44 protein-coding genes (2 of these 44 cut by a window edge) are annotated in these 57,671 nt (G+C 70.2%); 23 read left to right on the forward strand and 21 right to left on the reverse strand.

The genetic code is table 11. The features are described 5' to 3' along the window. Together ACZ6SA_RS22345 and ACZ6SA_RS22350 are read right to left on the reverse strand one after the other, a co-directional pair. Positions 1-42, reverse strand: partial view of a DUF4287 domain-containing protein gene (locus ACZ6SA_RS22345; protein ID WP_347643540.1) — the start only. It extends 246 nt beyond the left edge of the window; only the first 42 of its 288 coding nucleotides appear in the window; the start codon lies at positions 40-42; the stop codon falls past the left edge of the window. 174 nt (positions 43-216) lie between these two features. Beyond that, positions 217-4,320, reverse strand: coding sequence for a glycosyl hydrolase 115 family protein (locus tag ACZ6SA_RS22350; protein WP_465830058.1), 4,104 nt, complete (start codon positions 4,318-4,320; stop codon positions 217-219). Positions 4,321-4,468: 148 nt separating this feature from the next. On the opposite strand from ACZ6SA_RS22350, the gene ACZ6SA_RS22355 reads away from it, so the two are divergent. Both ACZ6SA_RS22355 and ACZ6SA_RS22360 read left to right on the forward strand, forming a co-directional pair. Then, positions 4,469-5,461, forward strand: a complete 993-nt coding sequence (locus ACZ6SA_RS22355; protein WP_347643538.1) for a LacI family DNA-binding transcriptional regulator — start codon at positions 4,469-4,471, stop codon at positions 5,459-5,461. Between the two features lie 192 nt (positions 5,462-5,653). Next, positions 5,654-6,763: a carboxylate-amine ligase gene (locus tag ACZ6SA_RS22360; protein WP_347643537.1), complete on the forward strand. Its 1,110-nt coding sequence runs from the start codon at positions 5,654-5,656 to the stop codon at positions 6,761-6,763. 79 nt (positions 6,764-6,842) lie between these two features. Here ACZ6SA_RS22360 and ACZ6SA_RS22365 read toward each other — a convergent pair whose 3' ends face one another. From ACZ6SA_RS22365 to ACZ6SA_RS22395, 7 genes are all read right to left on the reverse strand, one after another. Continuing rightward, the gene (locus ACZ6SA_RS22365; RefSeq protein ID WP_347643536.1) at positions 6,843-7,727 is read right to left on the reverse strand and encodes a carbohydrate ABC transporter permease; all 885 of its coding nucleotides are present in this window, start codon (positions 7,725-7,727) and stop codon (positions 6,843-6,845) included. After that, positions 7,724-8,665, reverse strand: coding sequence for a carbohydrate ABC transporter permease (locus ACZ6SA_RS22370; protein ID WP_347643535.1), 942 nt, complete (start codon positions 8,663-8,665; stop codon positions 7,724-7,726). The genes ACZ6SA_RS22365 and ACZ6SA_RS22370 overlap by 4 nt, the downstream gene beginning before the upstream one ends. A 74-nt stretch (positions 8,666-8,739) precedes the next feature. After that, on the reverse strand, positions 8,740-10,101 hold the full coding sequence (locus tag ACZ6SA_RS22375) for an extracellular solute-binding protein (RefSeq protein ID WP_465830062.1): 1,362 nt from the start codon (positions 10,099-10,101) through the stop codon (positions 8,740-8,742). A gap of 169 nt (positions 10,102-10,270) precedes the next feature. Then, positions 10,271-12,445: an alpha/beta hydrolase gene (locus ACZ6SA_RS22380; RefSeq protein ID WP_465830064.1), complete on the reverse strand. Its 2,175-nt coding sequence runs from the start codon at positions 12,443-12,445 to the stop codon at positions 10,271-10,273. Positions 12,446-12,627: 182 nt separating this feature from the next. Beyond that, a complete protein-coding gene (locus ACZ6SA_RS22385; RefSeq protein ID WP_347643831.1) occupies positions 12,628-13,614 on the reverse strand; it encodes a LacI family DNA-binding transcriptional regulator in 987 nt (328 codons plus the stop codon). A 217-nt stretch (positions 13,615-13,831) separates the two neighbouring features. After that, positions 13,832-14,269: a substrate-binding domain-containing protein gene (locus ACZ6SA_RS22390; protein ID WP_465830364.1), complete on the reverse strand. Its 438-nt coding sequence runs from the start codon at positions 14,267-14,269 to the stop codon at positions 13,832-13,834. Then, a complete protein-coding gene (locus ACZ6SA_RS22395) occupies positions 14,218-14,988 on the reverse strand; it encodes a FadR/GntR family transcriptional regulator (protein WP_347643532.1) in 771 nt (256 codons plus the stop codon). Before ACZ6SA_RS22395 ends, ACZ6SA_RS22390 begins: the two co-directional genes overlap by 52 nt. Positions 14,989-15,112: 124 nt before the next feature. On the opposite strand from ACZ6SA_RS22395, the gene ACZ6SA_RS22400 reads away from it, so the two are divergent. The 4 genes from ACZ6SA_RS22400 to ACZ6SA_RS22415 are packed head-to-tail and all read left to right on the forward strand — an operon-like array spanning position 15,113 to position 19,277. Beyond that, positions 15,113-16,381 (forward strand): ABC transporter substrate-binding protein, encoded by a 1,269-nt coding sequence (locus ACZ6SA_RS22400; protein ID WP_465830066.1) that lies wholly within the window; start codon positions 15,113-15,115, stop codon positions 16,379-16,381. A gap of 4 nt (positions 16,382-16,385) precedes the next feature. Continuing rightward, positions 16,386-17,270 (forward strand): carbohydrate ABC transporter permease, encoded by an 885-nt coding sequence (locus ACZ6SA_RS22405; protein ID WP_465830068.1) that lies wholly within the window; start codon positions 16,386-16,388, stop codon positions 17,268-17,270. Beyond that, the gene (locus ACZ6SA_RS22410) at positions 17,270-18,097 is read left to right on the forward strand and encodes a carbohydrate ABC transporter permease (protein ID WP_347643529.1); all 828 of its coding nucleotides are present in this window, start codon (positions 17,270-17,272) and stop codon (positions 18,095-18,097) included. The genes ACZ6SA_RS22405 and ACZ6SA_RS22410 overlap by 1 nt, the downstream gene beginning before the upstream one ends. A gap of 34 nt (positions 18,098-18,131) precedes the next feature. Continuing rightward, positions 18,132-19,277, forward strand: a complete 1,146-nt coding sequence (locus tag ACZ6SA_RS22415) for a mandelate racemase/muconate lactonizing enzyme family protein (protein WP_443153918.1) — start codon at positions 18,132-18,134, stop codon at positions 19,275-19,277. A gap of 144 nt (positions 19,278-19,421) precedes the next feature. Here ACZ6SA_RS22415 and ACZ6SA_RS22420 read toward each other — a convergent pair whose 3' ends face one another. Together ACZ6SA_RS22420 and ACZ6SA_RS22425 are read right to left on the reverse strand one after the other, a co-directional pair. Continuing rightward, positions 19,422-20,663 carry a CE1 family esterase gene (locus tag ACZ6SA_RS22420; protein ID WP_347643527.1) on the reverse strand — a complete coding sequence of 414 codons (1,242 nt, stop codon included), beginning with the start codon at positions 20,661-20,663 and terminating at the stop codon, positions 19,422-19,424. A 78-nt stretch (positions 20,664-20,741) separates the two neighbouring features. After that, a complete protein-coding gene (locus ACZ6SA_RS22425; protein WP_347643526.1) occupies positions 20,742-22,160 on the reverse strand; it encodes a glycoside hydrolase family 43 protein in 1,419 nt (472 codons plus the stop codon). A 564-nt stretch (positions 22,161-22,724) separates the two neighbouring features. Between ACZ6SA_RS22425 and ACZ6SA_RS22430 the strand changes: the two genes are divergently transcribed. The 5 genes from ACZ6SA_RS22430 (at position 22,725) to ACZ6SA_RS22450 (ending at position 32,120) form a co-directional block, all read left to right on the forward strand. Beyond that, on the forward strand, positions 22,725-24,179 hold the full coding sequence (locus ACZ6SA_RS22430) for an endo-1,4-beta-xylanase (protein ID WP_465830072.1): 1,455 nt from the start codon (positions 22,725-22,727) through the stop codon (positions 24,177-24,179). A 446-nt stretch (positions 24,180-24,625) separates the two neighbouring features. Then, positions 24,626-27,352 carry a beta-L-arabinofuranosidase domain-containing protein gene (locus tag ACZ6SA_RS22435; protein WP_465830074.1) on the forward strand — a complete coding sequence of 909 codons (2,727 nt, stop codon included), beginning with the start codon at positions 24,626-24,628 and terminating at the stop codon, positions 27,350-27,352. Then, positions 27,349-29,376, forward strand: coding sequence for a family 43 glycosylhydrolase (locus tag ACZ6SA_RS22440; protein WP_465830076.1), 2,028 nt, complete (start codon positions 27,349-27,351; stop codon positions 29,374-29,376). The genes ACZ6SA_RS22435 and ACZ6SA_RS22440 overlap by 4 nt, the downstream gene beginning before the upstream one ends. Before the next feature lie 37 nt (positions 29,377-29,413). Continuing rightward, complete coding sequence (locus tag ACZ6SA_RS22445; protein ID WP_465830078.1) at positions 29,414-30,880, forward strand: non-reducing end alpha-L-arabinofuranosidase family hydrolase; 1,467 nt, start codon at positions 29,414-29,416, stop codon at positions 30,878-30,880. 217 nt (positions 30,881-31,097) lie between these two features. Beyond that, a complete protein-coding gene (locus ACZ6SA_RS22450; protein ID WP_347643521.1) occupies positions 31,098-32,120 on the forward strand; it encodes a LacI family DNA-binding transcriptional regulator in 1,023 nt (340 codons plus the stop codon). Here ACZ6SA_RS22450 and ACZ6SA_RS22455 read toward each other — a convergent pair. Then, the gene (locus ACZ6SA_RS22455) at positions 32,117-34,513 is read right to left on the reverse strand and encodes an ATP-binding protein (protein WP_465830080.1); all 2,397 of its coding nucleotides are present in this window, start codon (positions 34,511-34,513) and stop codon (positions 32,117-32,119) included. The two genes, ACZ6SA_RS22450 and ACZ6SA_RS22455, sit on opposite strands and share 4 nt — an antisense overlap. A 367-nt stretch (positions 34,514-34,880) precedes the next feature. Here ACZ6SA_RS22455 and ACZ6SA_RS22460 point away from each other — a divergent pair, with 367 nt between their 5' ends. From ACZ6SA_RS22460 to ACZ6SA_RS22485, 6 genes are all read left to right on the forward strand, one after another. Continuing rightward, on the forward strand, positions 34,881-35,237 hold the full coding sequence (locus ACZ6SA_RS22460; RefSeq protein ID WP_465830082.1) for an ATP-binding protein: 357 nt from the start codon (positions 34,881-34,883) through the stop codon (positions 35,235-35,237). Positions 35,238-35,323: 86 nt separating this feature from the next. Next, positions 35,324-36,076, forward strand: coding sequence for a sensor histidine kinase (locus ACZ6SA_RS22465; protein ID WP_347643518.1), 753 nt, complete (start codon positions 35,324-35,326; stop codon positions 36,074-36,076). Positions 36,077-36,394: 318 nt separating this feature from the next. Then, positions 36,395-37,810: an amidase gene (locus ACZ6SA_RS22470; RefSeq protein ID WP_465830085.1), complete on the forward strand. Its 1,416-nt coding sequence runs from the start codon at positions 36,395-36,397 to the stop codon at positions 37,808-37,810. 66 nt (positions 37,811-37,876) lie between these two features. After that, entirely contained in the window at positions 37,877-39,058 is a 1,182-nt protein-coding gene (locus ACZ6SA_RS22475; RefSeq protein WP_465830087.1) for a sugar ABC transporter substrate-binding protein, read from the forward strand. Next, positions 39,037-40,599 (forward strand): sugar ABC transporter ATP-binding protein, encoded by a 1,563-nt coding sequence (locus tag ACZ6SA_RS22480; protein WP_465830089.1) that lies wholly within the window; start codon positions 39,037-39,039, stop codon positions 40,597-40,599. The genes ACZ6SA_RS22475 and ACZ6SA_RS22480 overlap by 22 nt, the downstream gene beginning before the upstream one ends. Beyond that, positions 40,592-41,641 carry an ABC transporter permease gene (locus ACZ6SA_RS22485; RefSeq protein WP_347643514.1) on the forward strand — a complete coding sequence of 350 codons (1,050 nt, stop codon included), beginning with the start codon at positions 40,592-40,594 and terminating at the stop codon, positions 41,639-41,641. Before ACZ6SA_RS22480 ends, ACZ6SA_RS22485 begins: the two co-directional genes overlap by 8 nt. Before the next feature lie 63 nt (positions 41,642-41,704). Here ACZ6SA_RS22485 and ACZ6SA_RS22490 read toward each other — a convergent pair whose 3' ends face one another. The 3 genes from ACZ6SA_RS22490 to ACZ6SA_RS22500 form a co-directional block, all read right to left on the reverse strand. Further along, positions 41,705-42,820 (reverse strand): NAD(P)/FAD-dependent oxidoreductase, encoded by a 1,116-nt coding sequence (locus tag ACZ6SA_RS22490; protein WP_347643513.1) that lies wholly within the window; start codon positions 42,818-42,820, stop codon positions 41,705-41,707. A gap of 94 nt (positions 42,821-42,914) precedes the next feature. Then, entirely contained in the window at positions 42,915-44,408 is a 1,494-nt protein-coding gene (menE, locus tag ACZ6SA_RS22495; RefSeq protein ID WP_465830092.1) for an o-succinylbenzoate--CoA ligase, read from the reverse strand. Continuing rightward, positions 44,401-44,874, reverse strand: coding sequence for a MarR family winged helix-turn-helix transcriptional regulator (locus ACZ6SA_RS22500; RefSeq protein WP_347643511.1), 474 nt, complete (start codon positions 44,872-44,874; stop codon positions 44,401-44,403). Before ACZ6SA_RS22500 ends, menE begins: the two co-directional genes overlap by 8 nt. A 119-nt stretch (positions 44,875-44,993) precedes the next feature. Here ACZ6SA_RS22500 and ACZ6SA_RS22505 point away from each other — a divergent pair, with 119 nt between their 5' ends. The 4 genes from ACZ6SA_RS22505 to ACZ6SA_RS22520 are packed head-to-tail and all read left to right on the forward strand — an operon-like array spanning position 44,994 to position 49,107. Further along, entirely contained in the window at positions 44,994-45,911 is a 918-nt protein-coding gene (locus ACZ6SA_RS22505; protein ID WP_347643510.1) for an SDR family NAD(P)-dependent oxidoreductase, read from the forward strand. Beyond that, positions 45,908-46,786 carry an amidohydrolase family protein gene (locus tag ACZ6SA_RS22510; protein WP_465830095.1) on the forward strand — a complete coding sequence of 293 codons (879 nt, stop codon included), beginning with the start codon at positions 45,908-45,910 and terminating at the stop codon, positions 46,784-46,786. The genes ACZ6SA_RS22505 and ACZ6SA_RS22510 overlap by 4 nt, the downstream gene beginning before the upstream one ends. A gap of 13 nt (positions 46,787-46,799) precedes the next feature. Next, positions 46,800-47,252 (forward strand): MaoC family dehydratase, encoded by a 453-nt coding sequence (locus ACZ6SA_RS22515; RefSeq protein WP_347643508.1) that lies wholly within the window; start codon positions 46,800-46,802, stop codon positions 47,250-47,252. A 19-nt stretch (positions 47,253-47,271) separates the two neighbouring features. After that, the gene (locus tag ACZ6SA_RS22520; RefSeq protein ID WP_347643507.1) at positions 47,272-49,107 is read left to right on the forward strand and encodes an acyl-CoA dehydrogenase; all 1,836 of its coding nucleotides are present in this window, start codon (positions 47,272-47,274) and stop codon (positions 49,105-49,107) included. A 28-nt stretch (positions 49,108-49,135) separates the two neighbouring features. Here the strand turns inward: ACZ6SA_RS22520 and ACZ6SA_RS22525 are convergent, their stop codons facing one another. Genes ACZ6SA_RS22525 through ACZ6SA_RS22540 form a run of 4 tightly spaced genes read right to left on the reverse strand, consistent with a single transcriptional unit; the run spans position 49,136 to position 52,858 of the window. Beyond that, positions 49,136-50,311, reverse strand: coding sequence for an FAD-dependent oxidoreductase (locus ACZ6SA_RS22525; RefSeq protein ID WP_465830098.1), 1,176 nt, complete (start codon positions 50,309-50,311; stop codon positions 49,136-49,138). 17 nt (positions 50,312-50,328) lie between these two features. Further along, entirely contained in the window at positions 50,329-50,922 is a 594-nt protein-coding gene (locus ACZ6SA_RS22530; protein WP_465830100.1) for a maleylpyruvate isomerase family mycothiol-dependent enzyme, read from the reverse strand. Beyond that, entirely contained in the window at positions 50,919-51,743 is an 825-nt protein-coding gene (locus ACZ6SA_RS22535) for a fumarylacetoacetate hydrolase family protein (protein ID WP_465830102.1), read from the reverse strand. The genes ACZ6SA_RS22530 and ACZ6SA_RS22535 overlap by 4 nt, the downstream gene beginning before the upstream one ends. Further along, on the reverse strand, positions 51,740-52,858 hold the full coding sequence (locus ACZ6SA_RS22540) for a cupin domain-containing protein (RefSeq protein WP_465830104.1): 1,119 nt from the start codon (positions 52,856-52,858) through the stop codon (positions 51,740-51,742). The genes ACZ6SA_RS22535 and ACZ6SA_RS22540 overlap by 4 nt, the downstream gene beginning before the upstream one ends. A gap of 81 nt (positions 52,859-52,939) precedes the next feature. Here ACZ6SA_RS22540 and ACZ6SA_RS22545 point away from each other — a divergent pair, with 81 nt between their 5' ends. Beyond that, a complete protein-coding gene (locus ACZ6SA_RS22545) occupies positions 52,940-53,647 on the forward strand; it encodes an IclR family transcriptional regulator (RefSeq protein ID WP_443153941.1) in 708 nt (235 codons plus the stop codon). A gap of 18 nt (positions 53,648-53,665) precedes the next feature. Here ACZ6SA_RS22545 and ACZ6SA_RS22550 read toward each other — a convergent pair whose 3' ends face one another. Next, positions 53,666-55,156 carry an MFS transporter gene (locus ACZ6SA_RS22550; RefSeq protein ID WP_465830107.1) on the reverse strand — a complete coding sequence of 497 codons (1,491 nt, stop codon included), beginning with the start codon at positions 55,154-55,156 and terminating at the stop codon, positions 53,666-53,668. 59 nt (positions 55,157-55,215) lie between these two features. On the opposite strand from ACZ6SA_RS22550, the gene ACZ6SA_RS22555 reads away from it, so the two are divergent. Next, entirely contained in the window at positions 55,216-57,399 is a 2,184-nt protein-coding gene (locus ACZ6SA_RS22555; RefSeq protein ID WP_465830109.1) for an AfsR/SARP family transcriptional regulator, read from the forward strand. Here the strand turns inward: ACZ6SA_RS22555 and ACZ6SA_RS22560 are convergent. Continuing rightward, positions 57,319-57,671, reverse strand: partial view of a LysR family transcriptional regulator gene (locus ACZ6SA_RS22560; RefSeq protein ID WP_465830111.1) — the 3' portion only. Its footprint extends 490 nt past the window's final position; 353 of the gene's 843 nt are visible here — the last part of the coding sequence; its start codon lies off the right edge, out of view; the stop codon is at positions 57,319-57,321. The two genes, ACZ6SA_RS22555 and ACZ6SA_RS22560, sit on opposite strands and share 81 nt — an antisense overlap.

Raw genomic sequence — 57,671 nt, forward strand, 5'->3', positions numbered from 1 at the left:
GGTCTTGCCTTCAATGTTGTCCAGATACGCCTGGAAGGACATGAGGTTCTCCATTCTGTGGGGTTATGTCGGCACATGACAGGTCCATGTGCCGCCCGCAACCCCTGCGAACAGTAAGCTTGCATTTTGCAAGTCCGATATGTCAACTGAAGTATGGGATGAGATCACGGCCTTGCACGGCGCGCTGGGGTCCGGCAAGAAGCCAGGCGAAGGTGCTCATCCCACCTTCGCCTGCGACGACGCGCTCGCTCCCCGGCTGCTGGGGTCCTGGAAGCCGGTCAGGCCGGGGGTGTCGTCCGTGGTCAGCACGATCTGGTTGAGCACCAGCCCCGCCTCACGAGGCGCCAGCGAGATCGTGTGCTCGCCCGGCTCGAGCGCCAGCGCGGCGGCGGCGACGCTCGTGCTGCCGTACCAGGTCTCGAACCCGGTCTCCGGCCCGGACTTGCTCGAGTGGTATCTCCACTGCCCGTCGACGAGCACGTGGTAGGAGTCGGCGTCGGGGTTCGGGTTGCTCGTGTTGGCGAACAGGTAGTACGTGCCACCGGTCCGGATGTCGACGGTGAAGTCGAGCCGCGGTGGTGCGCCTGCCGCGGAGCTTCCGTTGACCTTCTCTGCCGGGCCGGCCTCGAACAACGCCTCGGCCTGGGCCGCGGTGGTCGCCAGCCAGTTCGCCTTGGCGCCGGCGTCGGCCGGCGGGACGACCTGGAGGCCGTTACGGGCCAGCGCCCAGGTGTGCGTCCCGTTGTTGCTGTCGGTGGCGTGGGCGGCGGCACTCTTCTCGAGCGCGTCGGCCGCGTCGATGACCGCCAGGCCGTCCCGCTCCTCGTACGGGCCGGTCGGCGAGCCCTCGGCCCTGCCCACCGTGACCGGCGCCACCCAGGCCTGCCCGCCACCGGCGGTGATGGAGAGCTCGGCCGTCCCCACCCTGTGCCCGGTGACCCGGATGCGGCCGTCCTCCACGGCGACCGACGCGGCGGTCGTGTTGTCGGACCCCGCGGCCTCCACGTCCCGCACGCCGTCGACCGTGCTCGTCTCGCCCACCGACGTCTGGATGGCGGGCAGCCGGTGGAGCTCCGGCATCGCGGGCGGAAGAGGCGCCACGGTGGCCTTCTGGGGAGCGGCGATGTTGTTCGGGCTCTCGGGCGGGCCGACCAGGCCGTCACCGGCCGCGCCGGCGCGGGTCTCGATGATGATCCGGTCGAAGAGGATCGCCGCGTCCGAGCGGTAGACCACGAGGTCGTGCCAGCCCGGTGTGGTCACGTCTACGGTGAACCGCAGGGGTTCGATGGCATGCATGATGTTGAATCCCCAGGGGCTGGTGCTCGTACCGGCGACGGAGTTGCCGCGCAGCAGGCTGGGGGCCTGCTTGTCGAGCCCGATCGCCGTGCGTGCGGTTCGCGGCGTGCCGTCGTCGTCCGTGCCCTCGTTCAGCGTCGGAATGCGGTAGAAGGTCCCGGTGAACTTCCCGGTGGAGGTGAAGTGGACCCGGTATCTCAGGCGGGCGGTCGTCTCGAAGCCCGAGTCGACCCGGGGCGCGATCTCCGGGAAGCTGCCCATCGATGCCCCGCGCTGGCCCACGCCCTGGAGTGGCGCCCAGCGGCTGCCGTCGGCGCCGGGCACGTTCTCGGAGAAGTGCTCGGCCTCGATGGTCACGTGTCCGCCGGCCTCCAGGTGCGCCGGCTCGGCGGCACGGCGCAGATCCACGGCTGCCCGCTCCGCCTTGACCGTGAACGTCGCGACCGGGTCGCCGGCCTTGACGCCGTCGACGGCGTTGAAGACCCGGATCGTCCCCGTCGTGGCCGGGTTCTTCTTGGCGACCGTCACCGTGACGCGCTGTTCTGTCGCGGTCTTGCCCGAGCGCCGGGAAAGGATGATCCACGGAGCGTCCGCCTCGGCGACCCACTCCTGCGGGTCGGCCACGTCGTCCCGGGAGAACACGTCGAAGAAGCGTTTGTCGTCGGGCGCGGCCGAGTTGAACGTCAGCGTGCCGCGGCCGGGCTCCTTGCTCCCCTCGGCGGCGGCGCCCACCGCGTCGGCCGGTGTGGCCACCCGGGCATACCGGTCGTTGGTGAGCATGACGGCGCCCTCGTTCGGGAAGCCTTCGGGATGGCTGTGGCCGATGGCGTCGTCCCACTTGCCGTCGCTGATCGTGTTCCAGTGGTCCTCGTCGGTGAAGACGCGCTGACGGGCCTGCTTCGAGAGCAGCTCGTAACTTCCCGCGCTGGCGTAACGGCCCTGGGCGGCGGCGAGCTGGTTCTTCCAGTAGTAGCCGATCTGCTCGGCCATGTTGCGGTAGGACCGGACTCGGTGGAGCACCTGCTGGTAGAACGTGGAGCGATAGCGGGGGTCGAGCTTCGCGGAAACGCGCTCGAGAACCGCCACCAGTTCGTTGGACTCGTTGATGTAGCGCTGGAGCTCGTCCCCGTCCGAGGTGGCGCTGAAGGGGAAGACCTGACCGTTGTGGATCCTTCCCGAGTTCGCGTTGGAGGAGTTGACCTCCCCCCAGGACTCGGCGCGCTTGGTGTTCTCGAGCACGTCGAACCTTTCCAGCGCGTCGACGACCGCGGCCGCGTCGCCGCCCTTCAGCCGGAAGTCCCTCTGCACGTGCTCGGTGAGGAACTTCTTGCCGATGTTCGTGTCGTCGTAGCCCTCGACGTGCCACGCGAGCTTGGCGAACAGGTCGAGCTTGATCTCGCCGGGCTTGATGTCCCCGACGTTGAGGATCCAGTAGCGTCCCGCACCGGAGTTCCACGCCCGGTGCAGTTGCTGCACCATGAGGGACATGGGCGTCGAGTTCAGCCACAGGTAGCTCTTCGGCTCGCCCCAGTAGGAGATGTGGTAGTAGACGCCGTTCCCGCCGGACCGGGCCGCTTCTGTCCGCGTGGGCACCTGGCGCAGGTAACCATGGTTGTCCTCGGCCCACATCAGGGTCACGTCGCCGGGGATGTGGTCCTTCAGTCCGGCGTTGTAGAGATCGTTCATCTCCTTGTAGGGGATGAACACCTGGGGCACGGCGTCGGCTCTGCCGTAGATCTCCGCGATCAGCCGGCGCTGCTCGCGGATGACGTCGGCCAACATCTCGATCTTGTCCTTGAACCCGTACGGGTTACCGGGCGTGAACACCGGATCGCTGTCGTGCACGCCGCGGATGCCCAGGGCGAGGATGTTCTCGAAGCCGGCGTTGGCGACCACGCGCTGGCGCCAGTACTCCAGGATCGCGGGCTTGTTGATCGAATAGTCGAAGGCCGCCACGGCGTCCGGGCCCTTGATGTCCCACGCGTCCTTGTTGCGGTCGTACCACTGTCGCCATTCGCCCTCGTTGTTGCGCAGCATCAGCTCCGCGTGGGAGGAGGACGCGACGATGCCGAACGCCGCCGCCTCGCGCGCGTTGACCGGTGTTCCGTTGTCGTACGTCCCGGTGTCGGTGACCGCGTTGAACGCCGTCGAGGCCAGGTGCATCGCCGGCCAGAGCGTGTTCAGCCTGAGCCGCAACATCAGCTCGAAGACGTGCCGGTAGTAGTTGACCTCAGGCGTGCCCTTGCCGGTGGGGAACTTCTTCTTCGCCCACGCGACGGTGCGTTCCTCGTCGTTGACGAAGATTCCGCGGTATTTGACGTCCGGCCCGTCGTCGACCCTGGCCTTGCCCTTGACCTTGATGTCGTCGCGCTGCCTGACCGGTACGTCGGCGTACCAGTACCACGGCGAGACCCCGATCTCCTCGGAGACGGAGTAGATCCCGTAGATCGTCCCGCGGGCGTCGCTGCCCGCGATCACCAGGGCCTTGCCGACCCCGGGGACCGGGTTCTTGACGGTCTTGGCCGCGTACGCCTCCCACCTGCCCTCGATCCCGGCGGCCTCGTCGAACTTGCCGGCTTCGACGATCTCGTCGATCAGCCGGCTCTGACCGAGCTGGCCGACGATGATCGCGGTCTTCTGGCCCGCGGCCTCGGTCAGCAGGGCCGGCGTCTTCCTGCGGTCGGCCTTCGCCAGCCGCGCTTCCTTGGCCGGCTCGTCGTCGACGAACAGGCTCTGCACCTCGCCGGGGTCGATCGCCCCGGTCACCATGGCGACGTCCTGGCGTAAATCCTGGACCGCGCGACGCACCTGTCCGTAGTCCCGATCGGCGTGATCGCCGCCATAGGACGGGTCGATGAGGATCGGCGCGGTCGTGCGGCCGTCGAAGATGGTGAAGTCGGTCGATGCCGCCTGTGCCGGCGTCACCCCCACCGACGTCAGTGACACGGCCAGCATGGCGCCGGTCGTCACGACCGCGGACCACCGCCTGACCCGACTGCCGATCGTGCGCTGCTCGTGCTGCACAGCTTGACCTCTTCGCCCGGGCTGCGACATCCCTCGCTCCTCTCGCCCGACACGTCACCGTGTGGCCGGCATGATCGCAACGTAGGTACGACGCGACAATTTCTGCAAGGTGTTGCCAGAATTTCCATATTCGTGGCTAGATGCGTTCGTGCAGCCCACCATCTTCGACGTCGCGCAAGCCGCCGGCGTGGCAGCGTCGACGGTCTCCCGGGCGTTCAACAACCCCGGCCGGGTCAACGAGGCGACGCGACAGCGGATCGTCGCGGCCGCCGCGCAGCTCGGCTATCAGCACAGGCCGCAGAACCGCGCTCTTGCGGGTCTGCGCCACCGCACCATCGCCCTGGTGCTGTCCGACATCACCAATCCCCACTTCTTCGAGCTGATCCGCGGCGCCGAACAGCGCGCGCGGGCGTCCGACGCCACTCTGGTGATCGTCAACGCCGAGGAGTCCCGGCGCATCGAGGAGAACCAGATCCGCGGCCTGGCCACCGGCGTGGACGGGTTCGTGCTGGCCTCCAGCCGGCTCGGCGACGAGGTCCTGCGTGACCTCGCCAAACTGCACCGGATCGTCCTGTTCAACCGAGAGCTGCCCGGGTTGACCAGCGTGACGTTCGACACCGTCACCGGCTGCCAGCAGATCCTGGAGCACCTGGCCTCGCTCGGGCACCGGAGCCTCACCTACTGCGCCGGGCCTCCCAGCTCCTGGATGGGCGCGACGCGCTGGGCGGCACTGGGCGCCGAGGCCGGAGCGCAGGGTCTGACGGCCCACCGGATCGGTCCGTACGCCCCCAACGTCGCGGGCGGCGGGGCCGCCGCCGACGGAGCGCTGCGCACCGATGCGACGGCGGTCATAGCTCACAACGACCTCCTGGCGATCGGCATCATCCGGCGCCTCGCCCAGCGTGGTGTCCGCGTCCCGGCCGACGTCAGCGTGATCGGGTTCGACGACATCTTCGCCGCCGACTTCGTCCATCCCTCGTTGAGCACCCTGGCCGGGCCCGGCTCGCACGCCGGCCGGCTCGCGGTGGAGCTCCTGATCGAGCAGCTCGCCGCACGGTCACCACGCGAGGGCGAGGCGATCCGCCTGCCCACCGAGCTGGTGATCCGCGAGTCGTCCGGACCGGTGGAACGCCGCGGCTGAGCGGCCCCGGCCGCACGAACCGGGAAATCGCCTCGGCGCCGGGTGAGTACCGTGGCGTCTGCGGGCAAGAGCCTTCGAGACGAGGGTAGTGAACCGGTGCCGGCTCACATCTGCGACGGAGGCCGAGCCGGGTCGGACAACCACGTGAGTGATCATCTGCCGCGAAGTGGCTTGCGCTTCAGGGGGCCGCTCATGAGAACGGATCTCTCATCCGCCCGTGCGGAGCACGGCGGAAGCCCCACCCTGACTCTGGGCGTGGAGGAGGAGTTCGTCCTGCTGGACCGCTCCGACGGGCGTCCGGCCGACCGGGCGCCCGCGATCCTGGCCCTGCTCGGCGGCGAGCCGCTGGTCAAGCATGAATTCCTGCGCTACCAGCTGGAGACCGTCACCGGCGTGTGCACGGATCTGGGCCAGGTGGGGAAGGAGCTGGCGCGGAGTCGACGGCTGGCCGCCCGCGCGGCGGCGGAACTGGACTGCCATCTGGTCGCCACCGGCATACCACCGCAGCCTGGCCCCGGCCCGTGCCCGGTCACGGCCGATCCCCGCTACCTGCAGCTGATGGCCCGCTACGGTTTCCTGGCCGCCGGCCCCGGCACCTGCGGGTGCCATGTGCACGTCGGCGTGCCCTCACGGGAACTGGGCGTGCGGGTCCTGGCGCGGTTGCGGCCGTACCTCGCCACGCTGCTGGCGCTCAGCGTCAACTCTCCCATCGCCGACGGCTGCGACACCGGTTGGGCAAGCAGTCGCTACCCCTGGTGGACCCGCAGGCCCTCGGCGGTGCCTCCCCGGGTGTGGCGATCCGCGGCCGCCTATGACGCCACCGTACGCCGCCTGATCCTCCGGGGGGATGCGCTGGACGAGCGGGGTGTCTACTTCCACGCTCGCCTGTCACCGCGCTACCCCACGGTGGAGGTGCGCATCATGGACGTCTGCCTCACGGTCGATGACACCGTTCTGGTCGCCGGACTGGCACGGGCCCTGGTCGCGTTGGCGATCGACGACGAGCGACGCGGCGTGCCGGTCAAGGTCATCAGCGGCCGGCGGATCACCGCCGACCTGCGCGCCGCCGCCCGGCACGGCCTGGCCGCGCACGCCGTCGATCCGTACACCGGATTCCTGGCGCCGCACCACCATCTGGCGGATGCCGTCCTGAACCGCCTGCCCGAGCCCGAGCCGATCGCCGGCCTGCTCCGCTGCCTCGTCCTTCACGGTACGGGTGCCGACAGGCAGCGCGCGATGCTGGCCCGCGCCGGCACGCCGCAACGCTTCGCCCAGTTCCTCGCCGAGGCGACCCTCCGGTGAATCCGCGCCGTCCACGGACCCGGGCCGGGCGCCTTGCCGCCGCACATCGCGCCTGACGCGACGGCGCATGTGCCGCGGCTCATCTCAGGCCACCGACGGACAGCCCTCCGCGCCAGTGTCGTTGAAGAGTGAAGAAGGCGATGACGAGGGGGATGACCGACACGAGCGCGCCCATGATGATGAGGCTCCAGAGGGAGGTGCTGCCCGCGTTGTTCGCCGAGGCGATCCCCTGCCAGAGGCCGAGTCCGACGGTGACGGGGAAAAGGCGGTTGTCGGAGAGCATGGCCAGGGGCAGGAAGTAGTTGTTCCAGGATGCCACGGCGGACAGGAGCAGCACGGTGACCACCGCAGGCCGCATCAGCGGGAACGCGACCTGGAGGAACGTTCGTATCTCACCCGCGCCATCGGCCCGCGCCGCGTCCAGGATCTCGTCGGGAACCGCGTCGCGCGCGTACACGTGCATCAGATAGACCCCGAAGGGGTTGAGAAGCGAGGGGAGGATCACCGCCCAGATCGTGTTCGTCAGTCCGAGCTGGGAGAACATCATGAAGGTCGGAATCACCAGGGCCGTCGCGGGCACCATCAGCGCGCCGAGCACGAGTGCGAAGCTGAAGCGTCTGGCGGCGAATCGGTATTTGGCGAATCCGTAGCCGGCCATGACGGCCAGGATCGTGGCGCCGATCCCGCCCGCGACGGCGTACAACGTGGAGTTCAGGATCCACCTGCCGTAGATCCCGTTGTCGTAGGTGAACAGCTGCTGGAGATTGCCGACGTAGTCGATCTCGGTGGCGAACCACAGGGTGTTGCCGCCGCCGAACAGGCCGGGGGCGTCTTTGGAGCTGTTGACGATGACCCACCAGAACGGCACGAGAAAGTACACGACCAGAAAGCCGAGGAGCACCTGCAGGGGGAGATGGCGTTGTGGCCGGCGGCGGGCGCCGGCGCGGGAGGGGGCATTCGTCACAGGAAGCTCCTTCGCTTGCGGGTGAAGAACAGAAAGGCGTAGACGCCGACGAACACGATCCCGCCGAGAGCGAAGGAGATCGCCGATCCGTAGTTGAAGTTCGCGAGTGAGAACGCCTGCTGGTAGGCGTACATGTTGGGGGTGAAGTCCGGCCCGATGGTGCCGGCCGCGAGCGACCGCAGAATCTGTGGTTCGTTGAAGAACTGCAGGGTGCCGATGAGCGAGAAGACCAGGATCAGGATCAGCGCTGGGGCGATCAGCGGGATTTTGATCCGCAGGGCGATCTGCCACTTGCCGGCGCCGTCCATGCGGGCGGCCTCATAGAGTGCCGGGTCGATGCCCTGGAGCGCCGCATACAGGATGATCATGTAGTAGCCGGCCCACTGCCAGGTCACGACGTTGACCAGACCGTAGAAGATCAGATTGCTGCTGAGGAAGTCAGGCGGGGTGGCGCCGAACAACCCGAAGATGTCGGAGAACGGCCCGAAGCTCCTGCTGTACAGGAACCCCCACATGACGGCCCCGATGACCGTGGGAATCGCGTAGGGGAGAAAGATCATGAGGCGGGAGAAGCGGGTGAACAGGGAGGTCACCGCATCGAGGATCAGGGCCATCGCGAGGGCGATGATGATCTGCAGCGGAATGGAGACCAGCGAGAAGCGGATGACGAACCACGACCCCGACAGGAAGCTCGGGTCGCTGAACGCCTTCACGTAGTTGTCGAGGAAGACGAAGCTGGTGCCGCCGATCAGCTTCTTCTGAAAGAGACTGAGGTACAACGCGTACCCGAGCGGCGCGATGAGCAGGGCGAGGAAGACGATTCCGAATGGCCCGACGAAGAGCCACCCCATCAGATGCTCGCGGAGGCGAACCGTGCCGCGGGTTCTGCGTGTCCTCTCCTGGGTGGGTGGTGTGCTCTTCTCGATCAGAATGGTCACGTTGGGCTCCGGAATGTCGGTGCTGGCAGATCACGGGTGGGCCGGCCGAAGACGGGCGCGGCCCACCCTGCTCGTCACTTGACGGTGAAACCTTGTTCCTGGGCGTAGCCCACCACGTCCTCCTGCAGCCGGTCGGCCGCCTGCGCGCCGGTGTCGGAGCCCTTGATGAGCGCGCTGACCTGCTTGGTCATGGCGTCGAAGTAGTACTGGCCGAACGGGCTGTAGGTGACACCCTTGTAGGCGTTCGCCGCGGGGACGTAGACCTCCTTGTTCGCCTGCTGGCCGTCGAAGAAGTCCACCTTCAGGTTCACGAACTCGGGGTCGTTGAGCGCTTTGAGGTTCAGCGGGAAGATGATCTGGTTGGTCCAGCCGTGGGTGAGCGACTCCTTGTCGGCGTAGAGGCCGTACGCCACCTTCGCCGCGAGTTCGGGGTTCTTCGCCTGGCTCGTCACGGAGAAGGCCGACCCGCCCCAGTTCACCTGCACGGGGTTGTCGGCATCCCACTGCGGCAGCGGGGCCACCGCGAACTTGCCGGTGTCCTCGCCCTTGCCGACGCCGGCGCCGGTGAGGTAGCCGGGCGCCCAGGCCGCCGAGATGTACGTCGCGTACTTCCCGTTGATCACTCCGGAGATGTACTCGGGCGTGAACTGGTCCTGCGTCCCGACCAGCCCCTTGCGCGCGAGGCCCGCCCAGTAGTCGAGCACGTCCTTGGAGCCCTGGTCGTTCAGCGCGATGCCGATCGTGCTCTGCTGCGCCGGGTCGTAGGTGAACGGCACGGCGCCCTTCTGGATCTGCAGCGCCATCGTGAGGGCGGACACGTTCGCGGCGAAGTCACCGAACTGCGGGCCACCCGCGTCCTTCATCTTCTGCGCCGCCTGCTCGTACTCGGCCCACGTCTTCGGCGGCTTGATGTCGTACTTGTCGAAGATGTCCTTGCGGTAGATCATCGCCATCGGGCCGCCGTCGACCGGAACGCCGTAGACCGCGTCACCGACCGAGACGTCCTTCCACGCGCCCTCGCTGTAGTCGGCCTTGACGCCGTCGAAGCCGTACTTCTTGATGTCCACGAGCGCGTTCTGGATCTGGAAGGTCGGGATCCGGTCCATCTCGATCATGATCACGTCGGGTGCGCCCGTGCCCGCCGAGATGGACGTCTGGAACTTGTCGTACTCGTCACTGCCCTGGCCGACGTTGGTCCAGCAGACCTGCACCTCGCCGTTCTGCTTGTTGAAGTTGTCGACGACGAGTTGCATGTTGGGATACCAGCCCCACATCGTCACGACCGGAAGGTCCTTCTTGGGGATCGTGTTCGTGCAGTTGCTCGCGTCGTTTCCGCTCGCGTCGTTCCCGCCTCCTTGCTCGCTGGAGGAGCAGGAGGCGAGCGCGGTCGCGGCGGCGAGCATGGCTGCCGCGACAAGGAGCGTTTTCTTCTTCATTGGCATGTTTCCCTCTGGATCGCAGCGCACGGAGGTTCCTGCGCTGCCGCTGTGATCGAGCGACCGACCGGGACGGGGCACAGGTGACGCGACCTGTGCCCCGCCCGTTCGTGTCGCCCTTGTGTGAGCGCTAACATCATCGATGTCCGACAGCGCCCGGGAAGGCCCCCTAGCGCTTGAACAGGCGTGGCGCCAGGTCGATGAGGTTCTTCTGCCACACGTCCCAACCGTGCGGCCCCGGGGTGACCCCGTCGAACTCGTAGCGGATGCCGAGGTCGTCCAGGGTGGCCAGGGACGTCGTGAACGACGGGTACACGAAGTCGGTCTGGTCGCCGACGTACAGGCGCAACAACGTGGTCCCGTTGTTGATCGCCTCCGCGTCGACGCCCGCGCCGCTGCCGAAGCCGGCCGAGAACGCCGCCACATAAGCGAACGTGCCCGGGTGCGCCTTGAGCACCCCGAACGTCTGCCCGCCTCCCATCGAGAGGCCGGCGAGGGCCTGCTGCGACGGGTCGCTGGAGACGTTGTAGCGGTCACGGACAGCCGGAACGATGTTCTCCAGCAGTTCCTTGTTGAAGTCGGGCACGTTGCCGTTGCCCATCACGACCACCATCGGCACCAGATCCCCGTCGAGGAACTGGTGGTCGAGGATCTGCTTCGCACGTCCCATCTCGACCCAGTCCGTGTAATTCTGTCCGCCACCGTGCTGGAGGTGGAAGACGGGGTACGGCTCCGCGCGGTCCGGGTCGTAGCCGGGCGGGGTCCACACCAGCGCGGTCCGGTCCTCATTCGCCACACCGCTCCGGTACGTCATGCTCTCGACCTTGCCGCCCTTGCCGGCGGGAACGTCCGAGAGCAGGCGCGCCCTGTCGCCGGGGACGAAGAAGGTGCTCCACGTCGGCTCCGAGGTCACCTTCGTCGGGTTCGACGCGTCCTTGACCGCGACCCGATCCACCATCAGCCGGTAGTAGTAGAACCACGGGTCGAGCGGACCCACGGTCGCTCGCCAGCGGTCGCCCGCACGGGACAGCGGGATGCGCAGCCAGCTCCCGTTGGGAGCCCAGTTCGCCCACACCGTGACCTGCTGGGCGTCCTGGAAGTCCGTGGTGGTCTCGAAGGTGACGAACCCGTCCTCGGCCACGAACGGCGTCGGAGTGGTGCCGGGCGCCGGCGGGGTGAACTCGCCCTTCAGCCGGCCGTGACCGTCGCTCGGGCCGTGATCCGACACCTTGCGGAACAGCCGCGGCACGAAGTCGATCAGGTTCTCCTGCCAGGCGTTCCAGTTGGCCCCGGCGTCGGGGTTGACCCCGTCGAACTCGTACGTGACGTGGGCGCGGTCCAGCGCCTTCGTCAGGCGGTTGGTCGCGTTGTACGCGGGATCCGTCACGTTCCCCGTGTACAGACGCAGCAGCTTGACGTGGCGGTTGATCGTGTTCGCGTTCGCCCGGCCGACGCCGTCCGCCAGGAGGCCTGAGAACGAACCGGCGTAGGCGAAATGGGTCGGGCGGGTCAGCGCGGCACGCAGAGCCCGCGTCCCGCCCTCGGTCACACCGGCGATCGCCTGATGCGCGGGGTCCCGGTGGATGCGGTAGCGGTCCTCGACCGCCTTCCGGAGATCCTTCACCTCCTTGTCGCCGGCGGACCCGTGCCCGTCGCTGATCACGACCACCATCGGCTCCATGTCCCGCTGAGCCGACAGATTGTCGAAGATCTGCTTGGCCCGGCCGAGGTCGAGCCAGTCGGTGGCGCTCACACCGTCACCGGACTGCAGGAACAGCACCGGATACGCCTTGGGGCCAGGAACGGGGTAGCCGGGCGGCGTCCACACCAGAGCCGACTTCTCCTGCTTCCCGGCCCGGTAGGTCAGGGTCTCGACCTTGCCGCCCTGTCCCTCGGGCACGTCCGCCAGCGGGCGCACCGCGTCGCCCGGCACGAAGAAGGTGCTCCAGAAGGGCTTGGACGCCACCTTGGTGCTGTTCGTCGGATCCTTGAGGCCGGTGCCATCGGCCGTGACCTGGTAGGAGTACAGGCCCGGCTTGAGCGGGCCGAGGACCCCCGAGTAGACATCGCCCCGGCGGGTCAGGCCGAACTCCGCCCAGGCGGCAGAGGGGCCGAAGTTCCCCTCGATGACGACCTGCCCCGCGGCGCCCTCGATGGCGGCCGCCGGGACGCTGAACGACGCGTAGCCGTCCTCGGAGACGGTGAGCCATGGCGTGTCGGCCGCCGCCACCGGCCCCGGCGCGAGCAACACCGCCGCGATCGCCATGACGCCGGCGGCGATCACCGACGTGAGCCGGCGCACGCCCTGGGGGCGCGACCTGCCGTGATAAGGTAAAAAAGGCATGCAGAAACTCCCTTGATGGCCTGGCCACGGATGGTTACCTGCGGGCCGGCCTAGATCAGCGATGGTTGTGTTGGGTTCTGTCAACACCTCCGTCCGTAGGGGTTCGACTTGCCCACCTGCCGTTCGTTGCCGCGAACGTTCAGGTGTGCTGAGACGCCGCACCTGTGGGTGGCGTCACGTTCTCACGCAGTACTCGGCGCCGCGGTCGAGCCGCGCACCACCAGGCGGGTCGGGAGCACGATCTGGCCGGGGCCCTCCCAATCGCCGCGCACCAGCGACTTCAACATGCGCGCGGCCTCGTTCCCGAGCAGGTACATCGACTGGTCCACCGTGGTCAGCCCCGGCTCGGCCAGCGCGGAGTCCGGGATGTTGTCGAAGCCGGCCACCGACAGGTCGCCGGGAACGTCGAGCCCCAGGTCTCTTGCGACCTCCAGGGTTTTCAGCGCCATGCCGTCGTTCGCCGCGAAGATCGCCGTCGGGCGGTCCTGCCTGTCCAGCAGCGCCCGCGCGAGCGGCGCCGCCGACTCGGGAGTGAAGTCCCCTCTCGCGATCAGCTCCGGATCGACGGGGATGCCTGCGTCGGTCAGCGCCCTCCGGTAGCCCTCCTCGCGCGCCACCGCGGAGGCCAGGCTGGAGCGGCCGGCGATGAAGGCGATCCGCCGATGCCCCAGGCCGAGGAGATGCCCGGCCACCGCGGTGGCACCGGCGAAGTTGTCGGCCGTCACCGACGGCGCCGTCGAGCCCACCGCCGGATCGATGACCACGACCGGAGTGCCGCTCCGCACCTCGCCCGAGGGCGTGACCACGATGGAGCCGTCCGTGAGCGTGCCCGCCAGGCGGGCCAGATGCCGCTGCTCCCAGCCCTCGGAATAGGACCCGTAAAGGTCGCTGTTGGCGTAGATGATCAGGTCGAAGCCCGACTGGCTCAGCTCGTCCATCACGCCCTTGAGCACCTCGGCCGTGTAGGACTGGAAGCTGTGGGTCACCAGCCCCAGGACGTTCGTACGGCTGCGCCGCAGGCTCGTCGCCACCAGGCTCGACTCGTAGCCGAGCTGCTCGATGGCCGAACGGACCTGCGCGATCGTTCTCGCGCTGACGCCGTAACGCCCGTTGACCACCCGCGACACGGTGGCGGTGGAGACGCCCGCCGATCGTGCGACATCGCTCATCGTCACCGGTGCGCCACCCTCGGCCATGCCGCCCTCACCAGTTGCAATCGTTATCGGTTACGTTTGCAGCGTCACGGTAAGCGATCACGATTGCAGAAACAAGACCTTTTCGGACGGCCGTTCATCAGGTATAACGTTGACCGGATCGTGCGGGCTGGACCGGGCGTGGCGCCGCCCTGGTCCGGCCAGGGCGGCCGGTGCCCCTGCCGACCTGGGGCTAAGCGAGCGGAGAGACAGGCCCCGTCGAGTCGTGAATGCTGAGGGTCGTCGCCAGCTGGAGGTGCCGGGAGGCGGGCTGGACACCGCCCGCCATGCCGAAGACGGTCTCGACGGCCATCCGGCCCATGCCGAGCAGGGGCTGCCGGACGGGCGTGAGCCGGGGCGTGGTCCACTGGGCCTGCGGCGTGTCGTCGAACCCGGTGACCGACAGCTCGCCGGGGACGGAGACGCCGAGCTCTATGGCCGCGGCGATCGCGGTCGGGTCGCCGGCTCGCTCGGCAGGTTCACGCTGACCGTGCCCGACGACGGCGTGCTGAACGTCGACGTCGAGCTCGCGCCCTGGGCGGTGATGTCGCTGCGGCAGTCGAGGACGGCGGCCGGGCGCTAGCGTTGCAGGCGCACTGGGGCGCTCGGCGCGTTGCGCCGGACGAGCCAGGCCTCGGTGATGTGCGTGAACATCGCTTCGGCGGCGCCGTCGGGGTCGTGGGCGGCGATGCGCTCGTAGATCCGGCGATGGCCCTGGTTGGACGCCACGCACAGAGCGCGCTCCGGCTTGCCCATGTAGCGGGCGGTGTTGATCACCTGGCTCTCCAGCGCTCGCACCACGCCCCGGGCGATGCGGTTGCCGGACGCCTGCATGATCACGTCGTGGAAGGCTCGGTCGTGGTCGGCGTAGGTGACGTGGTCGTCCACGAGGTCGTCCATCCGGTCCACGAGCGCGCGCAGCTGCTCGACGGTCTCCTCGCCTGCCACGCGGGCGGCGAGGTGGGCCATGTCGGACTCGAGCAGCCGGCGGGTGACGACGAGGTCGTCGAGGATGCCCAGGCTCTCGTCCATGTCGATGGTCGCGGCGAGCACGAGCTCGTCGAGCATGTCCCACATCGTGGGCGGGGTGACCATGGTGCCCGCGCCCTGGCGGACCTGGACGAGCCCCTTCTCCTGGAGGATCTTCACGGCCTCGCGCACGACGGTCCGGCTCACCGAGAAGGTCTCGCACAACACGGGCTCGGGGGGAAGGGGCGTGCCGGACGGGTGCACGCCTCGGACGATGCGCTCGACGAGCTCCGCCGTCACCGCCTTGGCGAGGCTGGCCGGCCGCCGGACCCATGCGGGCGGGACGGCGTCGCTGCCGGTCGATTCCCGCGATGCCGTCATAGCCCCTCCAGTGCCTCGACCGGCGCCAGTATATGGCAACCCTGTTGACGTCATACATCATACGAGTTACGTTTCCGTGGCAGACGGCCGAGGACGCCGGCCGCGTTCTGGAGAGGCAACACCCATGAAGCAGCGAAGACTATGGTCGGCCGTCCTCGTCACAGGCCTGGCCGTGACCGGCTGCGGGAGCGCCGCACCGACGCAGCCCTCCTCCGGGGACACCGCGAGCACGATCGTGGTGTGGGACTGGAAATCCGGCGAACCCGGCGTGGCCTCCTACCTGGAGAAGGCCAAGGCCGATTTCGCCAGGAAACATCCCGACGTCACCGTCGAGTTCGTGGCCCAGCCGTTCGACCAGTACTACACGCTCCTCGGGGCGGCCACCCAGTCGGGGAAGGGCCCCGACGTCATGCTGTTCAACGGCGGCGGGCAGATCCGCGACCGGGTGGACACGCTGCTGCCGCTGGACCGGTACGTGGCCGACGACAGGCAGCGACTGGCCGGCTGGGACGCCTTCAGCAAGGACGGCAAGGTCTATGCCGCCCCGGTGACGTTGCAGGGCCACCCGATCTACTACAACAAGACGATCTACCAGAAGGCCGGGCTGGACCCCGCGGATCCGCCGAAGACGTGGAACGAGTTCGTCAGCGGCTGCGCGGCCATCAAGAAGGCGGCCGGCGCCAGGTGCCTCGCCCTCGGCAACAAGGAAGGCTTCGGGATCCAGTTCTTCATGTCGGGCCTCGGGCCGGGAATCCTGACGCCCGAGGAGTACGACGACTGGATCGCGGGGAAGCGCGACTGGACCTCTCCCCACGTGAAGGAGATCTTCAAGCTGTGGAAGAAGGTCAACGACGACGGCCTGAACAACGAAGGGCCCAACTCCACCGCGCTGTTCAACGACGCCTTCGCCCTCTTCAACACCAGTAAGGCCGCCACCATCATCGGGCTGATGTCGGATGTCGGGCACTGGAAGGACTTCGGCGAGTTCCTGGGCGCCGGTCAGGTCGGCGTCATGACGGCCCCGGTGGTCACCGGCGAGGCCACGCCCGTCCTTCCCTACGACGGCGGCATCGGCTACGCGGTCGCCAAGTCGGCCAAGGATCCCGAACTGGCAGCCGACCTGGTGCGATCGCTGACCTCGACCGACGCTCTGGCCGCCTTCTACACCGGCGCCGGCGCGATCACCTCCGACACCACGATCGACGTGTCGCAGGGCGCTCCCGCCGTGGCGGCGATCGTGCCCCAGATCAAGACCGGCAAGCCCGCCCTGCACGTCGCGCTGTCCAGCAAGACCCTGGAGCTGATGGGCAGGCTGTCCCAGCAGCTTCTGAGCGGGTCCGCGAGCGTCGACGACGCGGTGAAGCAACTGGCCGCCTCGGACAAGGCGAGTTGATCGCGTGCCGATCGGAGGTCCCCCCGGGGCGCGGGCCGAGCGTTTCGCGCCCTTCGTCCTGGTGGCTCCAGCCGTACTGATCATCGTGGCCCTGCGGTTGTGGCCGCTGGTGCTGGGCGTCAACTTCTCCTTCACCGGAGACGGCGAGCGCAACGGGATGGCCGTCGGCTTCGACAACTACGCCGAACTGCTGAACGACCCGTTGTTCCGCACCGCGCTGGGCAATGTCGGACTGCTGGTGCTCCTGCTTCCCGTCGCGGTGGCGATCCCCGGCCTGCTGGCGACGTTCATCTATCTGCGGGTGCCCGGGCATCGGCTCTTCCGCGGCGTCTACTTCTTCCCCGCCGTGCTCTCGCCGGTGATCGTCGGTGCGATCTTCAACCTGATGCTCGGCTTCGACGGCCCGTTGAACACCGCCCTGGGACAGATCGGCCTCGGCCCCGTCGACTGGCTCGGCGACCCGGACCTGGCCATGTTCACGGTCATCGGCGTGCACGTCTGGGCGACGTTCGGGATGGCCCTGGTGGTCTTCCTCGCCGGCTTCTCCACTCTGGACGCCGCGCTCCTGGACGCCGCCCGCATGGACGGCGCGTCGCTTCCCCAGACCATCTGGCACGTCATCGTCCCGGGCCTGTCGCGCACCATCCAGTTCGTCTTCGTGACCACCATGATCGGAATGCTGACCTCGATGTTCGGCCTGCTGTACGTGATGACCAGCGGCGGACCGGAAGGTTCGACGTACCTGCCGGAGTTCTACGTCTGGATCCAGCAGGGACAGATGAACCGGCCGGCACTCGCCTCGGCCGCATCGACGGTGTTGTTCCTCATCATGCTCGTGGTCGGAATCCTTCAGGTGGCGGTGCTGCGCCGGGCGGGGAGGGAGGACTGATGCGCGGCAGGCGCCTGGGCAGGTGGCTGGCCGCCGTCCCGATGGCGCTCCTCGCGCTGGCGACCGTCTATCCCCTCGTGTTCACCACCAACGTCGCCATGAAGACCCGGCGGGAGTACATCTTCGACCGGTTCTCCCCGGCGAGCTCCCCGCACCTGGAGAACATCGCCGCGGCGTGGAACAGCGTCGGCATGGCGCGCTACTTCGCCAACTCGCTCTTCGTGGTGACGGCCGCGGTCGTCCTGCTGCTGCTCTTCGGGTCGATGGCCGGCTTCGCACTGGCCCAGTTGCGTTTCCGCGGCTCCTCGGTGTTGTTCCTCGGCTGCCTGGCGGCGTTGTTCGTCCCGTTCCAGGTGATCATGGTGCCGCTGACCCGGGTCATGGCGGCCGGGGGCCTCATCGACACCTACCCCGGACTGATCCTGACCTACGTCGCGCAGTTCCTCCCCTTCACCGTCTTCCTGATGACCAGCCACTACCGGACCATCCCCGTGGAGATCATCCACGCCGCGAAGATCGACGGGAACTCCACCTACGGCGTCTACCGGCGCATCATGATCCCGCTCGGCGCTCCGGCCCTGCTGTCGGTCGGCATCCTCGACGCTCTGTTCTGCTGGAACGACGTGCTCATCTCCCTGCTGATGACGCCGTCCCCGGAGCATCGCACCCTCATGGTCGGGGTCACCGCGTTACGCGGCCAGTACTCGGACAACATCCCCCAATTCGCCTCGGGAGTTCTGATCGCCGCGGTACCGGTCCTGTTGATCTATCTCTTCCTGCAACGCCAGATCGCCGACGGTGTCACCGCCGGTTCCACGAAGGGCTGACATGCGCATCTCGGGGTATCGGACGCTGACGACAGTGCATGAATGGGGCCGCACCGTCGGCGACGCCAACGGCGTCCACACCGACGGGATCGTGCCGGTGCCGATCATCCTGGTGGACACCGACGAAGGCATCACCGGCGTCGGTCTCGGGCCGCACGCCCACCTCGACACCGTCTTCGCCGCCATCGAGGGAGAGGATCCGCGCGGCGTGACGGCGCTCTACGACCGCATGCTGCGGCAGACGTTCAAGGCCGGTCACGCGGGCGCCGTGTTCGGGACCATCGGCGCGCTCGACACCGCTCTGTGGGACATCAAGGCGCAGGCCGCCGGCGAGCCGCTCTGGCGTCTGCTGGGCGGTCGCGACAGGCGGGTCCCCGCCTACGCCTCCGGCCTGGACATCAGCCAGACCGACGACGAACTCGCCTCCCTCTACCAGGAGTACGCCCGGCACGGACTGCGGGCGGCCAAGCTCAAGGGCGGCCTCGACCTCGAACGTGACCGGCGCCGCCTCGCCCTCGTACGAGAGGTCCTGGCCGAGGCCGCGCACGGATCGCGGCCGGGTCTGATGCTCGACGTCAACGAGTCCTGGACCCGGAAGCAGGCGGTCCGGCACGTCTGCGAGCTGGAACGCACCCTGGACCTGGTGTGGATCGAAGAGCCGGTCCGGCGGTGGGACGCCGAAGGTCTCGCCACCGTCGGCCGCGGGATCCGCGCCTCGATCGCCACGGGCGAGAACCTCACCGGGCTCGATCAGTACCGGCCCCTGCTGGCGGCGGGGGCCGTCGACATCGTCCAGACCGCCGCTGTCTGGGGAGTCACCCATTTCCTGCGCGTATCCGCTCTGGCGCACGCCCACGACCTGCCGGTCAGCCCGATCGGCACCACTCCGGCCGGGCTGCTGCACGCCGCGACGTCGGTGCCGAACCACCTGGTCAGCGAGCTGCAGGACCTGCGGCCACCGCTCGGGGTGTCCCTCGATCTGACCGTCGAGGACGGCGCGTTCATCCTCGGCTCCTCCGCTGGACTGGGCGTCACGATCGACGAGGACACCATCGCCTCGCTCGCCCGCCGGCCCGGCGACGCCATGGCGGCCGGCACCCCCAACGTCCGGCCCGAGCACGCCGGACGACGCCTGCTGACCGGGACCGATCACGGCGCCGGCCCGCCCTCCGGCCCTTGACCCCGCACGACCGGGCCGCGACGTCAACGCGCGCCATTCGTCCACGTCACGGGCGCGCGAGGCGGCGGCCGAGGGCCGGTCGCGGGACCGGCCGACGGAGCCTGGCTCCGTCGGCCGGTTGACCTGCGTGCCCGCGGCGCCGGGTCAGGAGGCGTCGCAGGAAAGGGCGGGCGTGGCCGGGGAGCCGCCCGCGGTGAAGCCGAACGTGGTGGTGCCGTTGGGGGCGATCGAGCCGTTGTAGGCCTCGTTGCGTACGGTCACGCCGGTTCCTGAGCCGGAGCGGACGCCGTTCCACAGGCTGCTGATCGTCTGCCCGCCCGGCCAGGTCCAGCCGACCGTCCAGCCGTTGACGGCGCTGCCGCCGGCGCGGACGGTCACGGTGGACTGGAAGCCGCCGCCCCAGGAGTTGACGGTCTCCATCGTGGCCGTGCATCCACCGGGTGCGGGGGTCGGCGACGAGGAGCTCCCGAACTGGGAGAAGAATTTCCACACCTCCGCCTTGGTCCAGGTCGTGACGCCGTTGTCGGTGTAGGTGCCGTCCACCGGGGCGGGGGTGTGGCCGTTGTCGAACGCGGCCCAGACGACCGGATAACCGGCCCGGCACCCGGAGTAGGCGGTGACGATGTGGCCGCGGCTGCCCGAACTCGGCTCGGGCGGGTTCTGCGCGGTACAGCCGTTGTTCCGGACGAACCTGTCGCGCAGCGCCCGTCCCTGCGCGATGCCGAGCACGGTGTCTCCGAGGCCGTGCAACCCCATGTACGCGACGGGCTGGGTTCCGCCGCTGCACCCGCTGAGCTGCGCGCCGGAGAAGACCGCGACCGCCCGGAAGACCTCCGGCCGCGAGCACGCGAGAGAGAAGCTCATGCCCCCGCCGTAGCTGAAACCGGTCGCGAAGCGCTGCGAGGTGTCGACGCAGAGGTCCCCCTCGATGAGCCGGATCAGGTCGTCGACGAAGGTGACGTCCTCACCGTTGTTGTTCGCCCAGCCGTTGTTGAAGCCCTGGGGCGCGACGAAGATCGCACCGTTGCCCGACAGCTGCCTGAGGCCGTAGAAGGACCAGGGGTATCCGCTGGCTCCGCCGGAGTCGACGTCGGCGGCGGTGCCGCCCAGCCAGTGGAAGCCGAAGATCAACCGGTAGGGGGTGGCGTTGTCGTAGCCGTCGGGCAGCCGGAGGATGAACGAGCGGTTCCTGCCGCTGGTCTGGATCGAGTGCGTGCCGCTGCTCAGCGTCGGGGTCTTGCCGCATCCGTCGGTCGTCGCGAGGGCGCCTGCGGGCGCCGCGGCTGTGCCGGCGTCGCTGCTCATCGCCGCGCCGCCCGTCGCCAGTACGAGAAGCGCCGCGGCGGCGACCGCGATGGTGGTGAAAAGGGAGCCGCGTCCTGACATCACGTCACTCCGTTCTTGGTCCGGATGGCGATGCGTGTGGATGGAGGAGCCATGGCGGGAGCATCGGCAGGCTCGGTGCTACTGGGGCGAGGCGTCGTTGCCGGAGGAGCCGCCGGTGAACTGCCACCAGTTGACGTTGAACAGGTAGCCGCTGCCGCCGGTGTACCTGAAGTACAGGTCGCGGGTGCCCGTCGCGCCGTTCACCGGGCAGGTGACCGTCGTCCACGCCTGCCAGCCGCCGGTGCCCGGGACGGTGCACGTCCCCACCAGCGTGCCGTTGGCGCCGTCCAGGCGGAGCTCCATGCGGCCACCGCTGGTCGCCGATGCCACCCGCGCGCTGAAGGACGTCGCGCCGGAGCCGAAGGCTACGCCCTTGACCTTGATGTGGTCCCCGTTCTCGATCCACCCGACGTTCATGCCGCCCTCGCCGGCGGGTTCGGTCTCCACGCCGGACGCCCAGGCGATCGTCTCGGCCTCCTGGCGGGCGTAGGGGTTCACCGTGCCCACCTGGGGAGCTCCGGCCGTGGTCATGGAGATCGTGGGGATGCTTCCGTCGGCGTTGTAGGTGAACTTCTCGACGGCCACCGAGCGGGTGAAGCCGCCACCGCCCGGCAGGGCGCCGTTGTGGTAGAAGAAGTACGATCCGCCCTTGAAGTCGATGACGCCGGGGTGGTTGGTGAAGCTGCTGCCCTGGGTGGGCATGACGGTCCCGCGGTAGGTCCACGGGCCGGTGGGGCCGGGCGCCGTCGAATAGGCGACGAACTCCGAGCAACATCTCGCTGCGAAGACGTTGTAGTAGAGGCCGTTGCGCTTGTAGACCCAGGGGCCCTCTTCGTACAGGGTGGGACGGTTGCTGTCGCCGGTGCGGGTGCCGAAGCCCGCGGTGGTGAGCGGGATCTGGGTGGGGCTGCCGGAGTACGAGATCATGTCGGCGTTGAGCTTGACGTACCAGAGGTTGGGGTTGCCCCAGTACAGGTAGGCCTGCCCGTCGTCGTCGATGAAGACGCTGGGGTCGATCTCGCCGTTCCTGACGAGGGGGCGGCCTAGGGCATCCGTGAAGGGCCCGGTGGGGCTGGTGGAGACCCCGACGCCGATGGCCATCTGGCCGCTCGCCCGGTCCTTCACGGGGACGTACCAGTAGAACTTGCCGTTTCTGTATACGGCCTGGCCCGCCCACGCGTCCGCGCTCGCCCAGCTGAAGGTGGCCACGCTCATCGGCGAGCCGTGGTCGGTCCAGTTCACCATGTCCGCGGACGACCAGACCCGCCACTCCTTCATGGTGAACCACGTCGAGCCGTCCTCGTCGTGTCCCGTGTAGAGGTAGACGCGGCCGTTGTGCACCAGCGGAGCGGGGTCGGCGGTGTAGATCGTCTGGACGATCGGGTTGTCCGCCCTGGCCGTGCCCGGAATCGCCGCCACGACGCAGAGCAGCGCCACGATCACCATCGCGCAGCGCCTCGCCATGACGCCGAACCGAAGGGGGGATGCGACTTTCATGGTCACCTTCCGAAGTCGGGCGGGCATTTGTGCGAGGCGCGGCGGTCAGGTCATGGGTACGCCTCTTCGCTGTTAGCGCTAACAAACCGTTGTCCGGTCGAGCTCCCTCCAGGGCCGTGGGATGTGGTGGCGCAACGGAGCAAATACGAGACGGAAAGCTACTGTCAAGAGCTTCTTAACGTGCAGTTGGCCGGCGGACGCAACGCTCCAGCGCACTCACCTCGATCGATCGGGCCCGAGCGCCGCCCAGCAGCGAGAGCGTCGCCATGAAACTTTCAGCCGAGCCCCACCCAGGCGCGTCCGGCCGAAAGCATCGAGGCCGCGCGCCACGCGTCGAGCCAGGACGACCGGCACTGACGAGGCAGATGCTCCGAAACATTTCACTAGATTCTTGACAATTTTCGGTGCGCTTCCCACACTGAGTGCCCAAGGTGATCTCCCTGACCAGGTCGGTGGCGCTGAGCAGGGGGACGCCGTCCCGACGCCTGTGGTGTGCGTCCCCACCGGGGCGCGGCGCGGGTCCCGGGGGATCCTTCCCCATGGTTCGCTTATGGAGGCTCAAGCATGCGTGTCAACGCCATGTCCCCACCCCCCGCCCGACGGTCGCCCGGCGCGCGCCGCCGGGCACTGATCACCGGCGCACTCGGCGCGATCGGCCTGGTCACAGCCCTGACGACGGCGATTCCCGCCAGCGCGGCGGAGAGCACGCTCGGCGCGGCGGCAGCGCAGAGCGGCCGCTACTTCGGCACCGCCATCGCCTCGGGCAAGCTCGGCGACTCCCAGTACACCTCGATCGCCGGCCGCGAGTTCGACATGGTGACGGCCGAGAACGAGATGAAGATCGACGCCACCGAGCCCAACCGGGGCCAGTTCAACTTCAGCCAGGGCGACCGCGTCTACAACTGGGCCGTGCAGAACGGCAAGCGGGTGCGCGGGCACACCCTGGCCTGGCACAACCAGCAGCCGAACTGGATGCGGCAGATGGAGGGCGGCTCGCTGCGCCAGGCGATGATCGACCACATCAACGGCGTCATGAACCACTACAAGGGCAAGATCTACGCCTGGGACGTGGTCAACGAGGCCTACGCCGACGGCAACTCCGGCGGGCGGCGTGACTCCAACCTCCAGCGCACCGGCAACGACTGGATCGAGGTGGCCTTCCGCACCGCGCGCGCCGCCGACCCGAACGCCAAGCTGTGCTACAACGACTACAACATCGACAACTGGAACTGGGCCAAGACGCAGGGCGTCTACAACATGGTCCGCGACTTCAAGTCACGCGGCGTGCCGATCGACTGCGTCGGCCTGCAGTCGCACTTCAACAGCAACAGCCCGTACAACAGCAACTACCGCACGACCATCCAGAGCTTCGCGGCGCTGGGGGTCGACGTGCAGATCACCGAGCTGGACATCCAGGGCGGCTCGGCCACCACGTACGCCAACGTCGTCAACGACTGCCTGGCGGTGCCGCGTTGTACCGGCATCTCGGTCTGGGGGGTTCGCGACAGCGACTCCTGGCTGGGCGCCAGCGCCTCCGCGCTGCTCTTCGACGGCAACGGCAACAAGAAGGCCGCCTACACCGCGGTGCTCAACGCGCTCAACGGCGGCGACACGACACCGCCTCCCGGCGGGGGCGACGAGGGGCAGATCCGGGGCACGGCCTCCGGGCGCTGCGTGGACGTGCCCAACGGCAGCACCACCGACGGCACCTCGGTACAACTGTGGGACTGCCACGGCCAGAGCAACCAGCAGTGGACGCAGACCTCGTCCGGAGAGCTGACGTCCGGCGGCAAGTGCCTGGACGCGGGCGGCTCGGGCAGCGGCGCCAGGATCCAGATCTACTCCTGCTGGGGCGGCGACAACCAGAAGTGGCGCGTCAACTCCGACGGCACGATCGTGGGCGTGCAGTCCGGGTTGTGCCTGAACGCCAACGGCTCCGGCAACGGCGCGCAGTTGCAGTTGTCCAGTTGCTCAGGCAGCAGCAACCAGAAGTGGACCTACAACGCGGGCAGCGCGTGAGCCGCACCAGCCCGTCGCCCAGGCGCCTGCTGACCCAGGCCGGCTCCATCTGCTGACCGCACCACTGGTGCGACCCTTCTTCAGCCCCGGTGGGGAGGCCGGGGAAGGCTGAGCCGCACCCGGCCGAAGCGGCGGGTGCGGCTCGACAACGTTCAGCATCCCGAGGCGGCAAGTTAACCGGCGTTCGCCGCAACTTACCGTGGCGACAGCCGGTGGAGCCGGTGAAACTTTCACCGGCAGGTGCAGCACGAAACCGCAGGCGGGAAGGGGCTTCATGGCATCGCCCAGGCCGGCGAGGCACACCCCTCGTTGACGCCGTGCCGGACCGTCGGCTGTACTCCGCGACAACGTGCTCAACGATCCGTCCACCGCCTTCCGCGAAGGAATGTTAACGCTAACAAACGTGGCCGGCGGCGGCCGGCCACCCCCCACCTCCAAGGAGCCCCATGTCCTTGAGCCGCCGTCAGCTCTTACAGGCCGCAGGCGCGACCACCGCGCTCTCGGTCGCCGGCCAGGTAGCCGGCGCCTCCCCCGCCCTGGCCGCACTCCCGTGGGCCAGATCCGACATCGGCGTCTCGGCCTACGCGTTCGACCTCGGCCAGGTCCGGCTGACCTCGGGCCGCCTGCTGGACAACCAGAACCGCACCCTGAACTACCTGCGCTTCGTCGATGTCGACCGGCTGCTGTACGTCTTCCGGGCCAACCACCGCCTGTCCACCAACGGCGCGACGGCCAACGGGGGCTGGGACGCGCCCAGCTTCCCGTTCCGGTCCCACATGCAGGGCCATTTCCTGACGGCGTGGGCGCAGGCCTACGCCGTGCTCGGCGACACCACCTGCCGGGACAAGGCCGAGCACATGGTCGCCGAACTGGCCAGATGCCAGGCCAACAACGGCGCCGCCGGGTTCACCAGCGGCTACCTGTCCGGCTTCCCCGAGTCCGACATCACCGCCGTGGAGAACCGCACCCTGACCAACGGCAACGTGCCCTACTACTGCATCCACAAGACCCTGGCCGGGCTGCTGGACGTGTGGCGCCTGATCGGCGACACCCAGGCCAGGACCGTGCTGCTGAGCCTGGCCGGCTGGGTGGACACCCGCACGTCGCGGCTGAGCTCGAGCCAGATGCAGGCCATGCTCGGCACCGAGTTCGGCGGCATGAACGCCGTGCTGACGGACGTGTACCAGATGACCGGCGACTCCCGCTGGCTGGCCACGGCCCAGCGGTTCGACCACGCGGCCGTGTTCAACCCGCTGGCCGCGAACCAGGACCGGCTCAACGGGTTGCACGCCAACACCCAGGTGCCCAAGTGGATCGGGGCGGCCCGGGAGTACAAGGCGACGGGCTCCACCCGTTACCGCGACATCGCCGCCAACGCCTGGTCCATCACTGTCAGCGCGCACACGTACGCGAACGGCGCCAACAGCCAGGCCGAGCACTTCCGCGCCCCCGACGCGATCGCCGCCCACCTGACCAGGGACACCGGCGAGGCGTGCAACACCTACAACATGCTCAAGCTGACCCGGGAGTTGTGGCTGCTGTCGCCGACCCGGGCCGACTACTTCGACTATTACGAGAACGCCCTGCTCAACCACCTGATCGGGCAGCAGGATCCGGCCGACGCACGCGGCCACGTCACCTATTTCACTCCGCTCAACCCGGGCGGACGCCGCGGCGTCGGCCCGGCCTGGGGCGGCGGCACGTGGAGCACGGACTACAACTCCTTCTGGTGCTGCCAGGGCACCGGGATCGAGACCAACACCAAGCTGATGGACTCGATCTACTTCCACAACGGCAGCACGCTGTTCGTGAACCTGTTCGCGCCCTCCACGCTCGACTGGAGCCAACGCGGCATCACGGTCACGCAGACCACCTCCTATCCGGTCAGCGACACCACGTCGCTGCGGGTCACCGGTGACGCGGGCGGATCGTGGACGATGCGCATCCGCATCCCGGCCTGGACCCAGGGCCCCACCATCAGCGTCAACGGCGTGCAGCAGGACATCTCCGTCACCCCCGGCGCGTACGCCGATCTCACCCGATCGTGGACGCCGGGCGACACCGTGACCGTGCGGCTGCCCATGCGCGTGGTCATGAAGGCCGCCAACGACGATCCGAACGTGCAGGCCGTCACCTACGGCCCGGTCGTGTTGTCAGGCGACTACGGCAACAGCAGCCTGTCGGCGGCTCCCGCCCTGACCCCCTCGTCGATCAGCCGGACCAGCACCTCGTCCCTGGCCTTCACGGCCACCGCCGATGGGGCGCCGGTGCGGCTGGGGCCGTTCTACGACGCCCATGACCACAACTACGTCGTCTACTGGAACACCGGTGGTCAGGGCGACACCGGCGAGGCCACCTTCCGGCTGCTCAACGCGGCCAGCGGGCTGGCCCTCGGCATCCAGGACATGTCCACCGCCGACGGCGGCCTGGCCCTCCAGTGGACGGACAACGGCACCGCCGACCACGACTGGGTTCCGGTCGTCGACGGCAACGCCCTGCGATTGCGCAACGCGCACAGCGACAAGGTGCTCGGCGTCGAGAACATGTCCACCGCCGACAACGCCCGGGTGCTCCAGTGGGGTGACACCGGCACCGCCGACCACCGCTGGACGATCTCGGACGTCGGCGACGGCTCCGTCAAGATCCGCAACGTCCACAGCTCCAAGCTGCTCGGCATCCAGAACGGATCGACCGCCAACGGCGCCCAGGCGGTCCAGGACTCCGACGACGGGAGCGCGGACAACCAGTGGCGGTTCGTGCCCAACGGCGCGCGGCGCGTGCAGAACGTGGGCACCGGGATGGTGCTCGGCGTCACCGGCATGTCCATGGCCGACGGCGCGCTCGTCATCCAGTGGGGCGACACCGGCACCGCCGACCACCTGTGGACGGCGATCGTCGACACCGGCGGCTACCTGCGGCTGCGCAATTCCAACAGCCAGAAGGTGCTGGGTGTGGAGAACATGGGCACCGCCTCGGGGTCGCGTGTCCTGCAGTGGGCCGACAGCGGCACCGCCGACCATCGCTGGCGGCTGCGCCACGGGTCGGCGGCCGCCTTCCGGATCCAGTGCGCCAACGGCGGCCGGGTGCTCGGCCTCGCCGGCACCTCCCAGGGCGCGCAGGTCGTGCTCGCCGACGACAACGGCTCGAACACCAACCTCTGGAGGTTCCTGTGAGACGCGTCCTCGCGGTCCTCTCGTCGCTGCTTCTCGTGGGCGTGCTCCTCACACCCCAGGCGTCAGCGGCGACGGTCGACACCAACGCGTGGTACGTCCTGGTCAACCGCAACAGCGGCAAGGCCCTCGACGTCTACAACCTCGCCACCAACGACGGCGCCCGCATCACCCAGTGGTCCCGCAACAACGGCAACCAGCAGCAGTGGCAGTTCGTCGACTCCGGCGGCGGCTACTACCGCATCAAGTCCCGCCACTCCGGCAAGGTCCTCGACGTCTACAACTTCTCCACCGCCAACGGCGGCGCCATCGTCCAGTGGAGCGACCACAACGGCAACAACCAGCAGTGGCGCCTGGCCGACAGCTCCGACGGCCACGTGCGGTTCATCTCCCGCCACAGCAACAAGGCACTCGAAGTGCAGAACGCCTCCACCGCCGACGGCGCCAACATCGTCCAGTACGACGACTGGGGCGGCGCCAACCAGCAATGGCAGCTCGTCCGGGTCGACGACGGCGGCGACCCTGATCCCGGCGGCACCTACACCAACCCGGTCGTCTGGCAGGACTTCGCCGACGGCGACATCATCCGGGTCGGCGACGCCTACTACTACTCGGCCTCGACGATGCACTACTCGCCGGGCGCGCCGATCCTGCGCTCCTACAACCTGGTCGACTGGGAGTACGCCGGCCATTCGGTGCCGAGGCTCGACTTCGGCTCGGGCGCCTACGACCTCAACGGCGGCCGGGCGTACGTGAAGGGCATCTGGGCCTCGACGCTCAACTACCGGCCCAGCAACAGCACCTACTACTGGATCGGCTGCGTCGAGTTCAACAGGACCTACGTCTACACCGCCTCCGCCGTGGACGGCACGTGGACCAAGCGCTCGCAGATCAACAACTGCTACTACGACGCGGGCCTGCTGGTCGACAGCGACGACACGATGTACGTCGCCTACGGCAACGGCACCATCAGCGTCGCCCAGCTCTCGGCCGACGGGCTCAGCCAGGTGCGCGCCCAGCAGGTGTTCCAGACTCCGAGCAGCGTCGGCACGCTGGAGGGCGCCCGCTTCTACAAGCGGGGCGGCTACTACTACATCTGGCTGACCCGCCCCGCCAACGGCCAGTACGTGCTCCGCTCCACCTCGCCGTGGGGCCCGTACGAGATGCGGCAGGTCCTGCTCGACATGCCCGGCCCCATCTCCGGAGGCGGCGTGCCGCACCAGGGCGGGCTCGTCCAGACCCAGAACGGCGCCTGGTACTACATGTCGTTCGTCGACGCCTACCCCGGGGGCCGCGTCCCCGCACTCGCGCCGATCACCTGGACCAACGACTGGCCGACCGTGCAGACCGTCAACGGCGGCTGGGGTGTCACCTACCCGAAGCCGGACATCCAGACCAGCCGGACCGTGGCCTCCATGATCGGACCCGACACCTTCACCTCGGGCAGCCTCGGGCACCGCTGGGAGTGGAACCACAACCCCGACACGAGCCGCTTCTCCACCGGCGACGGCCTGCGCCTGCAGACCGCGACCGTGACGAACGACCTCTACAACGCCCGTAACACCCTGACCCACCGCATCCAGGGCCCGTCATCGACGGCGACGATCGAGCTCGACTACTCGCGGATGGCCGACGGCGACCGCGCCGGGCTTGCCATGCTGCGCGACCAGTCGGCCTGGATCGGCGTCAAACGCGACAACGGCGTCAACCGGGTCGTGATGACGAACGGGCTGACCATGAACAGCTCGTGGCAGACCACCGGCACCGGGACCGAGGCGGCGAGCGCGAACGTCTCGGGCGGCCGGATCTGGTTGCGGGTCAACGCGGACGTCCGGCCCGGTTCGGGCAGGCAGGCCCGCTTCTCCTACAGCACCGACGGCAGCACCTTCGTCAGCCTCGGCCCGGCCTTCACGTTGAACAACGCCTGGCAGTTCTTCATGGGTTACCGCTTCGGGATCTTCAACTACGCAACCCGGTCCCTCGGCGGCGCGGTCACCGTGAGCCGCTTCGATCTCACCACCCCCTGACGCAACACATCGACACACAGGAAGGCACCAACCACCCATGGCGAAATCCAGATCCCTGTCCGTCCTCGCGGCGGTGGCCACCTTACTGGCGAGCCTGCTCGTCGGCCTGCAGGCCCAGCCGGCCGGCGCGGCCACCGTCGACACCAACGCGTGGTACGTCCTGGTCAACCGCAACAGCGGCAAGGCCCTCGACGTCTACAACCTCGCCACCAACGACGGCGCCCGCATCACCCAGTGGAGCCGCAACAACGGCAACCAGCAGCAGTGGCAGTTCGTCGACTCCGGCGGCGGCTACTACCGCATCAAGTCCCGCCACTCCGGCAAGGTCCTCGACGTCTACAACTTCTCCACCGCCAACGGCGGCGCCATCGTCCAGTGGAGCGACCACAACGGCAACAACCAGCAGTGGCGCCTGGCCGACAGCTCCGACGGCCACGTGCGGTTCATCTCCCGCCACAGCAACAAGGCACTGGAGGTCCAGGGCGCCTCCACCGCCGACGGCGCCAACATCGTCCAGTACGACGACTGGGGCGGCGCCAACCAGCAATGGCAGCTCGTCCGGGTCGACGACGGCGGCGACCCCGGCGAGCCCGGCGAGTGCGACCTTCCGTCGAGCTACCGCTGGACCTCGACGGGAGCGCTGGCGACGCCGAGGTCGGGCTGGGTCTCGCTCAAGGACTTCACCGTCGCCCCCTACAACGGCAGGCACCTGGTCTACGCGACGACACACGACACCGGCACGCGCTGGGGCTCGATGAACTTCAGCCCGTTCAGCAACTGGTCGGAGATGGCCTCGGCCAGCCAGAACGCCATGTCCTCCAGCACCGTCGCGCCCACCCTGTTCTACTTCGCCCCGAGGAACGTCTGGGTGCTCGCCTACCAGTGGGGCAGCACGCCGTTCTCCTACCGGACCTCGACCGACCCGGCCAACCCCAACGGCTGGTCGGCGGAGCAGCCGCTGTTCACCGGCAGCATCTCCGGCTCCGGCACCGGCCCCATCGACCAGACGCTCATCGGTGACGGCACGAACATGTACCTGTTCTTCGCCGGCGACAACGGCAGGATCTACCGGGCGAGCATGCCGATCGGGAACTTCCCCGGCAACTTCGGCTCGTCCTCGACGGTGATCATGAGCGACTCGACGAACAACCTGTTCGAAGGCGTTCAGGTCTACAAGCTTCAGGGCCAGAACAAGTACCTGATGCTCGTCGAGGCGATCGGCTCGCAGGGCCGCTACTTCCGCTCGTTCACGGCGACCAGCCTGAACGGTTCGTGGACGCCGCAGGCCGCGAGCGAGGGCAACCCGTTCGCCGGCAAGGCCAACAGCGGCGCCACCTGGACCAACGACATCAGCCACGGCGAGCTGATCCGGGCGAGCGCCGACCAGACCTTCACCGTCGACCCCTGCAACCTGCAACTGCTCTACCAGGGCCGCAGCCCCAACTCCGGTGGCGACTACGGCCTCCTGCCCTACCGTCCAGGGCTGCTGACCCTGCAGCGCTGACGATGTGACCCCGGCTCTGATGGTCCTGACGTTCACGGCCCCATCGGATGGGCGCTGTCACGGCACACGATCAGGACCATGAGGGCCGGGGTGGGGGGGGGGGGGGGGGGGGGGGGGGGGGGAGGGGGGGGGGGGGGGGGGGGGGGGGGGGGGGGGGGGGGCTGGGCGCCCCCCCCCCCCCCCCCGGGGCCCCGTACCCCGTGATTAGACTGCCGCCATGACCACGGAGTCGTCCCCCCTCACCATCGCCCAGCTCGCCGAGCTGGCGGGCGTGTCCACCGCGACGGTCTCCAAGGTCGTGAACGGCCGGTCGCAGGTGTCGTCCGAAACCCGCGCCGCCGTGGAGGAGCTCATCCGGCGGCACGGCTACCGGCGACAGCGCCGCCGGTCCACGCCGACGGCCCTGGTCGAGCTGGTCTTCCACGCGCTGGAGGGCGACTATCCCGTCGAGATCACCAAAGGTGTGGCGCGGGTCGCGCGGGAGCACGAGCTCACGGTGGGGATATCGGACCTGTGCTGCGACCGAAGCGCCGCGGACGCCTGGCTGGAGGGCGTGTTACGGCGCCGCCCGAGCGGTGTGATCGCGGTGTTCTCCTGCCTGACGGAAACCCAGCACGAACAGCTCGCGCTCCGCGAGATCCCGCTCGTCCTGCTGGATCCGGCCGACGCTCCCGCGCGGAACATCCCGTCGGTGGGGGCCGGCAACTGGAACGGCGGGCTCGCGGCCACCCGCCACCTCCTCGGGCTCGGGCATCGCCGCATCGGCATCATCACCGGGCCGGACTCCGCGCTGTCCAGCCGGGCCCGTCTCGACGGCTACCGCACCGCCCTCGACATGGCCGGCGTGCCCGTCGATCCGGAGCTGGTCGGGCGGGGGGACTTCCTGATCGAGGGCGGCCTGGCCGAGGGGCACCGCATGCTGCGCCTGCCCGACCGGCCGACTGCGATCTTCGCCACGAACGACGGCCAGGCCATCGGCGTCTATCACGCGGCCCACCGGCTCGGCCTGCGCGTCCCGGACGATCTCAGCGTGATCGGCTTCGACGACATGCCTTCGATGCGGTGGGCCATCCCGCCGTTGACGACCGTCCGCCAGCCCCTCGCCGAGATGGCCGCCGCGGCCACCTCCATGGTGCTGAAGCTGGTCAACGGCGAGCAGCCGCCACAGAGCCGCGTCGAGCTGGCCACCGACCTCGTCGTACGCGAGAGCACCGCGCCTCCCCCGCTCCCTCCCGCCTAGTCCTCCGGCGGCGGCGCGGCACGGTCGAAGTACCAGGCAGCGATCTGGGTGCGCGACGTGAAGCCGAGCTTGGTCAATATGTGCTCCACATGTCCCTCCGCGGTGCGGGTCGATATGACCAGCCGGGCGGCGATCTCCTTGTTGCGCACGCCCTGCGCGATGAGGCCGGCCACCTCCAGCTCGCGCGGTGTCAGCTCCGTGGCCTCAGCCGGTTGTCTCGGCGCGGCCTCGGCGCCGGCCCTGACCGGATCCGGCGGATCCGCCGGATCCGCCGGATCCGCCGGATCCTCCAAGGCGTAGGCGACGGCCTCGTCGATGTCGAGACCAGCCCCCTCCTCGGCAGCCGCCTCGAACGCCTCCTCACCCAGCCGTTCGCGCACCGCCGCCTCGCACTCCTGGTGCGCGCCGGAGTAGACCTGGAAGCCGGGCAACGACAGCCCCAGGATCTCGCGGATCGACGCGGCGGCACCGAGCAGGCGGGCGGCCCGATCGTCTCGTCCTTGCGCGGCCGTCGCCCAGGCCAGGGACTCGATGGCCCATGCCGCGCCGTAGCGGTATCCGATGGCGCGGCCGATGCGGATGCTCGTACGGAACAACTCCAGCGCGGCCTCCGTCTCCCCCGCCAGCCACCGCTCGATGCCGCTGACCCACACCCCCATGGAGATCTCTCCCTGCGCCCCGGCGTCCTCCGCTGTCTTCCGGCATCGGGCCGCGAACGCGGCGGCACGTGGGTCACGTCCGAAGGCCGCCGCCAGGGCCAGGTAGAAGGCGGGCAGGAACGGGCCCTGCAGCACGTCTTCCCTGGCGAGGACGCCGGTGTTCTCCTCATACCAGCGGACGGCCTCCTCCAGTTGGTCGACCGCACCGCGATGGTCGCCCAGCAGGAGAGCGAGCCGGCCCGACAGGCACTTCTCCATGGCCTGCGCGCTGCCGTCCTGCCAGTCGCGGGCCAGCGCGGAGCAGTCGGCGATCAGCGGGGTCGCCACGTCCACCTTCCCCTGCATCAGGGCGAACAACGCCGCCGTCGCCAGCGCCCTGAACCGCGCCGGGCGCGCACCCTGCACAAGCTGGAGCGCGCGGTCGAGCCAGTAACGCGCCTCGCTGAAGCCGCCTGAGTAGACCCAGTAGCCATAGAGCCGGGTGATGATCTCCAGCCCGGTCACGGCCAGTGCCGGATCTCCGAGCGAGGTCTCGAGCGCCACCCGGAAGTTGGGCATCTCGCGGACCACGCTGGTGTAGTGGTCGGCCTGCAGGGGGGTGAACCAGCCGGCCTGCGTCCGCTCGCTCAGCCGCCGGTAGTGGTCCAGGTGGCGGCGGCGTACCCGCGCCTCGGAACCGCCGGCGATGTGCCGCTCCGAGCCGTACTGGCGGAGCAACTCCAGCATCCTGTAGCGCAACCGGGCGCCGCTGCGCTCGGAGGTCAGGACGGACTTGTCGATGAGCGCCGCGAGCAGCGGCAGGAGCTCCTCGCGTGCCAGCCCGTCACCCGAGCACACCTCCTCGGCCGCGTCCAGGTCGAAGCCGCCGGAGAAGACGGTGAGACGCTGCCAGAGCGTCTGCTCCTGAGGCGAGCACAGCTCGAAACTCCAGGCCACCGTCGCGCCCAGCGTCTGGTGCCTGGGCACAGCGGTCCGGTAGCCCTGTGTGAAGAGATCCAGGTGATCGCCCAGCCGCTCGACGATCTGGTCGAGGGAGAGGACCCGCAGTTGCACCGCCGCCAGTTCGATGGCGAGCGGGATGCCGTCGACGAGCCGGCACAGCTCGGCCGCGCCGTCGTGGCCGGCCGCCGGCTCGAATGACGGATCGATGGCTCTGGCGCGTTCCAGGAACAGCGTCACCGCCTCACCCCGGCCCGTGTCAGCGGCCGCCGGCCCGTGACCGTCCGGCGGCAGCGACAGTGGTGGCACGACATAACGAACTTCGGACGGGATGCCCAGCGCTTCCCGGCTGGTCGCCAGGATCCGCACGTCCGGAACCGCACGGATCAGCGCATCGGCGAAAGCGGCGCACGCGTCGATCAGGTGCTCGCAGTTGTCCAGCACCAGCAGCGTCTGTTTGCCGCGCAAATGGCCGATCAGCGCATCAAGGGAGGAACGTGACGTCATGTCATGCACGCCCAGGGTTTCGGCCACCGCGCGGTCCAGCAGCTTGCCATCCTGCAGCAAGGCGAGTTGCACCAGCCACACGCCGTTGGAGAAGGCGCGACGCATCGTGGCCGCCATGTAGACGGCCAGCCGGGTCTTGCCCACCCCGCCAGGGCCCGTGAGCGTCAGCAGCCGCGTGGACGACAGCAGCCGTTTGACGTCGGCGGCCTCGCGTCGGCGCCCGACGATGTCCTTGCTGTCCGCCGGAAGGTTGTCGGTCGCCTGCCTCAACGCCGCCCGTGAAGCCACGTTTTCCCCCGCAACCTGCCCTTTCGTGCGATCCCCGCCTTCGGGCTCGCGACTCCCAATCGTCGCGGCTCTACCCGGCACGCGGTCCCCTACACACGTACGCATGCCCCAAATAGGCAATTCCCCGGTTATGCCCCGTAGCGGGCCGCCGCACGATGGAGATGTCAGGAATCCGTACAGGTCACAGGGAGTGGGCGCCATGAACAGGTTCGAGAGCGAGGCGCCTCGCCGCATCCGGAGAGAGCCGCGGCGTCATGCCACATACCAGCCAGCACATCGTCACCCGCGAACCCCGCCCTTGCGGGCCTGCGCCTGCTGCGACAGGCGCCGCCGGGCGTCGTGGCTCTTCCCGCCCATCGTCGCTTCGGTGCCGCAGGCGCGGCACAGCGTGGGTGCGCAGGCGCGGCAGTGGGGATTCGCCGACGAGAGCACCACCGCCGAACTGCTCGTCTCCGAGGTGCTCGCCAACGCGCTCGCCCACACCGACGAGCCGGTGCACGTCCGTATGAGCGACGAGGACGGTGCTCTGCGGCTGGAGGTCGAAGAGCACGGCGCGGCCACGCCGCTGCCTCCCGCCCGGCTGTCCGGCCCTGACGAGGAGAACGGGCGGGGCCTGTTCCTGCTGGAAACGCTGTCCCGCGGGTGGGGCGTGGACTGCACGAGGACGGGCAAGGTCGTCTGGTTCGAGGTCGCCGGCGAGTTCGGAGCCGAGGACGCCGCCTGAGAAAGCCGTGGCGAATGCGTATTTCCACGGTGTCGGAAGCGGCTTCGCGACCGGCATGCTGAAGATCACGACTCAGTGGAGGATTCATGACCACAGCCGATGACTGCGGCGAGATCGCCACCCTCGTCGCGCGGATGGAGCATCTGGTGGAGCGGATGCGGGCACAGAATCGACAGTTCGTCACCGATGCCTCGCACGAGCTGGGCACTCCCCTGGCCGGCCTCCGGTTGCGGCTGGAGGAAGCGCGCATGCACCCCGGCCAGACCGACCTGGACGACCTCGTACGCCATGCCCTGCGGGAGGTGGACCGGATCCAGGCCATCATCGGCGACATGCTGATGCTCGCCAGGCTGGACGCCGGCTCCCCGGAACCGCTCCTGGCCATCGACGTGGCCGATCTCGTCAGGGAGGAGGTCGGCGAGCGGCCCCACGTCCTGCCCATCCATCTGGACCTGGAAGAGGGCTTGATCGTGGGCGGCGTCAGCGGCACCCTCGCCCGCCTGCTCGGCAACCTGCTGGACAATGCCGAACGCCATGGCAGGTCGGCGGTGCGGGTCTCGGTCCTCAGCGAGGACGGCGAGGTCCTGGTCCTGGTCGACGATGACGGCCTGGGCGTTCCCCCGCAGGAGCGCGAACGGGTCTTCAACCACTTCGCCAGGACCGACAGCGCCCGCGGCCGCGGCCACGGCGGTTCCGGGCTCGGCCTGCCCATCGCCCTGGCCATCGCCGAAGCCCACAGCGGCACGCTGACCGCCCAGGAATCGGACATGGGCGGCGCCCGGTTCGTGCTGCGCCTTCCCCTGCTGTACGTCGACGCGATGACGAGCGAAGTGGCATGAGAACCTTCCGGCGGCAGCGGCCGGCCACCGGATCGAGCCCGGGCGACGGCATGGACGCGATGGACGGACCGTGCCCGGCCCGAGCGCATACGACGTTTGTTCTCCATAGCAGAATTAGGTACGCCTCTGCGGAACGTGCGGCTTAACGTGTCCCCATGTCGAGCACATCTACGCACGTAGACGGCGTGCGGAGGGACATGCCCGCCCGGTCGGGCGGCTCACCGGGATCACCGAGACAGCGCCTGCGCCACGACTTCACGACCGGGCTGCCGGCCGGCTGTCGGGGCACCGGCGTGGAGCCGTGATGGGAGGCAACCCATGGACCCGTTCGTGTCCGCGGTGCGGCTAGCCGGAGCGATCCGTGCCCGCGAGCTCAGCCCGGCCGAGGCCGCCACCGTCTACCTGGACAGGATCGACCGGCTCGATCCGGAGATCAACGCGATCGTCTGGCGCAACGACGAGGAGGTCATGACCGCCGCCCGCGCGGCCGAGCGGGCGCTGATGTCCGGCGACCGGATCGGACCGTTCCACGGGGTCCCGATACCGATCAAGGACCTGACCTCGGTGGCGGGGCAGCCCAACACGATGGGATCGCGAGGTGTCTCCGACGCCCCGAGGACGACGAACGACCTGGTCATCGACCGGCTCCTGCACGCCGGCTTCATTCTCATGGGCCGGACCAACACCCCCGAGATGGGCACGCTGCCCGTCACGGAGAACGCCCGCTACGGGCGGACCGCCAATCCGTGGGATCTCACCCGTTCCCCCGCGGGTTCGAGCGGCGGGGCGGCCGCCGCCGTCGCGGCGGGCATGGCCCCCGTGGCCCACGGCAACGACGGCGGCGGATCGCTCCGCATGCCGGCCTCCGCCTGCGGCCTGGTCGGGCTGAAGCCCAGCCGGGCGCGGATACCGCAACGCGCCCAGTCGTGGTGGGAATACTGCACCACCGAGGGGGTCATCTGCCGCTACGTCGAGGACGTCGCGACGATACTGGACGCGCTCTGCGCCCCCGATCCGCTCGCCTGGTTCCAGGCGCCCGTCCCCGGCCGCCCGTTCGCGGCGGAGCTGGGACGCGAGACGGAGCGGTTGCGGGTCGGCCTGCTCCTCGACGCCCCCACCGGGCTGCCGGTCGACCCCGAGTGCGTCAACAGCGCCCTGGCCGCCGGCGCCCTGCTCGAAGAGCTGGGGCACGAGGTCTTCCCCGTCACTCCGTTCCTCCTCAGCCCTGAAGGCGCGCAGGCCTACGTGGAGAAGGTCATCGCCGCCTCGCTCTATGTCCATCCCTTCGACGACCCGGAGGCCGCCGAGCCGTACAACCGGCACCGGTGGGAACGGGTGCGGGGCATCGACGCCGGCCAGTACGTGCAGGCCGTGGCGCGGCTGCAGGCCGAGTCGCGGCAGGTGGTCGCCCAGTGGGGACGCGACTTCGATGTGCTGCTCACTCCCACCATGGCGGGCCCGCCACCACGCCTCGGCACGGTGCTGGACGACGCCAACCGGCATCCGGACACGGCGATGCCCAGCGCCCTGGCCATGGTCTCCTTCACCGCGGTGGCCAGCGTCACAGGCCTGCCGGCCATCAGCCTGCCCGTCCACGTCGCAGCCGACGGGCTTCCCATCGGCGCGCAGTTGATCGGCGCGCCGTTCGACGAGGCCACGCTGATCAGCCTGGCCGGCGACATGCAGGCGCTGGCGGGCTGGCCCGCCGCACGCCCGCCCCGCTACAGCTCCTGAACCGCTCTCCCCTCACGCTCAACCGTCTCTCCGACGGGAGCATGGCCCCATCAAGGAATCACCGCCATGGTCAACACTCCAAGGTATTCCCGCACCCCCTTCCTCGGCCTCCTGCTCACCGCCTGCCTCGCACTGGCGGCATGCGGCACGACCACGTCGCACGGCGGCGCGGACACCTCGTCGAGCACGTCCGCCGCGGTGCTCGACGCCGCCACGAAGGCCGTCGAGAACGGCTACGCCGGGGACTACTCCGAGCCGCCGAAGTCGGGGCCCAAGCCCGCGGCGGGCAAGAACATCTGGGTGATCACAGCCTGGCAGCAGGTCCGCGCGCTGGCCTACCAGGCCGAACAACTCACCGAGGCGGCCACCGCGCTGGGCTGGAAGGCGCACACGTGCGACGGCCTGAACAACGCCAACGGCGGCATGGCCGCCTGCGTCCGCCAGGCCACGGCGGCCGGCGCCAGCGGCATCGTGCTGGTGTCGGTGGACTGCGCCCCCGTACGGCAGGCCCTCGTGGAGGCGAGGAAGGCCGGCGTGAAGATCGCCTCCTTCAGCGGGTTCGACTGCGACGACCCCACGCAGGACGGCAGCTCACCGCTCTTCGACGCCCCGGCCGGCTACAGCGCGAGCATGCCGGACCTCGCCGCCTTCTACACCCGGCTGGGCACGATGCGAGCCGATCTCGCCATCGCGCGAACCCAGGGCAAGGCCAAGGTGCTGCACATCGCCTTCCACGGCATCGCGTTCGGCGAGTACGTGGCCAAGGGGTTCGCGGACCGGATCGCCGACTGCGGCGGCTGCGAGATCGTCAGCACGGTCAAGATCGCGCCCGCGGACGTCCCGAACATCCGCCAGAAGTTCGAGACCGCGCTGGTGCAGGTGCCGCAGGCCAACGTCGTCGCGGTCGACGTCGACCACTTCTTCGTGGCGGGCATCCAGCCGGCGCTGGTGTCCAGCCCGCGCAAGGACCTGGTGGTGATCGGCAACGAGTGCCAGATCGACAACCTGGACTACATCCGCAGCGGCAAGGGCCAGCAGTTCTGCCTCGGCGCGTCGAACGCCTACCGCGCCTACACGACGATCGACGCCATGAACCGCGTCTTCAACGACGACGAGCTCGTCCCCGGAGGCGTCGGCATCCAGATCGTGGACCAGGAGCACAACCTCCCCGCCCCCGGCTCCGAGTACGTCGGCCCCGTCGACTACGCCGGCCTCTACGGCAAGACGTGGAACGGCTCGTCACGATGAAAGGCGGCCCGTCCACGACAGCCATCCGGCTGACCGGCATCAACAAGACCTTCGACGGCGTACGGGTGTTGCGGAACGTGGGCTGCACCATCGCTCCCGGGTCCGTCCACGCTCTCCTCGGTGGCAACGGGTCCGGCAAGTCGACGCTGCTGAAGATCCTCGCCGGTGTTCACCCGGCCGACCAGGGCGGCACGATCGCCATCCACGGCCGGACGCACGCCGCGGGGTCCTACGGCCCGGCGATCGCGCGCCAGGCCGGGCTCCGCTTCGTCCATCAGGACCTGGGGCTCGTCCCCGATCTGACGGTCAGCGAGAACTTCGCGCTCGAAGGCGGCTATCCGCGGCGGGCGGGGCTGGCCATCTCCTGGCGCGGGCTGCGCCGAGCGACCCGCCAGATCCTGGAACGCGCGCACGTCGACGTCGATCCGCACGCTCTGGTGCGCGATCTCCGGCCGAGCGATCGCACGCTGGTGGCCATCGCCCGGGCGCTGCGCGACAGCGACGAGGGCAGTCACGTGACGCTCGTGCTCGACGAGCCCACCGCCAGCCTGCCGCAGCACGAGGCCGAGGTCCTCCTGGAGGCGATCCGCCGGTGTCAGAGCCGGGGCCAGACGATCGTCTATGTCAGCCATCGCCTGTCGGAGGTGCTCGAGATAGCGGACCGCGTCTCGGTGCTCCGCGACGGGGTGGTGGTCGCGGAGCGCTCCACCGCCGGCCTGGACGAGGCCCGGATCGTGGCGCTCATGACCGGTCAGGAGGCGCGAAAGCCGCTGCCCCGCGGGGTGCCGGAGGCCGGGGCGAGAACGGTCCTGAGGGTCAGCGGCCTGGCGGCGGGCCCGCTGCGCGACGTCGACCTGACCGTGCGGCGCCACGAGATCGTGGGGGTCGCCGGCCTGCTCGGGTCGGGCCGTTCGACGCTGCTGCGGGCCCTCTTCGGCAGCGCACGCGTGGAGCGCGGCGGATTCGAGGTCGACGGGGCGCCCGTCCGGCTCCGGTCCCCCAGGGACGCCATCCGCCGCGGCGTCGCCCTGGTGCCCGAAGATCGCGGCAGGGACGCCGCCTTCGCCGGCCTGCCGCTGTGGGAGAACGTCTCCGCGACGGCCATCAGCGCGTACTGGTCGGGCTGGCGGATGGCGCGCGCGTCCGAGCGGCGCGACGCCACGCGCCTGATCGGGATCTTCGGCATCCGCACGGCCACCCCGAACGCCCCCTTCGCCCACCTGTCCGGGGGCAACCAGCAGAAGGCCGTGCTCGCGAGATGGCTGCGGCTCGATCCCCGCCTGCTGCTGCTCGACGAACCCACCCAGGGCGTCGACGCGATGGCGCGGGCCGACATCCACGAGCTCATCAGGGAGCACGTGGCCAGGGGCAACGCCGCGCTGGTCGTGTCGTCGGACTTCGAGGAGCTGGAGTCGTTGTGCCATCGCGTGATCGTGCTCCGTGACGGTTCGCCGATCGCCGAGCTCACCGGCCCCCGGCTCACGGAGGCCGCCATCGCCGAACTCACCCAGACCACTTCCAAGGAGCCGGCCCATGACTGACGCTTCGCCCCGCTCGGCCGTGCTGCCGGACCAGGCCCAGGCCCCGCGCGGGACGCCTGTCGCGGAAACCCGCCGTGACCGGTCCTTGGCCGGTGTCGTCGAACGCTACGGCCTGCTCCTGTTGCTCGTCGCGATGGTCGTGTTCTTCGCCCTGCTGCCGTCCTCGGGTGAGGCGTTCCGCAGCGCGGCGAACATCACCTCGGTGCTGGCCAGCCAGGCGGTGGGCCTGACCGTGGCGTTGGCCCTGCTCTTCCCCATGGCGGCGGGGTCCTTCGACTTCTCCGTGGGCGCCGTCACCGCGACGTCGTCCGTCGTGGCGGCGGCCTCGGTGTCCCATTTCGGGCTGCCGCTCGTCGTGGCGATCCTGCTGGCCGTCGCGTCCGGAGTGGTCGCCGGCGCCGTGCTCGGCCTCCTGGTGGCCAGGTACGGGATCAACCCGTTCATCGCGACCCTGGGCATGGCGACCCTGCTGGGCGGTGCCGTCTTCGCGTACACGAACGGGTTGCAGATCAGCAAGGACATCCCCGAGACGCTCACCGATCTGGGCTCCCTGTCGGTGTTCGGCATCCCCCGGATCGTGCTGGCGGCGGCGTCGATCGCCGTGGCGGTGTGGTTCGTGATGCGGCACACCCCGCTCGGCCGTCACCTGTTCGCCGTCGGTTCCAACGCGAGCGCGGCGCACCTGGTGGGCCTGAACGTCACCAGGATCAAGTTCCTGTCGTTCGCGCTGTCGGGCCTGGTCTCCGGTGTCGCCGGCGTGCTGCTGCTGGCCCGCCAGGGAGCCGCGACGTCGGACAACGGAATGAACATGTTGTTCCCCGCGCTGACGGCGGTGTTCCTCAGCACGATCGTCATCGAGGTGGGACGGCCCTCCGTGCTGGGGACCGTCATCGGGGTCCTGTTCGTCGCCGTCAGCGTCAGCGGCCTGACCCTGGTCGGGGCGCCCTCCTGGGTGAGCCAGGTCTTCAACGGCGCGGCGCTGCTCATCGCCGTCGGCCTCGCCGGGGTCAGCCGCCGTGGCGCCGATCCCGCGCGGCTCTGAACTCCGGCGCGGAAACGACGGTGCGGGCCGATGGACATCCATCGGCCCGCACCGTTCTCGACGTCAGCCGGCCACCTCGTTGCTCTGCCGGCCGGCCTGCGCGAGGATCTCGTCGGCGTCGTCGAGCGGAGGGTGGATCACGTCCAGGATCGTCCCCTTCAGCTCCTTGGCCTGCTGTCCGGTCAGCGCCACCGCGCGGTCCCATCCGGTCGTGAACACGGCGCCGGCTGCGCCGAGGTCGAGGCACGTGACGTACGGGTCGGGAGCGAACTCGACCAGCGGCAGGCCGAGCAGGTCGGCGGCGGCGTTGTGACCTGCCGCCTTCCCCATGGGGGTGGCGAACTGGCAGCTCTGCACCGTGTGGTGATCGGCGTCGGCCAGGGCGGCGGCGACGTCGCCGGCGGCGAACACCTCGCCGGAGACCCGCAGATGGCGATCGACCAGCAGCCGGCCGAGCCGGTCGCGCTCCGCGGGGATCTGCTCGGTCATGGGGTGGGCCCGCATGCCCGCCGTCCAGATGACGGCGTCGGCCTGGATCTCGCTGCCGTCCGCCAGGACGACGCCCTGGCCGGTGACCGACGCCGCGCTCACTTCGAGGCGTACGTCGACGCCCAGCTCGGCCAGCGCCGCCGTGATCGCGGGACGGGGGCCAGGACCCAGTTCTGGCGCGACGACGTCGGCGCGCTCCAGCAGGATCACCCGCCCGCGGGCGGCCAGCTCGGTGGCGATCTCCAGCCCGGTGAAGCCGGAGCCGATGACCACGGCGGTGAAGCCCGTACGGTCGCCGAGGTGAGCGTTGAGCCTGGCCACGCCGTCGGCGGTGTCGATGTCGAAGAGGTGCTCCGCGCCCGGCAGCGGGGCCCGGACGAGCCGGCTGCCGGCCGCCAGCACCAGCCGGTCGTAGCCGATCGAGCGGCCCTCGGCGGTGACCTTCGAGCCCGGCACGTCGATGTCCGTGACCTCCGCCCTCAGGTGGGTCACGCCGATCGGCTCCAGGACGCGCTTGAGCGCGACGCGCGACCAGCCGGGATCGAGCTTGTGCAGGCGCGGTCGCAGGACCATGTCCTCGTTGGGCGCGACGAGCGTGATGCGCAGATCTTTGTCACCTCGCGCGCGGGCGGCGGCGGCCGCGCTCCACACTCCGGCGAAGCCGCCGCCGACGATCAGGACTTCCGACATCGTGTTCCCTTCATCATGGCCGGGCTCGGTGCGTGCCCGGATGTTCGTGAGGCCGGCGGAGCCGCTGGACGTCGTCGCGCACGGCGATGGCCCGTTACCGCAGCTTGTCGCGGTGGATCTTGCCGGACCCGGTCCGGGGCAGTTCGTCCATGAACCGCACCGTCTTGGGGATCTTGTACCTGGCCAGCCTGCCGTCGAGGAAGGCCAGCAGTTCGTGTTCGGTGACCCGGTGGTCGGGGCGCACCCGGACGAAGGCCCGCCCCACCTCGCCCCATCGGCCGTCGGGCACCCCGATCACCGCGCACTCCTCCACCGCGGGATGGCGCAGCAGAGCCGTTTCCACTTCGGCGGGATAGACGTTCTCTCCGCCGGAGATGTACATCTCCTTCAGGCGGCCGACGACGAAGTAGTAGCCGTCCTCGTCGACCCGGCCCAGGTCGCCGGTCCGGATCCAGCCGTCCTCCGTGATGGCCGCCGCGGTGGCGTCGGGGCGGCCCCAGTAGCCCGCCATGACGGTGGGGCCCTGGATGAGAAGCTCGCCCTCCGTGGCGCCGGATCCGGCCGCGCCGGAACGTGCCACGCGGACGTCGGAGAAGAAGTGGGGAACGCCGGCCGAGCCGACTTTCGCCGTGCTCATCTCCGCCCTGACGATGAGCGCTCCGGGAGCCGCCTCGGTGAGCCCGTACCCTTGCAGGAACCGCAGCCCGCGCTGCTGGTACGCGGTGATCAGCGCGGTCGGCACGGGCGCTCCCCCGGCGAGCAGGGAGCGGATCGAGGACAGGTCGGCCGAGCCCCAGCGGGGTGATCGTGTCAGGTCCGCGAACATGGTCGGGACGCCGAACATCCAGGTGACGCCATGCCGCTCGACCAGGTCGAAGCAGTCGTCGACGTCCCAGCCGGTCATGAGCACCGCGCAGCCGCCTTTGAGCAGGGTCGGCAGGAGCGTCATGTTGAGCGCGGCGACGTGGAACAGCGGCGCGCTGATCAGGGTGACCTCGTCGCCGGTGATGTCGAGCTCGACGAGCACGTTCATGCAGTTCCAGATGACGTTGCCGTGCGTGAGGACCGCGCCCTTCGGGCGTCCCGTGGTGCCCGAGGTGTAGAGGATCATCGCAGGATCGTCGGATCCGACCGGTTCGTCGATGGGGTCGGCGGGCGAAGCCTGCAGCCGTTGCTCGAAGTCGGAGGCGGACGCGCCGCCGACGGTGACGAGCACGGGGGAGGCGGCCACCTGCAACTGCTCCACCACCCCGGTGTGACCGGCGGCGTGCACCAGCACGGACGCGCCGCAGTCGTCCAGCTGGAAACTCAGCTCCGCCGCCGTGAGCCGGGTGTTGAGCGGCACGAACACCGCCCCCAGCAGATGGGCGGCGAACATGGTCTCCACGAGCGATGCCGCGTTCGGCCCGAGGTAGGCGACCCGGTCGCCGTGCGCCACGCCCATCGAGCGCAGCGCGTGCGCGAACCGGGTGGTCCGCTCGACCAGGCTCGCGTAGGTCCGTACGTCGGCACCCGCCACGAGAGCACGCCGGTGCGGCGAGGAGCGGGCACGCCTGAGGGGCCATGAGCCCAGGCCCTGGTTAAGCATCCGAGGTCGCTTCCCTGTCCGGACGGCCCTGGCCGGAGCCGTCGAGAGCCAGGTTTCTGAGGATCGTGAGCAGCTGGCCCCGCTCGCCGGGCGTCAGCCGCGCCAGGAACTCCTGACGTGCCGCGGCCACATCGGCCCGCGCCCGGTCCCGCATGGCGCGCCCGTCGGAGGTCGCCCGCACCTCGCGTGCCCGGCGGTCGGACGGGTGGGGGCGCCGCGACACCAGGCCCCTGGCCTCCAGCGCGTCGACGAGCGACACCACCGGGCTGGGATCCATGCCGAGGAACTCGGCGATGTCGCGCTGGGACAGGCCGTCGCGGTCGCACACCAGCGCCAGGACGGAGTAGTGACGGACCCGCAGGTCGAGATGGGCGAGCCTGGCGTTGGTCATGCGCACGATCACGCCGCTGGCGTGCGCCAGCAGAAACCCGGTGTCGTCAAGCAGCCCGTCGTCTTGTCCACGCACGGCGACCCTCTCGTCGAAGGTAGTCAATGATCGAAAACTTCAATCATTGACATTATCATTCATTTCCGCGTACGGTCCAGCCCAGACCCAACGAGACCAGCGACAACGGGAGCGAGCCAATGGCCGACCTGAGAGGAAAAGTGGCCGTGGTCACCGGCGCCGGACGCGGGCTGGGACTGGCCTACGCCAGGGACCTGGCGGCCGCGGGAGCGCACGTGGTGGTCAACGACATCGACGAGGCGGCGGCCGGGGCCGTGGCGGAGTCGATCACCCGGGCCGGCGGCAGCGCCGTCGCCCAGGCCGCCGCGGTCGGCACCGGCGAAGCCGCCCAGGCGCTCGTCGACCGCGCCGTCTCCGCCTTCGGGCGGCTCGACGTCATGGTCGCCAACGCCGGGGTCCTGCGCGACACGGTGTTGTGGAAGATGAGCGACGAGGACTTCGACACCGTCGTCCACGTCCACCTCCGCGGCACCTTCACCTGCGCCCGCGCGGCGGCCGTACGCATGCGGGAGCAGGGCGACGGAGGGCGCATCATCTGTGTCGGATCGCCGACCGGCCAGCGCGGCACCTTCGGCCAGACCAACTACGCCGCGGCCAAGGCCGGCATCGTCGGCATGGTCCGCACGTGGGCCATGGAACTCGCCCGGGCCGCCATCACCGTCAACGCCGTCATCCCGGTGGCCGCCACCGAGATGACCAGGACGGTGCCCTTCCTGCGTACGCACATCGAGGCGCTGGACCGGGGCGGGAAGCTCTCGCCCTTCGCGCGCCGCGCCCTCGCCCTGGGCACGCCCGAGGACGCCGCCGGCGTGGTGACGTTCCTCGCCTCCGACGCCGCGGCCGGCATCACCGGGCAGGCCATCGGCGTCGGCGGCGACCGGGTCAGCCTCTGGTCCCATCCCAGCCAGGTCGCCAGCGCGTTCGCCGACGACGGCTGGAGCGCCGACGCGCTGGCCGAGACCTGGCCGACGACCTTCGGCCCGCACGTCCAGTCCGTAGGGGAGCCGGTCCCCCAGCCCGAGGAGCGGCGCGCATGACACAGCGGATCAGGCTCGCCTCGCTCACCGCCGTGGACACGCATGTGCACGTGGAGGTGGACGACGACGGCCATCCCTCACTCGGCGGCGACCTGATGGAGGCCTCCGCGGCCTACTTCCGATCGGACCACCGCACGCCGACGGTGGACGAGATCGCCCAGACCTACCGCGAGCGCCACATGGCCGCGGTCGTCTTCACCGTCGACCACCACCGGGCCACCGGCCACCCGCCCATCAGCAACGAGTACGTGGCCGAGGCGGCGGCGCGGCACCCCGACGTGCTCATCCCCTTCGCCAGCATCGACCCCCTCCGCGGCAGAGCGGGCGTCGCCGCCGCCGCGCGCCTGGTCGGCGAGCACGGCATCCGCGGCTTCAAGTTCCACCCCAGCCTGCAGGGCTTCGACCCGACCGACCCCGCGGTCTTCCCGCTGTACGAGGCCATCGCCGCACTCGGTGTCCCGGCCGTCTTCCACACCGGCCAGACCGGGATCGGAGCCGGACTCCCCGGAGGCGGCGGCATCCGGCTCGGCCTGTCCAACCCGATGCTCCTCGACGAGGTCGCCGCCGCCTTCCCCGATCTCCAGATCGTGCTGGCGCACCCGTCGTTCCCCTGGCAGGACGAGGCCCTGGCGGTCGCCACCCACAAGTCCAACGTGTGGATCGACCTGTCGGGCTGGTCGCCCAAGTATTTCCCGCCCAACCTCGTCCGCTACGCGAACACGCTGCTGAAGGACAAGGTGCTCTTCGGCTCGGACTTCCCCCTCATCACCCCGGACCGGTGGATCGCCGACTTCGACCGGCTCGACATCAAGCCCGAGGTCCGTCCCAAGATCCTCAAGGAGAACGCGGGCCGGCTGCTCGGCCTGCCGCAGTGATCGGAGATCCTCCATGACCAGAACCGTCACCGTCGCCGAACTCCCCGGCCTGGCCGGGCAGGATCTCGGATACAGCCCGTATCGAACCGTCGACCAGAAACGCATCGACGGCTTCGCCGAATCGACGGACGACCGGCAGTGGATCCACGTCGATCCCGTCGCGGCCGCCGCCGGCCCCTTCGGCACCACCATCGCCCACGGCTACCTGACCCTGTCGCTGGTCATCCCGCTCTGGGGCGACCTGCTCGACGTCCGGGACGCCACCACCAAGGTGAACTACGGGCTCGACAAGGTCCGCTTCCCCGCCCCCGTGCCGGTGGACGCCCGGATCCGGCTGCACGCCCGGGTCGCCGAGGCCACCGGGATCGCCGGCGGCGTGCAACTCGTGCTGGACGTGACCATCCACGCCGACGGGGTGGACAAACCCGTCTGCGTGGCCCGGCCGGTCTTCCGCTACTACCGCTGACCGCCGGAAGGGCGAGCTGATGAGCCACTACCGAAGCAATGTCCGCGACATCGAGTTCAACCTGTTCGAGATGCTGGGCATCGACCGATTCCTCGGCTCCGCCCTCTTCCCCGACCTGGATCACGAGGCCTGCCGGCACGTCCTCTCGGAGGTGGCGCGGCTGGCCGAAGGGCCGCTGGCCGCCTCGTTCTCGGATGCCGACCGCAATCCTCCCGTCTTCTCCCCCGAGTCCGGCTCCGTCACGGTGCCGGACTCGCTGAAGAAGGCGTACGCGGCCTTGCGCGCCGCGGAATGGTGGCGGCTTGAGGCGCCGCCGGAGCTGGGCGGCGTGGCCGCCCCTCGCACGCTGGTCTGGGCGGTGGCCGAGTTGATCCTCGGGTCCAACCCGGCGGCCCATCTGTACGGCACCGGGGTGCCCTTCGCCGGCGTCGTCCACCGCGAGGGCACGCAGGAACAGCGCAGGATCGCCGCGCACATGATCGAGCGAGGCTGGGGCTCCACCATGGCCCTCACCGAAGCGGACGCCGGTTCGGACGTCGGCGCCGGCCGTACGAAGGCCGTGCGGCAGGACGACGGCACCTGGCACATCGAAGGGGTCAAACGCTTCATCACCTCCGGCGACCACGACCTCACCGAGAACATCGTGCACCTCGTGCTGGCCCGCCCGGAGGGGGCCACGGCGGCCGGCACGAAGGGGCTGTCGCTCTTCATCGTGCCGAAGCTCCTGTTCGACCTGCGGACCGGCGAGCCGCTCGGCCGCAACGGCGTGCAGGTGAGCAACCTCGAACGCAAGATGGGGATCAAGGCGTCCACCACCTGTGAGCTCCGGTTCGGCGAGCGGGAGCCCGCCGTCGGCTATCTGCTCGGCGACACGCACGACGGCATCGCCCAGATGTTCCACGTGATCGAGCACACCCGGATGCTGGTCGGCGTGAAGGCCGTCGCGACCTTGTCGACGGGCTACCTGCACGCGCTGGACCACGCCCGGACCCGGATGCAGTCGGCGGACCTCACCCGGCTGGGTGACAGGTCCGCCCCCCAAGTGGCCATCATCAGCCATCCTGACGTGCGCCGCAGCCTCATGCTGAACAAGGCCTACGCCGAAGGACTGCGGGCGCTGGTCCTCTACACCGCGGGCTGGCAGGACAAGGTGGCGGCCGGCGAGCACGCGGGCTCCGACGTCGGCACGGCCAGGGCGGTCAACGCGCTCCTGCTGCCGATCGTCAAGGGCGTCGGCTCGGAGCGCTCGTACGAGCAGCTCGCCCACGCCCTGCAGACCCTCGGCGGCTCCGGCTACCTCCAGGACTACCCCCTGGAGCAGTACGTGCGCGACACGAAGGTCGACACCCTGTACGAGGGCACCACCGCGATCCAGGGCCAGGACCTGTTCTTCCGAAAGATCGCGAGGGACGGCCGGCGGGCGCTCGACGCCGTCCTGACCGAGATCGGCGACTTCCTGCAATCCCTGGCCGGCGACGACCGGCTGCGGCGCGAGCGTGCGGCCGTCTCGCGGGCCAGGGACGCCGTCACGGGCATGGCCGACGCGATGCTCGGCCACGCCCGGCGCAGCAGCGAGGACCCGCGCGAACGCTACAAGGCCGGCCAGAACACCACCCGCCTGCTCATGTGCGCGGGTGACCTCATGGTCGGCTACCTGCTCCTGCGGCAGGCCGACACGGCCCACCGCCGGCTGGACCAGGGCCACCTCTCCCCCGCCGACCGCGCCTTCTACCGGGGGAAGACAGCCGTCGCGCGGTTCTTCGCGCTCACCGTGCTTCCGCTGCTGGACGCCCACCGCGCCATCGTCGAGGCCACGGACAACGACCTGATGGACGTCCCGGAAGCGGCGTTCTGACCGCGAGACAGCCCCCTGGCCCGCCGCCCTACGCGCGCACGGCGTACAGATCGTCGATGTGGGTGTAGTCGCGGGGGTCACGGCGGCGGAACAGCTCGTTGCGCAGCAGCCTGCCGACGCCGTCCACATGCCACATCTCACCCCACGTCCTGGCCGTCTCCTGGATCCAGGCGGTGCGCGTGGTCCGCGCGGCCTCGTAGCGTTGGAGCGCCTCCGTCCAGCGGTCCCGTCCGGCCGCGGCCAGCTCGGCGGTCAGGTGGTGGGCGTCCTCGATCGCCTGGCAGGCGCCCTGAGCCAGATACTGCAGCATGGGATGGGCCGCGTCCCCGGTCAGCACGACGCGGCCGTCCGTCCAGTTGGCGATCGGCAGCCGGTCGTACATCGGCCAGCGTCGGTCGCGCCACAACGACGTCAAACCCTCGCGAACGCCGGGAGAGCAGCGCGCGAAGGCCGCGTCCAGCTCCTCGGGCCCGCCCCAGTCCCTTTCTCCCCGCTCGTAGGCGGGAGAGCGGAAGACGGCGACGGTGTTGAAGATCTCGCCCCGGCGCAGCGGGTACTGGACGAGGTGGCAGCCGGGTCCGACGTGCACGACCACGTCGGAGGCCGTCTCGGGATCCAGCTCGCGGCCGAGCCGTTCGACCGGGATGGCGCCGCGGTAGGCGACGTAACCCGAGCAGACAGGCCGGTCGTCGCTGAAGCGCGCCCGCAGCCGCGAGTGCAGCCCGTCGGCCACGATCACCAGGCGTGCCCGGTGCCGGCCGAGGGAACTGCGGACCACGGCCGCGTCCGGCCCGTCCACGACGTCGTGGACCTCACAACCCGGCACCATCTCGACCCCGGCGCGCTCGCAGGCGCGGGCCAGGATGTCGAGCAGGTCGCTGCGGTGGATGACGACGTACGGCGCGTGGTAGCGGCCGGTGAAGTCCTCGTCCAGAGCGAGGTGGGTCAGTGCGGAGCCGTCGAGGGCGTCCTTGAACTGCAGCCTCCGGGGTGTCACCCCGGCCGCCAGCACCTCGTCGAGGAGGCCCCACCCGGCGAGGACGCGGGTGGCGTTGGGCGCCATCTGCAGGCCCGCGCCGACCTCGGCGAACTCGGCCGCCCGTTCCATGACCCGGACCGTGAACCCGGCCGACGCCAGGGCGAAGGCGTTGGCGAGCCCGCCGATGCCGCCTCCGGCCACCACGACGTCCGTGGAAGCGTCCATCGTTTCCTTCCCTTCGTCTACAGCCACGGCCCGAGAGCGGGCGGCTGCGCGTTCCTGCCGGTCAACCAGGCCGCCAGGCCGGCGGCCGCCTCGCCGCTCCTGCGGGCGTGCGTGTCCAGGGCGTCCGCCACCAGCGCGGCGTTGACCTCTTCCGGCAGGTCGGCGAAGCCGACGCCGTGGTCCAGGTCCACGGCGTGCACGGTGACCTCGCGGGTGCGCATCCAGACGATCTCGGCCGCCGGGACGATGCGGCCCCTGGCCGTCACCACGAGGGCGTTCCACGCCTGCTCGGGCAGCCGGTCCATGTCGGCGGCCAGGTCGTGCGCCGACTGCGCGACCAGTGCGCGCAGGGTGCGGGCGGGCAACGTCGAGGCGGACTCGATCTCCTCGGCCCGCTGACGGGCGCCGGCGTACATGCGCCGTTCGACGCCGGTGGCGGCCCAGCTCAGCAACCGGCGCAGCGCCTCGGCGTTGCCGTGGACGTGGGCGACGACGTGCCGCCGGTTCCAGCCGGGCAGCGCCGACGGCTCGGAGAGCTGGGCGTCGTCGAGGCGATCAACGGTGCGCAGGAACATCTCGGTGCCCAGGTCCATCCATGCGCGCGAGCTCATGCCGTCCTCGCGGTGTTCTCCAGGCGGCCGACGCCCTCGACCTCCGTCACCAGGGTGACGCCGTCGCTCAGGTAGCGCGCGGGCGTGCGGGCGTGGCCGACCCCGCCGGGAGTGCCCGTGGCGATGACGTCGCCAGGGCGCAGGGTCACGATCGTGGAGGCGTATCGGACCAGGTCCACGGGCCCGAAGACCAGGTCGGCGGTGTCGGCCAGCTGCATCCGCTCGCCGTCCACGAGGCAGCGGATCGGCAGCGCAGGGCGCACGCCGCCAGGCAGCTCGTCGGGTGTGACCAGCACGGGGCCGAGCGGCGTGGTGCCCTCGAACGTCTTGCCCTGCAACCACTCCTTGGTGCGGAACTGCCAGTCGCGCATGGTGACGTCGTTCATGACGGTGAACCCGGCGATGGCGGCCGCCGCCTCCTCCGGCGAAGCCCGGCGCACCGTGGCGCCGATCACCAGGGCCAGCTCGGCCTCCCAGTCGACGGCCGAGGACTCCGGCGCGAGCTGGATGTCGTCGCGCGGGCCGATCAGGGCCTCGGCGAACTTGGCGAACAACGTGGGATGGTCCGGCAGCTCCCGGCCCATCTCCAGGATGTGCGTACGGTAGTTGAGCCCGACGCACAGGATCTTGCCCGGCCGCGGGACGACGGGCGCGAGGTCGCCGGCCCGCAGGACCGGCCCGTCGGCACGGGCGGCCAGCTCGGGCCAGTCGTCTTTGGCCAGCAGGGCTCCCACGTCGGGCAGCCCGAGATCCACGTACCCGTCGCCGGTGTGCTTGGCCGCGCGGGTGCCCCCGGCGGTGCGGACGGTGGCGAGTCTCATGGCCGGCCCCCCTCGGTCTGGACGCGGTGCAGGTGCAGCCGCTCGAAGATCGGTGTGTCGCTGAACCTGAACAGGTCCAGGCCGTGCTCGGTGGTCAGCGTCAGCGGCTGCCACGACGGCACCACGAACAGGTCGCCGCGCTCGACGCGCCAGGTGTGCTCGGCCACGGCGATCTCGCCTGTGCCCTCGAACACCTGGTAGACCGACGATCCGGCCTCTCGCGTGGCGGCGGTGGCAGTGCCCGGCGCGAGCCGGTGGAAGTCGGTGCGCAACGTCGGCATGACGTCGCCGCCCGTGGCCGGGTTGACGTAGCGTACGGCGGCGTGGCCGGGCTCGATCGTGGCCCGGCAGCCCTCGGCCTCCAGGGCGAGCTGCTCGTTCAGCGCGCGGTCGGTGTGCTCCCAGCGATAGGCCAGCAACGGGGTGGCGGGCGCCGGCTGGAGGTGCGTGAGGGGCCGCAGCCCGGGGTGCCCCCACAGGCGCTCGGAGCGGGAGCGGTCGGGCGCCTCGCGGGTCTCCACCTCGTCGGGGCCGAACTCGAAGAACGTCGCTTCCGCGAAATGCTGGAACGGGATGTCCAGGCCGTCGATCCAGGCCATCGGCCGGTCGGTGACGTTGTGGTGGCCGTGCCAGTGCCAGCCGGCCTGGGGCAGGAAGTCTCCGCGGCGCATCGCGACCGGGTCGCCGTCCACCACCGTCCAGACGCCCTCGCCTTCCACGACGAAGCGGAAGGCGTTCTGGGTGTGCCGGTGCACGGGGGCGTCCTCGCCCGGGTTGAGGTACTGGATCGCCGCCCACAGCGTCGGGGTGGCGAACGGCCGGCCGCCGAGCCCGGGGTTGGCCAGCGCGATGGCCCGTCGCTCGCCGCCGCGGCCCACCGGCACCAGCTCGCCCGCCTGCTCGGCCATCGGCAACAGCCGGTTCCACCGCCACAGGTGCGGCACGGCCCTCGATCGGGGGGAAAGCGGCATCAGGTCACCGATCTGCGTCCACAGCGGGATCAGCAGCTCCGACTCGAAGCCGCGGTACAGGGCCTCCAGCGCCGGTATGCGCTCGGGCTGGTCCTCGGCGTCGGTCGCGACGATGGGCACCGCCGGTGGATCAATGGTGGTCATGAAACCACCCTGCACTATTTTCCGTTCTCCAGATAAACTCTTTCTGCCATGAGGAATAAGCCGCCATACGCGCTCTCATCCGTGGACCACGCGCTCCACCTCGCCGCGCTGCTGCAGCAGGAAGGCCCCATGCGGGTGACCGACGCCGCGGAACGGCTCGGCGTGGCGGTCTCCACCGCCCACCGGCTCCTGGCCATGCTGGTCTACCGGGACTTCGCCGAGCAGGGGCCCGACCGGCGCTACCGGCCTGGCAAGGTGCTGCGCCCGGCCGCCGCCTCCGCCGCGCCCGTCGCCCTGCTGCGCGAGATCTGCCAGCCGGAGCTGCGCGCCCTGGTGGAACGGACCCAGGAGTCGGCCAACCTCATGGTCCCCGCAGGCACGGAGGTGCGCTTCATCTCCACCGTGGAGTCCCCGCAGATCCTGCGGGTGGGCGACCGGGTGGGGCGCTCGCTGCCGGCGCACCGCGTGTCGGGCGGCAGGACGATCCTGGCCGCGCTGCCCGAGGAGCAACTGGACGCCCTCTACAGCGAGGACGACAGCGTCGACCTTCCCCGCCTGCGCCGCGAGCTGGCACTGGTGCGCGAGCGCGGCTTCGCCATCAACGACCAGCTCACCGAGACCGGTCTGACGGCCGTCGGCATGGCCATCAAGGACGCGGACGGTCTGCCCGTGGCCGCGCTGTCGCTCGCCCTGCCGACCGCCCGCTTCGACCGCGAACGGCTTCCGGGCTGGGTCGGCGCGCTGTCGTCGGCCGTGGCCAAGGTCGAGGCGGCCCTGCCCGCCCGGTGACCGGCCCGACTCTGCTGGCTAGTGACGGCCGTCCTGGCCGATCGGGCGGAGGTGCCGGAGCAGCGTCAGGGAGACCACGGCCAGGCCGAGTGCCAGCACCGCGCTGATGGCCGCGACGACGAACAAGCCTTGGGCGAAGGCGGCCCGGGCCTCCGCCACGAGAGCCGCGGCCGGCCCCGGCGGCAGGCCCGCGGCGGCGTCGAGCGCCTCATTGAGCGAGGAGCCCGCCTGCGGCAAGGTGACCCGGCTGCCGTAGACGGCCGTGCCGACGCTGCCGAGCAGCGCGACGCCGAGGGCGATCCCCAGTTCGCCGCCGCTCTCCGCCAGGGCGGAGGCGGACCCGGCCCGCTCCCGCGGCGCGGACCCGACGATGAGGTCGAGTCCCAGCGCGCCGACGGGAGCCATGCCGAGGAAGGCGACCGTGACGCCGGCGACCAGCGTGAGGAGGCCGCCGCCCGCCACCACCACGGCGAATCCGGCGGCCGCCACCACCAGCCCCACCCCCACGACCGTCCCCGGCCGGAACGCCCCGGCGATGACAGGGGCGGCGAGCGAACCGCCCACCAGCCCCAGAGCGGGGACGGCCATCCAGAGCCCGGCCGCCATGGGCGAGAGTCCTTCGACGAGTTGCAGGTGCTGGCTGACGAACAGGTAGACGCCGCCCTGGATCACCATGGAGAGCGCGAGGATGAGCAGGGCCGCCCTGAACGCGCGGTCGGCGAACAGGCCCGTGTCCATCAGCGGCTCGGCCAGCCGGCGCTGCCGCCGCACGAACGCCACGCCGGACACGAGGCCGGCCGCGAGCACGGCGTAGGCCATCGTCTGGGCGGGGTCGTTGGCCAGCTCCTTCAGGCCGTGGACGACCGGCAGGATCGTGGCCAGCGACAGCGCGACGCTGGCCAGGTCGAGCCGGCCGGAGCCCTCGGGCGCGGTCTCCGGCAGCAGGATCAGGCCGCCCGCCACGACCAGGACCATGATGGGGACTCCCATCAGGAACACCGATCCCCACCAGAAGGTCTCCAGCAGCGATCCGGCGATCACCGGCCCGGCCGCGGCCCCGCCCATGAAGCAGGCGGTGAACACGCCGATGGCCATGGCCCGCTGCCTGGCCTCGGTGAACAACCCCGTCACCAGCGCCAGAGCCGACGGCCCCATGGCCGCGCCCGCGACGCCCAGCAGCACGCGCGCGGCGATCAGCATCGTCGTGGAGGTGGAGTAGGCGGCCAGGGCGGAGACGGCGCCGAACACGACCGCGCCGATCAACAGCAGCTTCCGCCGGCCGATCCGGTCGCCGAGCCATCCCATGGTGATCATGAAACCGGCGATCATGAAGCCGTACACGTCGGTGATCCACAGCAGCTCGGTGGCGCTGGGACCCAGGTCGGCGGCCAGGTGAGGAAGGGCGAGCACAAGAACCGTGTTGTCCACGGCGAGCAAGAGCGTGGCCAGGGCGAGGACGGACAGTCCGAGCCAGGCGCGCGCCCCGGCGCGGGCAGCGGTGATCGTCATGTGTTCAGCCTCGGGGACAGGCGTTATGGTTTGTTTCTGGCCTGTTTAGGGTGAGGTTCATGCACTTCGCCGTACTTGGCCCGCTCGAGGTGATCGCAGCTGACGGCTGCTCGGTCAGGGTTCCCGAGCGCAAGGTGCGGGCGCTGCTGGCCGGTCTGCTCGCCCACAACGGGCGGGTCGTGCCGGCGGAACGGCTGATCGAGAGCCTGTGGGGTCCGGAGCCGCCGGGCAAGCCGCTGGGCGCGCTGCGCGCCAAGGTGTCGCAGCTGCGCCGGGCGCTCGACGAGGCGGAGCCGGGAGCCCGGGAGCTGGTCGTCACCCGGCCGACCGGCTTCTCGATCGACGGCGACACCGACGTGCGCCGCTTCCAGGAAGCGGCCGGCCGTGCCCGGTCCTCCGACGATCCGGGCGAGCGGGCCGCGCTGCTGGCCGAGGCGCTGGAATGGTGGCGCGGCCCGGCCTACGCCGACTTCGACGACCTGCCCGGCGAACCGCTCGTCCGCGGGGCCGCGGATCTGCTGGAGGAGCAGCGGCTTGCCGTACTCGAAGACTATGCGGAGGTACGGCTGGCACTCGGCCAGGACGCTTCGCTGGTCGGCGAGCTGGCCGGGCAGGCCGCGCAGCACCCGCTGAGGGAACGCTTCCACGGGCTGCTGATGCGCGCCCTCTACCGCTCCGAACGGCAGGCCGAAGCGCTGAAGGTCTACCAGGCGCTCCGCGAGCGCATGCGCGACGAGCTGGGCCTCGACCCGGGCCCCGAGCTCGCCGCCCTGCACCAGGCGATCCTGGAGCAGCGGCCCGGCCTGCGCCGCCCGCCGGTCCCTCCGGCTCCCGCGCCCGGCCGGCTGCCCGAGCCGCTCACCGGCCTCGTGGGCCGGGACGAGGCGCTGGCCGAGCTGGCCACCCTGCCCGGCACGGCCCGGCTCGTGACGCTCACCGGCACCGCCGGGGTGGGCAAGAGCCGCCTGGCGCTGGAGGCCGCCCGGCGGCTGGCCGGCGACTTCCCCGACGGCGTGTACTGGGTGGATCTGCTGGCTGTGGCATCGGACGTGGCCGAGGCGATCGAGGCGGCGCTCGGCCTGCGCGACAACGGCGGGGCTGGCCTCCCGGGCGAGCGGATCGCGTCCGCCTTCGGCAGCCGCCGGGCGCTGCTGGTCCTCGACAACTGCGAGCACGTGGTCGAGCCGGTGGCCAAGCTCGCCGAGCTGCTGCTGCGCGCCGGCTCCGGACCCCGGGTCGTCGCCACCAGCAGGGAGCCGCTCGGCGTGGCAGGCGAGGTCGTGCGGGAGGTCGCACCGCTGGACGCCGCCGCCGCGGCGCTGCTGTTCTCCGCCCGCGCCGCCGACGCGGGGCGGGGTCCGGCGGTGTCGGCCGCGGACGCCGCCGCCGTCGAGGTGATCTGCCGCCGCCTCGACGGCATCCCGCTGGCGCTGGAGCTGGCCGCGGCCCGGGTGCCGGCGCTGGGGGTGAAGGCCCTGGCCGAGCGGCTCGACGACCGGTTCCCTCTGCTGTCGGCCGGACGCCGGGCCGGCCCCGCGCACCAGCGCACTCTCAAGGCGGCGATCGACTGGAGCTGGGAACTGCTGACCGAGCCGGAGCGCGTCGTCCTCCGCCGCCTGTCGGTGCAGATCGGAGGGTGCACGCTGGGTGCGGCGGAACGGGTCTGCGCGGTGCCCCTGCCCGTCCCCGGCGGTCCGCCCGGCGACGCCGCGCCGGCAACGCGGGCCGTCCTCGGTCCTGACATCGACCCGGCCGACGTCGCCGGCCTTCTGGCCCGCCTGGTGGACCGCTCCCTGGTCGTGCGGTCGGAGGGCAGGTACCGGCTGCTGGAGTCCGTGGCGATCTACGCGCTGGAGCGGCTGCGCGAGGCCGGCGAGCACGACCTCGTCCTGCGGTGGTACGCCACCTACTACACGCAGCTCGCCGAGTGCGCCGAGTCGTACCAGGCCGGGCCCGCGCGACACCGCTGGATACGGCGGCTGGACGCCGAGACCGCCAACCTGCACGGAGCGCTGGAGGCGGCCGTGCGGCTGGGTGACACGCGGCTTGCCACGCGGCTCACCGGCTCGCTCGGCTGGTACCGGGCTCAGGCCGGCCGGGCCTGGGCGGGGCCGCCGGAGGCGGGGCCGCCGCATGGTGGCCGGCCCGGGGAGGCGGGCGGGTCAGATCATCCGCCGCAGGGCGGTCTCCACGGCGTCGACGAGCGCATCGCCTTCGGTACGGGGGTGGCGGGCGAGGCCTAGTTCGACGTCCGGCAGGGCGGGCAGCGCGGCCGGGTCGTGGCAGGCCATGGCCGGCTCCAGGTTGGCCGGCAGGACCGCCGCGACGCCGAGCCCGGCCCGTAGCGCCGCGAGCACTCCGGCGAGGCTGTTGCTCTCGAACGCCACCCGCCAGGGACGCCCCAAGCCCTCCATCGCCTCCAGCACCGACGTCCGCCAGGCGCACGTGTTGGAGAACAGCACCACCGGCAGCGGATCGGCGTCGACGGCGACGCCCTGCCCGACCGCCCAGACCA

This window comes from Nonomuraea sp. NPDC049378, from assembly GCF_055586745.1.

What these genes read in the sequence shown, in the direction of transcription:
- ACZ6SA_RS22425 (WP_347643526.1), bottom strand. Translation starts at nt 22,160, where the DNA reads ATGAAAGTCGCATCCCCCCTTCGGTTCGGCGTCATGGCGAGGCGCTGC.
- ACZ6SA_RS22435 (WP_465830074.1), top strand. Translation starts at nt 24,626, where the DNA reads ATGTCCTTGAGCCGCCGTCAGCTCTTACAGGCCGCAGGCGCGACCACC.
- ACZ6SA_RS22475 (WP_465830087.1), top strand. Translation starts at nt 37,877, where the DNA reads ATGGTCAACACTCCAAGGTATTCCCGCACCCCCTTCCTCGGCCTCCTG.
- ACZ6SA_RS22555 (WP_465830109.1), top strand. Translation starts at nt 55,216, where the DNA reads ATGCACTTCGCCGTACTTGGCCCGCTCGAGGTGATCGCAGCTGACGGC.
- ACZ6SA_RS22535 (WP_465830102.1), bottom strand. Translation starts at nt 51,743, where the DNA reads ATGAGACTCGCCACCGTCCGCACCGCCGGGGGCACCCGCGCGGCCAAG.
- ACZ6SA_RS22445 (WP_465830078.1), top strand. Translation starts at nt 29,414, where the DNA reads ATGGCGAAATCCAGATCCCTGTCCGTCCTCGCGGCGGTGGCCACCTTA.
- ACZ6SA_RS22400 (WP_465830066.1), top strand. Translation starts at nt 15,113, where the DNA reads ATGAAGCAGCGAAGACTATGGTCGGCCGTCCTCGTCACAGGCCTGGCC.
- ACZ6SA_RS22465 (WP_347643518.1), top strand. Translation starts at nt 35,324, where the DNA reads ATGACCACAGCCGATGACTGCGGCGAGATCGCCACCCTCGTCGCGCGG.
- ACZ6SA_RS22485 (WP_347643514.1), top strand. Translation starts at nt 40,592, where the DNA reads ATGACTGACGCTTCGCCCCGCTCGGCCGTGCTGCCGGACCAGGCCCAG.
- ACZ6SA_RS22410 (WP_347643529.1), top strand. Translation starts at nt 17,270, where the DNA reads ATGCGCGGCAGGCGCCTGGGCAGGTGGCTGGCCGCCGTCCCGATGGCG.
- ACZ6SA_RS22360 (WP_347643537.1), top strand. Translation starts at nt 5,654, where the DNA reads ATGAGAACGGATCTCTCATCCGCCCGTGCGGAGCACGGCGGAAGCCCC.
- ACZ6SA_RS22395 (WP_347643532.1), bottom strand. Translation starts at nt 14,988, where the DNA reads ATGACGGCATCGCGGGAATCGACCGGCAGCGACGCCGTCCCGCCCGCA.
- ACZ6SA_RS22505 (WP_347643510.1), top strand. Translation starts at nt 44,994, where the DNA reads ATGGCCGACCTGAGAGGAAAAGTGGCCGTGGTCACCGGCGCCGGACGC.
- ACZ6SA_RS22375 (WP_465830062.1), bottom strand. Translation starts at nt 10,101, where the DNA reads ATGAAGAAGAAAACGCTCCTTGTCGCGGCAGCCATGCTCGCCGCCGCG.
- ACZ6SA_RS22490 (WP_347643513.1), bottom strand. Translation starts at nt 42,820, where the DNA reads ATGTCGGAAGTCCTGATCGTCGGCGGCGGCTTCGCCGGAGTGTGGAGC.
- ACZ6SA_RS22525 (WP_465830098.1), bottom strand. Translation starts at nt 50,311, where the DNA reads ATGGACGCTTCCACGGACGTCGTGGTGGCCGGAGGCGGCATCGGCGGG.
- ACZ6SA_RS22470 (WP_465830085.1), top strand. Translation starts at nt 36,395, where the DNA reads ATGGACCCGTTCGTGTCCGCGGTGCGGCTAGCCGGAGCGATCCGTGCC.
- ACZ6SA_RS22550 (WP_465830107.1), bottom strand. Translation starts at nt 55,156, where the DNA reads ATGACGATCACCGCTGCCCGCGCCGGGGCGCGCGCCTGGCTCGGACTG.
- ACZ6SA_RS22420 (WP_347643527.1), bottom strand. Translation starts at nt 20,663, where the DNA reads ATGTCAGGACGCGGCTCCCTTTTCACCACCATCGCGGTCGCCGCCGCG.
- menE (WP_465830092.1), bottom strand. Translation starts at nt 44,408, where the DNA reads ATGCTTAACCAGGGCCTGGGCTCATGGCCCCTCAGGCGTGCCCGCTCC.
- ACZ6SA_RS22380 (WP_465830064.1), bottom strand. Translation starts at nt 12,445, where the DNA reads ATGCCTTTTTTACCTTATCACGGCAGGTCGCGCCCCCAGGGCGTGCGC.
- ACZ6SA_RS22515 (WP_347643508.1), top strand. Translation starts at nt 46,800, where the DNA reads ATGACCAGAACCGTCACCGTCGCCGAACTCCCCGGCCTGGCCGGGCAG.
- ACZ6SA_RS22385 (WP_347643831.1), bottom strand. Translation starts at nt 13,614, where the DNA reads ATGAGCGATGTCGCACGATCGGCGGGCGTCTCCACCGCCACCGTGTCG.
- ACZ6SA_RS22540 (WP_465830104.1), bottom strand. Translation starts at nt 52,858, where the DNA reads ATGACCACCATTGATCCACCGGCGGTGCCCATCGTCGCGACCGACGCC.
- ACZ6SA_RS22450 (WP_347643521.1), top strand. Translation starts at nt 31,098, where the DNA reads ATGACCACGGAGTCGTCCCCCCTCACCATCGCCCAGCTCGCCGAGCTG.
- ACZ6SA_RS22530 (WP_465830100.1), bottom strand. Translation starts at nt 50,922, where the DNA reads ATGAGCTCGCGCGCATGGATGGACCTGGGCACCGAGATGTTCCTGCGC.
- ACZ6SA_RS22520 (WP_347643507.1), top strand. Translation starts at nt 47,272, where the DNA reads ATGAGCCACTACCGAAGCAATGTCCGCGACATCGAGTTCAACCTGTTC.
- ACZ6SA_RS22510 (WP_465830095.1), top strand. Translation starts at nt 45,908, where the DNA reads ATGACACAGCGGATCAGGCTCGCCTCGCTCACCGCCGTGGACACGCAT.
- ACZ6SA_RS22430 (WP_465830072.1), top strand. Translation starts at nt 22,725, where the DNA reads ATGCGTGTCAACGCCATGTCCCCACCCCCCGCCCGACGGTCGCCCGGC.